Raw genomic sequence first — 55,052 nt, 5'->3', positions numbered from 1 at the left:
CCGACTAACCGAAGCTAGTCTATCAAGCTATATGTCTTAACGTTTTGCATGTTCAGTTTTCAATGTTCATGTTTAAATTTTATTGTGTTGTCGTTTTGGCGACTTTAATATCATACCAAATCTCGTTATCTATGTCAACAACTTTTTTATTTTATTTTCGATGTGAATCGGTAATAAAAATGACAACTTGATAACTATACCACCCTCTTTAACTTATGGCAAGTGTTTTTATTAACTTTTTTTAAAATACTTCCCTTCCTATTTTACATACTACATATAGTAACTATAAAAAAAAGAGAGGCACTACAAATAGTAGCATCTCTCCTTCATATATATAGAACTTTATAAAACGATTAAACTTTATGACGCATTGTTGGGAACAATAATACATCGCGAATAGATGCAGAGTTAGTTAACAACATAATCAAACGGTCAATACCGATTCCAAGACCACCTGTTGGCGGCATACCATATTCTAATGCCTCTAAGAAATCTTCATCCATTTCATGCGCTTCGTCATTACCTGCTTCTTTTTCAAGTAATTGGGCTTCGAAGCGTTGACGTTGATCAATAGGGTCATTTAGTTCTGTAAATGCGTTTGCGTGCTCACGGCGAACAATGAACAATTCAAAACGATCTGTAAAACGACCGTCCTCCGGATTTTTCTTCGCAAGAGGAGATACCTCTACAGGATGTCCATATATAAATGTAGGTTGCACTAATGTTTCTTCTACTTTTTGTTCAAAGAACTCATTTAATACATGACCAACTTCCATCGTAGGTTTTACATCAACACCATGTTCTTTTGCTAAACCATGCGCTTCTTCTTTGGTCATTTCTTTCCAGAAGTCTACACCGGTAGTTTCTTTTACCGCATCTGCCATATGCCAACGTCTCCAGCCAGGAGCAAGGTTAATTTGATCCTCACCGTAAGTAACAGTAGTTGTCCCTAATACTTCTTGAGCAACATGAGAAACAAGATTCTCTGTTAAGTTCATGATATCTTGGTAATCAGCATACGCTTCATACAATTCAATCATTGTAAATTCTGGGTTATGACGTGTTGAAACACCTTCATTTCGGAAAACACGACCAATTTCATATACTTTTTCTAATCCACCTACGATTAGACGTTTTAAATGCAATTCAATCGCAATACGCATGTATAATTCCATATCTAATGCATTATGATGCGTGATAAAAGGACGAGCAGCTGCTCCACCAGCGATTGTATGTAACATCGGTGTTTCAACTTCCAAATAGCCTTGTCCATCTAAATAACGACGAATCGCTTGAATAATACGACTTCTAGCAATAAATGTATTTTTACTTTCTTCACTTGTCATTAAATCTAAATAACGTTGACGATAGCGTTGCTCAACGTCTTTTAAACCGTGAAACTTTTCTGGCATTGGACGTAGGGATTTTGTTAAGAATGTGAATTCTACCGCTTTCACCGATAGTTCGCCTACTTGTGTACGAAATACATTCCCTCTTACTCCTACAATATCTCCTAAATCAGCTGTATTAAATAATTCATACGCTTCTTCTCCGATTGCATCTTTTCGTACATAAATTTGAATTTGACCGCCCAAATCTTGAATGTGTGCAAATCCAGCTTTCCCTTTTCCTCTTTTAGTCATAATTCGTCCTGCAATTACGACTTCATGAGGTGTTTCTTCTAATTGTTCTTTAGTAAATTGATCATATTCAGCAATTACTTGATTACTTAAATGGGTACGCTCAAATTTGCTACCAAAAGGATCTAATCCTTTTTCTTGTATAGAAGTCATCTTCTGTCTTCTCACCAAAATTTGATCGCTTAATTCTTCTACATTAGACATGTTTGTCACTCCTCCACTACCTATTATCCGCAACTATCTTTTATTACGTTGAACTTATTGTACACAATTTCTGTACGCTGTTCACCTTTTTCCTACACGAAAGAATATATTTCACTATTCTGATTATCTTTTAAAACGGAAAGAGCCATCACTAGTAAGTGATAGCCCTCATTTTAATAAGCAAGAACAGAGTCAGCATTATATTCTTTTGATGCTTCTTCCGCAAAATAACGTAAGTAATCCTTTAACTCTTGTGCAGATTCTGTTTGATTAATCATATTACGCGCTTTACCATTACCACGAATACCTTTTAAGTACCAAGAAGCATGTTTACGCATTTCTCTTACAGCGATACCTTCTCCTTTTAATGCAGTTAAACGATCAAAATGTAATAAGCACACTTCAATCTTCTCTTCTACTGTAGGTTCAGGCTTAAGTTCACCTGTCTCCAAGTATTCCACCGTACGATAAATCATCCATGGGTCTCCTAGAGCTGCTCGCCCTATCATTACAGCGTCGACGCCAGTTTCTTCTAACATACGCTTTGCATCTTGTGGAGTATTTATATCACCGTTACCGATAACCGGTATATTCACAGCTTCCTTTGCCTGACGAATCAAATCCCAATTCGCGTGCCCTTCATACATTTGTAAACGAGTACGACCATGTACGGCAACCGCTGCTCCGCCAGCACGTTCTACTGCACGAACATTATCTACAATGTAAATATGATCATCGTCCCAACCTGTACGCATTTTTACACTAACAGGTTTATTTACATTGTCGACTACCGCAGAAACCATTTCATAAATTTTCTCAGGATCAAGAAGCCATCTCGCTCCAGCCTCACACTTAATAATTTTGTTTACCGGACACCCCATATTAATATCAATGATATCCGCAGAAGTATGCTGATCTACGTATTTGGCAGCTGCTACAAGTGTATCTTTTTCTCCCCCGAAAATTTGAAGTGATAGAGGATTTTCTCGCTCATCTATATAAAGCATGCTCAGAGTCTTTTCGTTTTTATTAACGATTCCTTTGTCACTAATCATTTCTGCGTAAACTAACCCTGCTCCAAACTCTTTAACAGTTAATCGGAAAGCAGAGTTACAAATACCTGCCATTGGCGCTAACACGACACGATTATCCATTTCAAAATTTCCAATTTTAAATGGTTTTGTCGCTGCTTTTGTCAAAATCATTCACCTGCCTTTATTTCTCCTTTTAATTCTTCTATCGGTATATCTAACAAGGAAGCAATTTTATCTAACTGCCGTTCACTTGGAACTCTTTTCCCTTGCTCTATTTGCCCGAGTATAGACACAGACATCTCCATTTCTTTCGCCAGTTCAACTTGACTCAACCTTTTTAAGCGTCGAAATGCACGAATGCGTCTACCCCATCGAACGTTTTCCATATATGAACGCCTTCTTTCTGAACTTGTGCAAGCTCCAATAAAGAACGCTTTGTAAGAGGCTCAACTAAATCCGAATTTAACTCCACAAGAGGTACGAGCACGAAGCCTCTCTCCGTCATCCTTGGATGAGGAATAATAAGGTTCTCCGTTTTCATATTCTCTTCATTATACAACAAAATGTCAAGGTCTACAGTTCGAGGACCCCAACGAACTTCACGAGTACGACCTAGTTCTGCCTCTATTTCATTGCATCTCTTTAATAATTCCTGCGGTGTAAATAATGTCTCAAGCTCCACCACTATATTCAAAAAGGCAGCTTGATCTACATACCCAACTGGATCTGTTTCGTAAACAGAAGAAACTTGCGTTACTTGTATACTTTCAGAATCATTTAGTAATTGAACAGATTTTCTAAGAAAATCAAATCGATTTCCGATATTAGATCCTAATGATAAATACGCTATATTCATAGTATACCTCTCGTAATATCAACCGCGACAGAAGCATAATGGCCTGCAATAGGCGGATTAGGCTTCACTAGCTGTATGCGACAGCCACTCACCTTAGATTCATATTCTGATATGATACGCCCAGCGATATTTTCAGCAACTGCTTCTATTAATAAATATGGTTTGCCTTCTACTATTTCCTTACAAAGCTCAAATACCTCTGCATAATTTACTGTTTCATCTAAGTTATCGGTTTCACCAGCTTTTTTTAAATCACAAGCTAGTGTGATGGTTACTCGAAAAATTTGACCGAGCTTTGTTTCTTCAGGTAACGCACCATGAAACCCATAAAATTCTAAATCATTCAGATGTATATAGTCCATAAAAAATTAAGCCTCACTTTCCTTAAATTGCACCTTTCCTGTTAGCACGTCCATCATTTTTGTCATACGGGCAATTTCCTTCACATCATGTACTCGCACCATATGGCAACCAAGCTGAACACCATAGCACACGGTTGCCCCTGTACCTTCCATTCGTTCATTTACAGGAAGATTTAGTACATTACCGATTAAACGTTTTCGAGATGTTGCAAGTAAAACTGGATAACCCATATCTACTAATTCATCTAAGTGCTGCATCATCCAAACATTTTGAGTTGTAGTTTTACCGAAGCCGATACCTGGATCTAACCAAATATTATCATCGGTCACTCCTGCTGCTTTTGCAATTTGAATACATTCTTCTAAATCTTGTTTTGCTTCTGGCCAAAAATCTGTATATTCTTCGTTATCTCTATTATGCATTAATATAATTGGAACTCCTAATTCTGCAGCTACCTTGGCAACTTTTGAATCTCTTTTTGCGCCCCAAATATCATTAATGACATGTGCACCTGCCAGTATTGCTGCTCTTGCAACTTCTGACTTATATGTATCGATGGAAATGACCGCATCTACTTCAGCAGTAATTGCTTTTATAACTGGTACGACACGCGCTATTTCCTCTTCATCTGAAATCATAGTGTACCCAGGTCTTGTGGATTCACCACCAATATCAATGATTTTGGCGCCATCTGTAACCATTTGCTTTGCACGAGCTACTGCGGCTTCTACGTTATTAAATTTTCCACCATCCGAAAAGGAATCCGGTGTAACATTTAATATCCCCATAACAATTGATTCTTTTCGAAAATCTAACGTAACCCCACCAGCTTCAAAAGGCTTGGTATTAAATTGTAAGTTCATGTTTTTATCCTTCTTTCTGAATACACTTTACATACATCTCATGAAGCGTAGCATAAACGGGTCCTTGGTTTCCTAAATAATGCTTTTCGCTTATATCTTTTATAGGCACAATCTCTTGTACTGCATTGGTAATAAATACTTCGTCCGCTTCATTCAATGCATCTTGTTTAAATAAACCTTCTTCTACTACTATTGGTGAATTTTTAATGATCCAATCACGTGTGATGCCTGCTAATATTCCTGTTTCCAAAGAAGGTGTAAATAACTTCCCATTTTTTACCCAAAATAAGTTGGACGTAATTCCTTCTGCTACAAAACCATCAGAAGTTAGAAAGATACCCTCTAGTGACGCAAGTGATGCAACCTCGAATCGAGCATGTATATTATTCGCATAATGATGAGATTTATGACGTGTGACACTTTCCGGCGAATTTCTCACTGTTTCTAACCAAACGGCCGACTTTTCTGTTCCTCTAGGTACAGTGTGTAAAGGTTTTCGAAATAAAATAACAGTCGGCTTGTCATAATTATTAGGCTGTAGCCCGATATCATGGACACCTGCTGAAATGTTTAAACGAAAATAACCGTCTTCCTCGTTATTCATAGTAGTTAATACTTTTACAGCTTCCATAATTGTTTCTTGATCAAAAGGCATTGTAATACGAAAATCAGCTAGTGCTAGAGAAAGTCGATTCCAATGCTCTTCCCATAAAAATACTTTTCCATCATACGTGCGAAATGTTTCAAAAAACCCTAGCCCGTACAAAAAGCCATGGTCATAAGGAGAAATTTTAAGTTCATCCGCTCGATAATATTCTCCATCTTTCCAAGCATCCATATTAAATAATCTCCCTTACTGCAGGGCTATATGCTTCAAAAAAGTTTTGAATTAGTTTTTTACCTTCCTCTGTCATAATCGATTCAGGATGAAATTGTACACCTTCTACTGCGAACTCTTTATGACGAAGCCCCATTATTTCTCCTTCATCTGTCCAAGAAGTCACCTCTAAACAATCAGGCAATGATTCTTTTTCTACTAGTAAAGAATGATATCTTGTCGCCTGAAAAGGATTTGGCATATTTGTATTAACTCCTTTTCCATCATGATAAACAGGAGAGGTTTTTCCGTGCATTAGTCTTTCTGCGCGTATTACTTTACCACCAAATGCTTGTCCAATCGACTGATGTCCAAGACAAACACCAAAAACAGGTATTTTTCCTGCAAAATGAGTAATGACATCCAGGCTAATACCAGCTTCATTAGGTGTACAAGGGCCTGGAGAAACAACAATTATAGATGGAGATAACTGTTCTATTTCCGAGATACTTAGCTCATCATTTCGAACAACCGTCACTCTCTCCCCAAGTTCACCAATATATTGCACCAAATTATAAGTAAAGGAATCATAGTTATCAATCATTAAAATCATAGCTGACCTCTTTCTGCCATAGCTTTTGCTTGCCATAATGCTTTTGCTTTATTTAAGGATTCCTTATATTCTGCATCCGGAACAGAATCGATTACAATTCCCGCCCCCGCTTGAATGTGTGCCATTCCGTCTTGAATAAAAGCAGTGCGAATGACAATATTTAATTCTAAATCACCTGAAAACCCTAACCAACCAATTGATCCCGTATATAATCCGCGTCGAACCGGTTCAAGCTCTTCAATTATTTCCATCGTACGGATTTTCGGAGCACCTGTGATCGTACCTCCTGGGAACATCGCTTGAATAATCTCTGTATTCGATGTACTTGGACGAAGTGTACCTCTTACATTGGAAACAATATGCATAACATGCGAATAGCGTTCGATGACCATAAATTCGTTTACTTCAACCGTTCCATAGGATGAGACCCGTCCTAAATCATTTCTTTCTAAATCCACCAGCATAACATGTTCTGCTCGCTCTTTGTCATTTTGTATAAGCTCATTAGCCAATGTGATATCTTCTTCATTGCTTTTACCACGCGGTCTCGTTCCAGCGATAGGACGTGTCGATAATTCAGTTCCTTTTTTCTTCACTAATAGCTCTGGTGATCCTGAAACAACTGCAAAATCTGGTGACTGAATGTAAGCCATATAGGGAGATGGATTAAATGCACGAAGTGCCTCATACATAGCAATCGACTCAGCATTTAGCCTTTTAGATTGGCGAACCGATAAATTCACTTGGAATACATCCCCTTGAGCAATATACTCCTGCACTTGACGGACAGCAGCCTCAAATTCATTTCCACTCACAGAGACGAGCAACTCCGCATCATCATTAGTTACTTCTGCGGCAGATTCATATGAAAATTTACGTTCTGCTTTGCTACTTGAAGTCTTAAAAGCATCTTCCATATCCTCTAAATTTATATTACTCGTAGAGAGTTTCATACAAGTAACAAGTTGAGTTTCCACGTCAAGTACAGCCCAGAAATCAAATAAATAAAAATAGATATCAGGTATTTGTAGATCATCTTCAGCTAATGTTGGTAGCACTTCTATTTTGCGTGCATAATCATAGCTTATAAAACCAGCTGCTCCACCTTGAAAATCAGGCAAATTCTCTTGAAATGGGATGTGGTAGGATTCAATAAGCTTTTCTAACTCCGTAAGCGCCTCTCCATGACGTATCTCTTCATCCCCATTCCTCCATTTTATATGTAATCCAGTGTCTAAAGATTTAGTAATCGCCAAAGGATTCCAAGCAGCAACACTCAAACGGCCACCTCTACCACTTTCTAAAAATAAATGATGTGATTCCGATTTTGTGATTTCTTTATAAGCATAGAAAAAATCTTCTTTTGACATATGAAAGGTCTTAGTTTGTAATGTAAGTAAATCCAATTCTTGAAATCCTCCTAAAAACGTTTGCCTTCATCTTAACTTGAAACCAGTACTTTTCGCCACATAAAAAAGCGGAAGCACTATGCTCCCGCTCAATTTAGCTCATTTTTTTCTAAAATTTGAAGAAGTTCTTTTCAGACTAGATGAAAATGCTTGTCAGTCGGCAACCTAAGTACGCCGCGTCCTGCGGCAACGGTTGCATGACCAACATCCTGTGGGCCCGCGCGCCATCAATGGTTTTCTGCGACGAGTAACCGCAGGAGCACCGAGGCGGAGAACTAAAGTTCATGAGCTTACAACGAAGTGCAAGCAAACTCTCTCTTGTTTGCGACGAGCTTTGCGCAGGAGCAACGAAGAATACGAGCTTTTTTCATCAGTCTGAATTAGTCTTCGAATTGATAAAGTGGTGTGCTCAAATAACGCTCTCCGTTATCTGGAACTATCGCAAGAACTTTTTTCCCTTTTCCTAGTTGTTTTGCAAGTTGAAGTGCTGCATAAATAGCTGCTCCTCCAGATACCCCACCAAGAATACCTTCCAATTTTGCAACTTCGCGAGCAGTTGCATAAGCATCTTCATTCGATACTTGGATAATGGAATCATACATTTCTGTATCTAAAACTGTTGGTACAAATCCCGCTCCAATTCCTTGGATTTTATGTGGACCTGGTTTACCACCAGATAGAACATTGGAATCTTTTGGTTCTACTGCAGCAATATGAATATCTGAGAATTTTTCTTTCAATACGATACCCGCACCTGTTATTGTACCACCAGTACCAACTCCTGCTACAAAACCATGTAGTTCATCAAATGCTTCAGCAATTTCAGGACCTGTTGTTAAACGGTGAATTTCTGGGTTTGATTCATTATTAAATTGTTGTGGCATGAACCAACCATTTTCATTTGCTAGTTCTTCCGCTTTTGCGATAGCGCCTTTCATCCCATCTGCTCCTGGAGTTAATACTAAGTCAGCTCCGTAAGCACGAAGTAAGTTTCTACGCTCTAAGCTCATTGTATCAGGCATAACTAATACTGCTTTATAACCCTTCGCAGCAGCAATCATAGAAAGTCCTATTCCTGTGTTTCCACTAGTAGGCTCGATAAGTGTGCTACCATCTTTTAATTTTCCTTCTTTTTCTGCAGCTTCAATCATTGCAAATGCAATACGATCTTTCACGCTGCTTCCTGGGTTGAAGAATTCTAATTTCACATATACTTCTGCATCCTCAGGGTTTGACACTCTGTTTAGTTTAACTACTGGTGTTTTTCCAATTAAATCAACAACTGATTGCGCAAACTTCGTCATCGTTACACTCCCAATCCCTACTATATTAATAGGTTTTATTTTCTTAATAATACCAATTTAAAAGATTCATTGTCAATAAAATTTGATTCAAACGCAATTTTATTTAAAAAAACAACGCATTCCATAGAATACGCTGTTTAAACTTAAATTATAAGCTTTGTTGTTACTATTTTTCGCTATACGACCATTGCGCATCAAATTCTTCCCAGAACACTTCTGGTGTAACCGACTGGGGCAGCTGATCAAGCGCAAGCTCTCGGTGAATATGATCTTCTACATCGTCGTAAGAAAATGATTCACCTTTAAAAACACTTACTACTTGCGCGACAGCAAACCGACCGTCTTTTAAGCTAATCACATCGCTCCATTTACCTGTTTCTATGTTTGGTAGCGCCGATAAGATTTCATCATCTACAGACTTCGTTCCTTCTGAAACATATCCAATGTCTCCACCTAAGCTAGCGGAACTCGTGTCTTTTGATCGTTCCCTTGCCAGACCGTCAAAAGAAGAACCATTCTTTAATTCTTTTACAACTTCCTTAGCCTCCTCCTCTGAGGAAACATAAATAACACTTGTACGGTAGGATGTCGGAATATTATATAAGTTTTTATTATCATCATAAAAAGCTTTTATAGCATCTTTTTCTATCACTATGTCTTTGGCTAAAACCTTTTCCAAAATTAAACGTGAACGAACTTTTGCACGCATCGATTCTTCATTTAACGTTTGAAGAGATGTATCTGTCCCTTCTTGGGTAGAACGAATAAGAGCTACCTCTAAATCCACTTCCTGATCAGTTACTTTAATTTCGTATTTTTTTGCAGCTGCTTCCATCACTTCTGCATTAACGAGATCTAGCAGCACTTCTTTCCCGTACATTGACTCCATAGAAGCCATCCATTGTTCTTTCGTAATACCTTTCCCATCAACAGAGGCGACTTGTTCCGTTCCATTTGCCTTTTCATTTGGTATTAGCCAAGCAATAAACCAGAGTAAATTGCCAAACAAAAGAATACCAAGTAACAAAAGCACTGGTTTTGTTTTTAAATGTCGTTTTTGTTGTGGATTAAAGTTATCACGCGTTGATTTCATCGATAAACGACTCCAATTCATCTACTGAGTACTGGTATTTTTCCATACAGAAATGACAATGTGCTTCTGCCCCTCCGTCTTCCTCAATCATATCGCGAATTTCACTTACTCCCAAGCTAATAATCGCACTACCGAAACGTTCCTTAGAACAATTACATTCAAATGATACAGGGATAGAATCTAAAATTTGCACATTATCTTTCCCTAAAATTTCAAAAAGCAATTCCTCAGGAGTTAATCCTTTTTCAATCATTTTAGAAACAGGCTCCATTTTGCTTAAATGTTCCTCGATAACAGTAATTGTTTCATCATCAGTACCAGGCATTAGCTGGATGATAAAACCACCCGCTGCCAAAATTGTGTTATCTGGGTTTACGAGTACCCCAAGACCAACAGAGGAAGGTACCTGCTCAGAAACAGCAAAATAATACGTAAAGTCTTCAGCAATTTCACCTGAAACGATAGGCACTTGACCTGTAAAGAAGTCTCTTAAACCAAGGTCTTTAACAATAGTCAATGTACCCTCTGTACCTACTGCACGACGTACATCTAACTTCCCAACTTCGTTTAAATCAAAGTGGGTCTGTGGGTTAGTGACATACCCGCGAACTTCCCCTTTTGCATTACTATCAATAATCATTGGTCCGATTGGGCCATTACCTTCTACTTTTACTGTGAGTTTGTCTTCCCCTTTTAACATTATCCCCATCATAACAGCAGCAGTCATTGACCTACCAAGGGCCGCTGATGCGGTTGGCCATGTTTGATGACGTCGTTGTGCTTCCCCCACAGTATCTGTTGTGCGGACTGCATATGCACGGACATTTCCTTCAAACGCTAATGCTCTTACTAAGTAATCTCCCATTTATTTCAAACCTCTTTCATCTAAGTTTCTTTGATAAATTAAATACAAACCTTTCAATGTTAGAAAAGGATCTATTACGTCCATAATGGTTGTTTCATCCCCGATTAAAGATGCCATCCCACCTGTTGCTATCACTTTAGGGTTATGTTTCGATACTTTTTTCATTCTATTCACAATTCCTTCTACTTGTCCTACATAACCATACACAATACCAGCTTGCATCGCAGAAACAGTATTTTTCCCAATGACATGCTCAGGTCTAGTTAGCTCAATACGAGGAAGTTTGCTTGCACGAGTAAAAAGTGCCTCTGTGGAGATACCGATTCCAGGAGCTATAGCCCCTCCCATATACTCACCTTTTTCGTTGACATAACAATAAGTTGTTGCAGTTCCAAAATCTACAATGATTAACGGACTGCCATATTCATGGATGGCAGCTACTGCATTTACAATTCGATCTGCTCCAACCTCACGGGGATTCTCATATTTTATATTTAACCCTGTTTTAACTCCAGGACCTACTATTATTGGCTTAATACCAAAATATTTTTTGCACATCGCTTCTAAAGAAAACATAATTGGCGGTACTACCGATGAGATAATAATACCTTCTATTTGATCAAAAGAAATATTGGCGTGTGAAAATAGAGCTTTGACTTGCATACCATATTCATCTTCTGTTTTCAGACGATCTGTTTCCATTCGCCAGTGATGAATAAGTTTATCATCATCGTAAACACCTAGTACAATGTTTGTATTACCTGTATCTAACACGAGTATCATCTAACTTGTCCTCACTTCTCGGTAAGTTTTCCCACACATCATACCATATATAGTGATAAAGAAAAAAGCTGATTGCCTCGCAAGTCTGCGATTCACAATCAGCTAATACATTCTATTAATCTCTACGTTCTTCTTGAATCGGATTTTTCGGCTCATCTGTAGGGCCATTTTCTTTTGGTAAGTCACCAGTTGAAGGGTCTGCTGGAGCTCCTACTGCATCCGATACTTCTTCTTTTGTTTCCACTTCAGCTTCGCTATCCGTTAAATCATATACTCGTTCTGGAAGTGTTCCGTGCTCTTCTAAGTGTTTGATTTGAGCAGCATCGAGTGTTTCAACTTCTAATAACGTAGTAGCAATAAGTGTTAACAAATCACGTTTTTCCGTTAAAATCTGTTTTGTACGATTGTATTGCTCTTTAATCATTGTTTGCATCTCTTGATCGATTTCATACGCAATTGCATCTGAGTAATTTTGCTCTGAGTTAAAATCACGTCCAAGGAATACGTTTCCACCTTGTGCTTGACCAAATTGCATTGGTCCTAATTTGTCACTCATACCATACTCAGTAACCATACTTCTAACAATACCAGTAGCACGTTGGAAGTCATTATGAGCACCAGTTGATACTTCACCAAAAGTAATATCTTCTGCTACACGCCCACCTAATAAACCTGCAACTTTATCTAATAACTCTGGTTTCGTCATGAAGTAACGATCTTCTTTTGGAAGCATTACCGCATATCCACCTGCTTGACCACGAGGAACGATTGTTACTTTATGAACGATTTCCGCATCATCAAGTGTTAATCCGATTACTACGTGTCCCGCTTCGTGGAATGCCACAATTTTACGTTCTTTTTCTGAAATAACTTTACCGGATTTAGCTGGACCTGCAATTACGCGATCCGTTGCTTCATCAATATCACTCATATCTACTTTTTTCTTATTACGTCTCGCTGCAACTAGTGCTGCTTCGTTTAATAAGTTTTCTAAATCTGCACCAGAGAAACCTGGTGTACGTTGTGCAATCGCTTTTAAATCCACTGATTCGTCAAGTGGCTTATTGCGGGCATGTACTTTAAGTACTGCCTCTCGTCCTTTAACATCTGGACGACCAACTGTGATTTGACGGTCAAAACGACCTGGACGTAGAAGTGCAGGATCTAAAATATCTGGTCTGTTCGTTGCAGCAATGATAATAATACCTTCATTTGCACCGAAACCATCCATTTCTACAAGTAATTGATTTAGTGTTTGTTCACGCTCATCGTGACCTCCACCAAGACCAGCTCCACGTTGTCTACCTACTGCATCAATCTCATCGATGAAAATAATACATGGTGCATTCTTCTTCGCGTTCTCAAATAAATCACGCACACGAGATGCCCCAACACCGACAAACATTTCAACAAAATCCGAACCACTAATAGAGAAGAAAGGTACGCCTGCTTCTCCGGCTACCGCACGAGCAAGTAATGTTTTACCTGTACCTGGAGGACCTACTAATAAGATCCCTTTCGGAATACGTGCTCCAATCTCCACAAATTTACGTGGATCTTTTAGAAAATCTACTACTTCTACTAGTTCAGCCTTTTCTTCATCTGCCCCAGCAACATCTGTAAATCTTACTTTTTTCTTTTCATTGTCATACAATTTCGCTTTACTCTTACCGAAGTTCATCACACGGTTACCACCGCCTTGTGATTGACTCAATAAGAAGAAGAATAGAATAATGATAATCAGGAATGGTAGTAACCCTGTGAAAAATTGTACCCAGCCACTTGTTTTTGGCGTTTCTTTATAATCAACTTGAACTGAGTGTGTTTTTGCCAGTGTTCTAATTTCTGATTGTAAATCTTCACTATATGGGGCTTTAGCTAAGAATTTTTCCCCTTCTTCATAGCCTTTCATTTCGCCTTCTACAACATAAATTCCAGATTCAGGTTGCAGAACAACGCTTGTTACTTCTCCTTTTTCAAGGGAAGTCATAAATTCGTCAAAGCGAATTTCTTTTGTTGGTTGATTGCTCGTATTAAACGTAGCGAAAATTCCAACAATCACAAAAAATATTAATAGGTATAATATAGCGTAGCGCAGTGCTCGATTCATTCCTAGCCTCCTCACAAGGTAAACAGAAAAACTATATGTAATCTTATCATACGAATTTTTGGGCGTACAATGAAAAGCCTTTTATTTCACCATTAAAATTAAAAAGTATAAACTTCTTTCTTTAACACACCTACATATGGCAGATTACGATATTTTTCTGCGTAGTCTAATCCGTATCCTACTACAAATGCATCTGGTACCTCAAAGCCTACATAGTCTGCTTGTAAATCTACTTTTCGACCAGACGGTTTATCAAGCAGTGTAACCAATTTTATTGATTTTGCTTTACGATATTTGAACAAATCCACCAAATAGCTTAGTGTCATTCCACTATCAATGATATCCTCGATAATTAAAATATCGCGTCCTTCTACACTTGTATTTAAGTCTTTAACAATCTTTACTTCACCTGAAGAAACAGTAGCGTTACCGTAGCTTGATACATCCATATAATCCATTTCAATGTAAGTATCTACTCTTTTCATCAAATCGGACATGAATGGCATAGCACCTTTTAAAATACCAATAGCTAGTGGGAACTTATCTTTATATTCTTCTGATAGTGCCGCACCAAGTTCACGGGTTTTTTCTTGAATTTGTTCTTCTGTTAATAATACTTCTAGAATGTCTTTTTCTAACATTTTAGTCCCCCCTAATAGTTAATGTTTTTTTAAGTATAGGACAAAATTCTGTCCATGATACTCCTTCGAAAATCGCTCTTCGTAACGAAGCCCAATTACTGCTAGTATATCATTGTTCTTACTTACAAGTAGTGGCCAAACATAGCGATCTTCGGCTGTAATTTTCTCATCGATAAATAACCGAGAAACTTTCTTAGGAGAGGACATCCCTTTCATATGGATACGATCTCCCTCAGCTTTTTGTCTTATGAAAAGTGGTAGCTGATCGTGATCCAACTGGACATAAAATTTTTCTTCCGAAATATTTGCCTCTATATTTCTCGTTAAGTAGATGGAAAAACCAGCACCAACCTCAAACCAACAATCCTCTTGTATTTCCATTTTACCCATTAATGCAGGTTCCTTGATGGAGGATGTAAATTGGACCTTATTGTAATGTCGAACAAGGAAAAAAGATTTTGGTAAATGAATTACTGAATTACCTTCAAACTCATTACAAGCGAAAAGGATCGACTCAATTAACCGATCGTTTAGAAATGTATCGGATTCATTATAGAGATAGTTTAATAGTAGTAGAACTACCCTTCTTTGTAAAGCGATGGGAACTTCCTTAAAGTGCATTGTATCAAGAAAAAAGGAATGATTTGAATCAACCGTCACAAGCTGTTCAAATTTTTCTTTTGCCATTATTTGAAGAAGTGTATCATCCTGTTGTTGCTTCTCGACAAATAATTGAATTCTGTCACTTACTAAAGCATTCTCCTCTTGTAATAAAGGTACTACTTTATGTCGAATCCGATTTCTTGTATATGTATGCTTGTCATTACTTGGGTCATGTCTAAAACGTTGATTTAGTAAATGAACGTAGTTGAAAATTTCCTCTTTTGTTACCCCTAAAAAAGGCCGAATAATTTCTCCTGTTGAAAAATTTCGAGTTCTTGGTATCCCAGTTATAGAGGAGGATAGTGTACCTCTCACTAACGACATTATGACAGTTTCTACTTGGTCATCTGCATGATGACCTAAAACTAATTTGTGATAATTATGTTGTTCCATAATTACTTCAAAATATGCATAGCGTTCTTCTCTACAAATAACTTGAACATTCCCACCTTTTTCAGCGACTCTACCGGGTACCTCTATTTTCGTTCCGTAAAAGGGTAATTTCAAGCTGTTTGCAAGTTCTTCCACAAATCGCATGTCCTGTGCAGATTCTTCTCCTCTTAACTGATGATCGGTATGCACAATAGCAATATCTATTTCATAGTCCTTTTGAAGTTCATACATAACTCTTACTAAAGCAACTGAATCTGCGCCACCAGAACAAGCGATAAGAAGACGCTCACCTTTATCTATCAAGTTGTGCTTGTCGATATACTTTTTTACCTTTTGGACGAATGAAAGCATCTTCTCACCTCTTTTCTTTTTGTCTAACTTCAGTGCCTTACGCTTTTCTTATTAGTGTACCATTTTTTCTTGGAATTTAGCTGCTTCACGTGGTGAAAAAATAGACCATTCTGGAACTACATGTTTTACTTGCATGAAGATAACCGTTCGGTCGTCTCCTGGTAATGAATAAGTTTCTTCTAATTTCTTTACAAATCTTTCTGCGTTCATCGTTGGATCTTGGAGTATTTTTTGATAATACAGCTCTTGTTTGTCTATGGACGTATTGGATGAGAAGACACCATCCGATAGCATTAGCAGAATATCGCCATCTTTAATATCAACTTTTCTTGCCTCAATAGTAAAAGTAGGCAGGAAACCAAATGGCACATGCTTACTTTCAATTTTACGCATCTCATTCCCCCTTATCAAATAAGTAGACATACTACCAGCTTTCCAAGACCACAGTTCTCCTTTTTGTAAGTCGATCAATGCTAAATCTACCGTTGCATAGCTATCCGTATCATCTTGCAAACTCATCATGTAATGAAGAGTATGCATCGTTGTTTCAGGATCCATTTTTTTATTTAGGCATTCTCGCATAAACTGCATTACTCGTCTACTTTCTCTGTGTGCCTCGATATCATTCCCCATTCCATCTGATAAAATAACCGCAAGTAATCCAGGGTGTAAAGGAAATACTGCATGGGCATCTCCTGAATATATCGTATTTCTGCTGGATGATGTATAAACATCATGTGTTACTTGAAAACGTACAGAAGATTTACAGGTCATTTGAATATGCTCATATGGTTGATGAACTTCTTTCATGGACGTTATTTCAAATGGTTCTTTCCATAAGTCATAAAGTATTGGCAGTATTAATCTCTCACCAACCATTTTGGCTCTAGATTCTACCGGTAAGCAGAAAACAACCTCCATTTGCCCTACCGCAATATTTAAAACGTCAATTTGAAAAAACGGGATATTGCACTGATCAAACTTCTGTTTGATTTCTTCTTCGTGAGATGTATATAAAGTCATACTGTTATCTAAATTGTTTATAAGTTCATTCATATGGTTTCCAATATCACGTAGCTTTAAAGCGTACATTTTTTTACCGTGTTGCATTTGGTTGTTTAGTTGTTTTTTTGCCTCCCTTTCTATTAATTCTTGAATGATTTTTACTGGTTTCACACACTTATAACCGATTCTCTTTTCAATTTGTATTCTATTTTTTTTAGGTTCATTTTCCCATTGTGCCATCAGCGATGGGATTCCATTTGATTTTGCCCCCCAACATTTTTCATATTGAAAACACGACTGGCATGTTTCAAATGCCTGGTTTTGCTCTTTTTCAACAGCTCCTTTATTGTTAAATCGATCAGAAATGAAACTTGTAATGAAGTCTACGAAATGTTGGAATTCCTGTAACTGATTGTTTACTTTTTCAGTCATCCATTTCTGTCTGCGCAGAAGAATATTTGAAGTATCCGGGTAAAGTTCCTCCTTTAAAGATTTAATCCAACTGGAAGGTATAGCAAAAAACAACAATGAAGCGGTTACCAATGAACCTATATAAACACTATCTAGTGGTAAAGTTCGGTCGTATAAAATAAAGAAAAATGTAGCGCCTAGCATACTAAACGCCTGCCAAAGTCGGCCAAATGGTTTATGCAGCCCTGCTAAAAAGCCGGTAACGGCATATACCGCTATCATGCCACTGAAGCTTAGCTTTGAAATACTTAATATTGTCCCTGCTAGAACTGCAACGACGGTTGCAAGCTGAATTCCACCTACTGCAGAGGCAATTGCTATTACTAAATGAGCAAGTATTAAAGGAATCGAAACGTATCCAAAAATATACGAGGACATTCCCGTTAAGACTAATGCCCCTATTAATAAAGCAGCTCCCATTCTTTCTGCCGTCCATCTTTTATGAAGTATATCTGGCAATGGGAGAAATAATTGAAATAAAAATATAGTCATAAATAAACTCAAAAGGCCTTCATAGCCGATTGCTAACCAAACGGAACCTGGAATCTGGCCCCAATAGGACACTAACTGCCATATTACTTGTATAAAAACAACATCTAATAATACAAATAAGGGTAATGGTATCTTCCTGATCAATCTTTTTGAATGAAGTGGAAATATAAACGCTTGCATTACGTGTATGACTACTTGTCCAAGTCCTAGCGTCATACTACCAAGCAAAGCCCCTGCAATGGTCCAAGGTAAAAAACGTTTAAATCGTAAGCTTACTAATGCCCATATAGGAAGGAAGAATGGAACGGAAGCTTCAAATAATACGACTTGCGCTAGGAAGAAAGCAAGTATAAAAAAAATAAGAGCGAATGATATGGCTACTTTTCGAACTTGAATCTCTTCTAAAACCTTTCTCCACGAAAAATTTCTTTTTTGATTTTGCTCATACAATGTTTTCAAAAGTATATACCCCCTATTAAGCTATTGATGGAAGTATACCTAGATTTAGAACAAGAAGTATGTCTGTTTCTGACACCCTCTCCAAAAAAGTTTTCGACTCGTTTAGCCAATAAATAATAGGAGAAAGAAAATATTTTTTCAAGAAGTATTGACACTTTGCCCAAACGCTTGTAATATGTAATTTGTTCGTTAAATTGGCGGCGTAGCTCAGCTGGCTAGAGCGTACGGTTCATACCCGTGAGGTCGGGGGTTCGATCCCCTCTGCCGCCATATTTTTTCCATTAATCTGGCCCCTTGGTCAAGCGGTTAAGACACCGCCCTTTCACGGCGGTAACACGGGTTCGAATCCCGTAGGGGTCATCTAATAAAAAGCAGTTCCAAAAGTCGAATTTTTGGAACTGCTTTTTTTAATACAAAAAAATAAAGGAGAATGCTCGATGCATGTTGACAGACTAGAACCTATCGAAGCTGCAAAGCAATTTATCTCTTTACATCACCCTAATTGCCAAGGTGCTCTTTTAGCAGGAAGCGTAATCCGAGGGGAAACTACAAAAACTTCAGATTTGGATATTGTTGTATTTTATAACAATAGTCAAATCTCTTTTAGAGAATCTCTTCTTTTAGGTGGATGGCCAATTGAAGTTTTTGTTCATAATCTCACTTCTTATAAAACCTTTTTTGAAAGTGACTCAAAAAGAGCTAGACCTTCTTTGCCCCGCATGGTTGCAGAAGGGCTCATCTTGAAAGACAACGATATTTTAGATTCGATTAAAACCGAAGCAACAGAACTGTTAGCAAAAGGGCCAGAAATTTGGTCACCTGATACTATAAATTTAAAACGATACTTTATTACGGACGCATTAGATGATTTCATTGGAAGTACTAATAGAGCAGAAGAAATTTTTATAGCAAATACACTAGCGGAATTATTAAGTGAATTTGTGTTACGAACGAATGGAAAATGGATTGGTGCCTCTAAATGGATTGTCCGTGCATTAAAACATCATGATGAGAATTTTGCCAATCGGTTTGTTGAATCATTTGATACTTATTATAAAACTGGTGAAAAAAATAAGGTAATTCAACTTGTAGAGGATATTTTACATCCTTACGGGGGACGTTTATTTGAAGGGTTTTCTTTAGGAAAAATATAAAGAGGTTCTGTTATAATGGCCCTTCACCTCGAATTAGTTGTAAGTTTAATGGAGGACCTTGTTATATATCATTATTTAATTAGCCAATACATAGATTGAAGCGGATGGCGGCGACTCCAGCCGAAATAGCAAATGTTTTCTGCACCGAAAGCGAAGCATCAGGTGCATGAGCGAAAAGACCCTGGACTGAGCGTAGCGAAATTAATTTTTGCGACGAGCTTTGCGCAGGAGCATTGTTTTTTGCGACGAGCTTTGCGCAGGAGCAAGGGAAGCGGCTGAAGCCATGCAGGCTGAAAGCGTCCTACTAGAGCTGAAATCAACGGATTTGGCCTATTTTGAAAAAGTAGAAAGACTGTATAAACTCAAAATCTTGAGTATATACAGTCTTAGGCAATAAATTATTTTAAAGCTATTTGGTTTTTATGGTGAAGATCATGTTCCATGAAATCTGTGAAGTAACTACGTATAGTTAATTCATGGTTACCAATATAGAAAATTTTGTCCCATTCTATTTCAGCGATTTGTTCGAGTTGTTCCATAATAGCTTGCCGTTGAGTTTTTGCATAAGCAAGGGTCTCTGTAAATGTTTGTTCATGAGCACGGGCTGCGGCTTTTGCATTAAAGTCTTCGAAGTTTGGAAACGTTTCAAGCTTTGCACCTTCTTTCATATAAGGCATTCGTTCTTCTAGGGTAAATCGATCCCACTCGGCTAAATGCATCACAATTTCATTTGGCGACCACTTACCTTCTTTGTATGGTGTGTTTCCTTTTATCTCATTTAAATTCGTAAGTTCATCTAACCAATTCACATATGCTACATGTGCTTTTAAAATATACTCTTTATTCACACCTTTTCCCCCTAAAAACTTCTTTATCTAAATATATTATGCTTAAATAAGTAATCATAGGAAATATCAATAAATAGATATTCACTTTCATTCATTGGTATTGAAAATGTTCGTGTCAATTCTCCAGTGTCGATATCGCTATATACATCAGAAAATACTCCACTTTGATCATTGCGCATTTTTATAATTGTTTTTAAAAAATATGGACGCCAGCTCCAATTTTTATTAATAGCCTCTTTTTGAACAGTCCACTTCTTATCCATGCGCATAATATTAGGTGAAGTTTGGAAACCATCTTCATTACAAATATAAATACGGAAAGAATATACATCAAGTTCTTTGGCTAGCGCCAAAAGTTGCTCGCTATTATCACTTGCAGGCTTTGAATGCTGGATAGTCGTTTCTAAAAGATTTTGTAAGTTTTTCAATTCATTATAATTTTCTTCGAGCATGCGCTTTTCTATTTTAATAAACTGCTGACATTCCTTTTTAAATCTTTCCTTCAACTGATTTTTTGGAATAACCGTTGTAGCAGAATCAGACAAGTACTTTCCTTGATAATATCTTCCACCATTCTTCCAAGCAAATTGAAGCTGATGTACAGTATCAATACCTTCAAATAACATATTCGCTCCCATTTTACGAGCTAACGTACCAAGGGACGTAAATAAATCATTTTGTGCACTCCACGATTCATAACTCAATTGCTCAATATTCACTTTTAAGATATTTGGGGAGATCATCTTAATATAATCCAAATGGCTTTCGGAGCCTACCTGATTTATAGCAACCTTCATTCCGTATGTACGTAAATAGCGAAGGATATTATTAAGCTGGCTAAAATCTCCTTTAAAGTTATGCTCTGAAATTACAAGAACAATGCGGGGGAGATTTTCTTCTAAAATATACTCTTTTATAATTTCAAAATAACTTTCACCATAATCTAATATAAGTAAGTTTGCATTATATGGAAGGTAAATATCAAAATCTTTCACTTCTCCAGCAAGTTGAGAAAGTGCCAAATGCAATATTTTATGTTCCACTTCAACCCGATACTCTTCTGGAATATCTTCATCATATGCAAATGATGTTAAGTTTATTAACTTGTCATCCATTTGAAGTTTTCCGGTTACTTCATAACCAACTACAATATGCTCGTCTGCACTAAATATTGGCTGAAAATATGCTTTCAAATTATCTAAATTCGTTAGTACATCAATTGCATCCATATAAAAACCTCCTTTAACGATTGACAATCGTACTCGTTTTACCTAAGAAAACGATACTTATATATTAACAATCCATTTTAATGAAAAAAAGGTACTAGATACAATTATATTTATTAGTATAATTTTTTAGTACAAAAAAAGGTGTCAGCAATGCTGAACACCTTCTCATCTATTAAACATTTTTTCTACCGATAAAACAGACAGCTAATTATCCTCTTTTAGCGCCTCGGCCACCACGCTTAGATTCAGTTGCACGCTTTAACGTAGACAAACGATCTTCACTGTCCTTTAAGAATCTAGCCATTTTTTGTTCGAAATTTTCTTTGTTTGGACGATCGCGATCATTTGGGCGATTGTTGTTACGTGGACGCTGAGGACGTTCTGGTCTCTCTGGTCTTTCCGCTTGAGGCTTCGCTTTACGAATAGATAATCCGATTTTGCCATCCGCTTCAACATTCATCACCTTAACTTCTACAACATCTCCAACCTTCAAGTGCTCATTAATATCTTTCACATAATTATCCGCAACTTCACTAATGTGAACTAGACCTGTTGAGCCTCCTGGCAGCTCTACGAACGCTCCGAAGTTAGTGATTCCTGTTACTTTACCCTGTACCTTGCTGCCTACTTCAATTGACATAAAAAAAATGCTCCTCCTTAAAATTTAAACGACTCTTAACGTGATTGTACGATTTTTTTCATACAAACCTTATCTTTATTATAGCTAACAAAAAAAGAGTGTCAATAAGACTACTCTTTTGAAGCGTTATTTTTATATTATTTTTCTTCATTTTCAGGCAAAGTAAAAATGATTTCTCCTTCTTCTGAAAGAAAATAATCTTTTCTTAATAATTTTCCAATGTACTCATCATCATTTAATTTGGAAATTTGAAGTTTCAATATTTCTTGCTCTTCTTGTACTTTAGCTAGTTCTTCTGAAACTTGTTCTTTTTGCTGTTTTTTTTCTTCTAACGTTTTATTACTATTTATTAATGAAGTAATCAGAAACCCGACAATTAAAATGGACATCACTGTAAATGTAGCTAAACGTCTGTATAAACGAACTTTTTTTGCATGTTTACGATTTTCTTGACGTTCGATGGAACGAACATAATCGGTATTAATTGATGCAAGTCGTTTCTCTGTAGATACATTTCTTTGCTTCTCCCCCATTTCGCCCTCTCCCGTCAAACTGTTTCAATTTTTAGTGTACTTTTTATTATAACGGAAGTTTGGTTTTTTCTGAAGGGCCAAATGAATTGTTTTTTTATAAACGTATTGAAAAGGTTTAGTTATAAATAAGACTATAATAACAATCAATTGTATTATTTTGCGAATGATTGTTATGAACAAACGAATAATAAACCAAATGGGCTTAACGATTAAACTTAAAAAAATCCTTCCCGTCAATCGAAAAACTGGCTGAAAGAGTTGTTCGTATAAAAGGATTCCTACTATTTGTGCAAGTGGATCATATATTCTCCATATGCCATCTCGAACTTCATAAAGTAAGTAAAAAGTTCCCAACCCGAGAGAAATCCATATAATTATCTCTAAACCGACTCGATATTTATAAACGAAGGAACGCTTTGAAAAGCTTTCCGTTACAAAGCGCGTTCCTTCGATAATTGCACCAACTAGAATTCCACTCGCTATCATCAATAATAAGCTTAGAAATTGTAGAGAGAGTGTCATCCGAATAGTTTATGAAGTAATCCTCTTGCTCCGTCTAACTGCTGCTCTTCATCGTACTGCATAACTCGTACAATCCCATCTAATGTTAGGAGACCTTTATCTACGTCTAGGTGTACGATCTTTAAATCTTCTCCTTTAATATGGAGGATTCCTTGTGAGGTCCTTACATAAAATTCTTGTTGATCGAATCGTTCAATAGATTTAACCGATGTTAGATCCATTCTTTTACGATTTCTTAAGGAAATAACGTGGTCCCCCGATGGAATAGTAATTGTTTGATTTTCTGCTTGAAATTGCATTTATACTCTCTCCTCTCCTTGTCCTCTCTTTGTATTGTATGCACGTAAAAAAAAAGCATGACAAATGCCACGCTTTTTATTTTATAAAATTTATTTGTTTTCTATTTTTTAATCTTCATCATCAATAAATGCTGGATCTACTTTTTCTAATCTCTCTTCTTTTGTTATCGTGAACATCGATGCAGCTTCCTCTTTTTTAGCAGAATCTCTTATCGCATCAACAATAGCAGTTACTACCTTTTGACCAAATCGAATAGATAGTTCATCTCCCGCCTTTACATCGGAGCTTGCCTTCGCCACTTTTCCATTTATCGTAATTCTTCCTTGATCTGCAACCTCTTTTGCAAGTGTTCTACGCTTAATCAATCGAGAAACTTTTAAAAATTTATCTAATCTCATAACAACACTACCTCTCTAATTTCTTTGCATCTTTCCAAAAAGAATCGAGCTCTTCCAGATTATAATGAGTAAAGTCTCCTTTTCCCTTTTTAACACTCGACTCAATATATTGGAATCTCCTTTTAAACTTTTCATTTGCTTGCATGATCGCTTGCTCTGGAGATAAGCCGTAAAAACGAGCTAAATTAACGAGCGTAAACAATACATCCCCTAACTCATCCGTCTGTGTATCTATATTGCCATCTTTTAACTCTTTCTTCCATTCTTTTAGCTCTTCATCGAACTTTTCCCATGCTCCAGATACATCTGGCCAATCAAAACCAACTTTTGCTACTTTCTTTTGAAAATTATAAGAAGTAAGCAACGAAGAATCTGCACGCAATTCCCCATCTAGCAATGACTCGTTATGTTCTTTCTTCTCTTGCGCTTTAATTTGCTGCCAATTACGAAGCACATCTTCTGAATTTGTGGCGATCACATCTCCAAAAACATGGGGATGTCTGCGAATCATTTTATTGGATACTGACTCTAGTACATCCTCTAAGCTGAAATATCCATTATCTTCTCCAATTTGAGCATGTAAAAATACTTGTAATAGCACATCGCCGAGTTCCTCAACAATATGATCATCGTCTTCTTCATCTATTGCCTGTAATAATTCATACACTTCTTCTACGGCATATTTCTTTAGCGTCGTATGTGTTTGTTCCTTATCCCATGGACATCCATTAGGACCACGTAAATCAGCTACAATTTTACGTAGGGTTTGCCATTCCTTTAATCTATTTTCTTGCTGGAGTATAGGAGGTACGTATAATGTTGTTAAATTATCGAGTTCCATTACTCGATCCAGCTCGTATAAAGGCACTTTCGTTAACTTTTCCTGAGCTGAACCAGCTGCAGTGACGATAGTAACGACATATTCATCTGGATATTTTTCCATGAGCGTAAGCTTCACTTCGGAAGCGCTAAACGCATCATAAACTTGTCCGATTAATACGTGCGCATTCATTTGAATGTCGTCACGTTTTAAGCTTGTACCATCTAAAAGCTGAAATCCTTCGATAGGATCTATTCTTAACGCGCCAAAAATAGGGTCTAAAAAGCTTTGTCCACCTTCAATATTAATTTTCGCTTTGCCTTGTTGCTCCGCTTCAATAAGTAATTGTACAGTTTGTTCAGCTACTAATGGGTGTCCGGGTACTGCGTACGTAACAGGGTTAGCAATTGCTAACTGAAGTAAAGTTTTCACAATCTCCTCATAAACACCTTCAAATTGATCATTCTTTTCATAAATTTCATCGAAGCTTTTCCATGTAAGTCCTTCTGTTTTTAATTCTTGCAAAACAGGATGCTGCTCCGTACGAACATATAAATGTTCTGATGCTTTTAGCTTTTTATATATACCTAGAGGCAATTGATCTAAATCGCTTGCCCCGAGGCCAATAATGGTAATTTCATTCATCTGCTCACAACCTTACTTTTCTTTATTCAACCATAGTTGAAATGTAGCCATTCTTCGTCCAAAAGGCAATAAAAACCACTCTTTTTCTCCGATCACACGTCTTTTTGCAATGATTAGTAAGAAAATGGTTGCTCCAAGTGTTACAGCGCTAATAGAAATAACGACAGACTGTAGTCGACTGGATAAACTATCGAAGAGTATAGCATCTGCCACCCACACATACGCGGTTACACAGATTACCATCATAAGCGAAGCAATTCCAATGCCTTTATAAAAGGAAATAGAGGCAAACGAAATGTTCCAGTTCTTTTTAAAATAATAAAACATCATTAAAAATACAATCGCTAAACTAATATTTCCTGCTATTGCTGCACCAACAATCCCATAAGATGAGACAAGCATACCATTTAATAGCCATTTACAAAATACGCCAACCAGTAAAAATAAAGTAGGGATTTTTACTTTCCCACTTCCTTGAAGCATAGCCATCAACGTTAATATTAAGGACATCCATATTATTTGACATGCAAATACCATCAAAGTGAAGGACTCAGCTCTAGTTTGGAATAACATTTCATTTACATAAGGTAAAACTACAATCAACCCTAATGCTGCAGCAATTCCAAAGGTGAAAGCGACACGGTATGTTAGCTGCATGAAAGGGATAGCCGTTCTTCCCTTTTCTTTATTGATTCGATGTGCAACTAACGGAACTATCGCTAAAGATAAAGTAGAGGCAATAACAATTCCTAATTGGACTAGCGGCTGTCCTCGATCATAAATTCCTTTCATCTCCATCGCTTGTTGCTTTTCCAAGCCGCTTTCCACTAACGTTTGAAAAATAGTAAAAGAATCCACCAACTGAAAAAGTAAAAACAATAGCGCACTAATACTTGCACTAATACTAACAATGGTCAAATCCTTTACAATTGGCCAAATTGGAACTACTTGTTTCGGTTTGTTTGTATGAAGATTTCCTAATCCTCTCCAATATACATAAGAAAGAAAAACAACACCTGCTAGTTCCCCTGCCACTGCACCATACATTGCCATACTGCCAGCCTTGTATAAATCAAAACTAGTAGAAACGACAATCCATGTACCTAATAAAATGATAATCACTCGTACTGCTTGCTCGATCACTTGTGCATAAGCAACCGGCTGCATCTTGCCATCTGCTTGAAACTTTCCTTTTAACACAGCCAGCATTGGCATTAACAAAATAACATAGGAGCCCGCTTTTAATAACGGAGCTAACTGGACATCACCCATTGTACTTGCAAGAAATTCAGCTCCGGCAAATAGTAAAAGAAAAAATAGAATTGAAATGATTCCAATAAAAACGAAAGCAATTTGTATAATTCTTGGAATAGCTTCATCATTTTTGGTAGCTTTATATTCTGATAGTATTTTTGACAATGCAACGGCAAATCCAAAAGAAGTCCAAGTTGTTACAATACCAATGAACGGATAAACCTGTTGGTAAATATAAAATCCTTCATCTCCAACCAAATTTTGAAATGGAACACGATAAACAGCGCTTAATAGCTTTACAATAATCGCTGCAATCGTCAACATGGCTGCGCCCTTCATATACGTTTTCATGTTCCATTCGTTACTCATTTCCTTCATCCTTCTTCCATTCCTCAATGCAACTATTATACATGAATATAAAATAAACAGCATATCTCCAGGGAATGAGCAACACAAACAGACATGGAAAAAGGCCTTTCTCTATTAATAGAAAAAGACCTTCGATAAATTAAGTTTCCATTTGTTTTGCTAAGAAATTTGCTGCTGTTTCGACTGCTTTTAACTCTGCTTCCCCAACAAAATGGACTTTAGAAATTAAAAAGACAGCGCCTATTGGATCTCCAGATGAGATAATTGGAGCAATACAGTAGGATTTGACTGATTCAAAAACCCCTGGTACCCATTCTACTGAGTTTTCATGTTTTTCCGTAACAATAGAACGTTTACTAACGATTTCTTCTACATCTGGGCTTAGTCTTCTATTTAGATAATCTTTTTTGGATAAACCTGCCACTGCAATCATTTCGTCACGATCACTTATTAATACCGGAGTACCTAGCGTTTCGTATAATGTTTCTGCATACTCTTTTGCAAAATCCCCGAGTTCATTGATAGGTGAGTATTTTTTTAGTATTACTTCACCTTCTCTATCCGTAAAAATTTCCAGTGGATCACCTTCACGGATGCGAAGCGTTCTGCGAATTTCTTTCGGAATTACTACTCTACCTAAATCATCAATGCGTCGTACGATGCCTGTTGCTTTCATGTAATGTGCCTCACTTTCGACTGATTGGGTATTAATTTTCATTTCTGCCATAGTATGCATCACATTACCATAAAATATGCAAAGTGCTAATTCACTTCAGACTTTTCTTTTTTTGCCTCAGGCAACAACCGCATCATCTCTTCTAACACATCAAAAGGATTAAACTTCCCTGTTTTACGTTCATCGATTGTAATGACCAAATTTCGATTATCCATGTTAAATCCAATTGCACGACCATATTTCATCGACTTTTCAACAAGCATGGCACCATCAATGTTTTGTGTACCCTCGGTACTGAATCGAATAGACACAATCTTATTTACTTCTTTGATTGATTCGACTCCTACATCTTTAGCCCAAACTTTCATACGAGCAATTCGTAGCAATTTTTCTGCTTCCAGGGGAATGTCTCCAAAACGGTCTTGCAGCTCATCAACAAGGTCCATATATTCCTCTTCCTTGTCCATTGCTTTAACACGTTTATACATTTGGATTTTTTGATATCCATCTGGAATATATTCGTCAGAAATATAAGCATCTGTTGATAAAACAATTTCTAAATCTTGTATTTCTTCTTTCTTTATACCTGTTCGTTTTTCCTCAATTGCATCTTCAAGCATCTGTGTATATAAGTCGAAACCAACGGAATCAATAAACCCATGTTGTTGAGAACCTAATAGATTCCCTGCTCCCCGAATAGACAAATCACGCATTGCGATTTTAAATCCGGAGCCAAGCTCTGTAAATTCCTTAATTGCTTGTAATCTTTTTTCCGCAACATCCGTCAATACCTTATCTCGTTGATGCATTAAATAAGCATAAGCTACTCGATTCGAGCGTCCTACTCGACCACGAAGTTGATAAAGCTGCGATAATCCCATTTTATCAGCATCATGTATGATAAGCGTATTCACATTTGGTATATCAATCCCTGTTTCAATAATAGTTGTTGTTACGAGTACATCATATTCCCCTTCTAAAAAGCTAATAATGACAGACTCTAGTTCTGTTTCAGGCATTTGTCCATGCGCAAAACCTACTCTTGCAGTTGGAACTAACATTTGAATTTCATCTACTTTTCGAGTAATGTCTTCCACCCGGTTGTATAAATAAAACGCCTGTCCTCCCCTTGCTAGCTCTCTTTCTATTGCTTCACGTACAAGTGCACCGTTATATTCCATCACATACGTTTGGACCGGGAAACGATTTTTAGGCGGTGTTTCGATAACAGATAAATCCCGCACTCCAATCATTGACATATGCAATGTCCGAGGTATTGGAGTTGCAGTTAGCGTAAGTACATCTACATTTGTTTTTAATTGTTTTATCTTTTCTTTATGCTTTACTCCGAATCGCTGCTCTTCATCGACAACTAATAGCCCTAAATCTCGATACACAACGTCCTTAGAAAGAATACGATGTGTACCGACTATGACATCTACCATCCCTTTTTTTAATCCATTAATCGTCTCTGTTTGCTGTTTTTTAGTACGGAAACGGCTAAGTAAACCAACTTCAATAGGGAACTCTTGAAAACGTTCTAACATTGTCTCGTAATGCTGTTGAGCAAGAATAGTAGTTGGACATAAAAAGGCAACCTGTTTTCCTTCCATTACCGCTTTAAAGGCCGCACGTATAGCTACTTCTGTTTTTCCATAACCAACATCTCCACAAATTAGACGATCCATCGGTCGTGGTTTTTCCATATCTTTTTTTACTTCTTGTATAGAACGAAGCTGATCATCCGTTTCTTCATATGGAAAAGCAGCCTCGAAGGATTGCTGCATTTCACCGTCCGGCTCAAATGCATATCCAACTTCCGATTCACGCTTTGCATAAAGTTTTATTAACTCATCCGCAATATCTTGAACAGCTGCAGATACTTTTGATTTTGTCTTTTTCCAATCCGCTCCGCCTAGTTTATGTAGCTTCGGATCCTTCTCCCCAGAAGCAACATACTTCTGAATAAGATCGATTTGGTCCACAGGAACAAATAGCTTATCTTCTCCACGGTAGCGTATGTGTAAATAATCTTTATGAATACCATTAACTAAAAGCGTTTCTATTCCGATATATTTCCCAATCCCATGATGTATATGTACAACATTATCGCCAGGCTTTATTTCCGAATAGCTTTTAATGCGCTCTGCATTCGTTACTTTTTGTGTTCTTGCTTTTCTCTTATGTTTTTGTTTAAATAACTCAGAATCGGTAATGACAGCAATGCGTTGGAGCGGTAATTCAAAACCAGCTTCCAAATCTCCGTCCACGATAAAAATTCCGGAGTTTTTCAAATCCTCCCCAGAAGCTCCAATCTTTGAAACTATTTCGTAATCTTCTAAAACAGTATGAACCTTTTGGACACGCTCTTTACCGTCAGCTAGAATTACTACTCGAAACTTTCCTTGTGAAAAACGATCAATCTCATTTTTCAATAGATGCATTTGTCCATGAAAGTTTTGCATTGGCTTACAGGAAAAGCCGATATTTTTTTTAATCGTTATACCTGAAAACGTACGTGAAAATAATGAAAAATATAATTTTTCATTTGGAAGCATCTGAATAATCTCTTTTAAATTATAAGAAGGTTTTACATCATGAACCGTTTTACCCTCCTCTAATAGAGCTAAAAACCAATCATTTTCTTCTCTTTCAAGTGTTTCGGTAACTTCTTGAATTCTTCCAAGCTCATCAAATAAAACCATTCCATTAGAATCGAAATAATTACCTAAAAAGCTATTATGTTCATCAAGCAACGACACGTACTTCATAAATTCTTTTGGCTGCTCACCTTGTTTTAAAAGTTCGATATCATGCTGAATATTTTGATAAAACTGCTCTTTCATTTCCGCTATTTTTACTTTTTTTAGACTTTCCGCTAAAGATTCTTCCAATTTATCGGCAAGTAATTTCTTTTTATTCTCAGTTAACACATATTCAGTAGCTGGTAATATTCGAATGTCCTTTAATTTTTCTAATGAACGTTGGTCCTCTGCGGAAAATGTTCGAATAGAGTCTACCTCCGTATCAAACAACTCTATACGAATGGGGTGCTCTAAATAGAGTGGGTATATATCTACAATCCCACCTCTTAAAGCAAATTCACCAGGTGCAGTAACCATTGGTTGACGAACATAGCCCATATTTATAAGACTTTGTAATAGTGTATCTAACACTATTTCCTCGCCTTCCGATATGGAGACTGTGCTCTCTCGCCAATCCTTCACAGATGGCATATGTTTTTTTAGTCCAGCTATCGGCACAATATATACTCCATTTTTTTTCGATAACATGTGATCTAACGTTTCGATTCTTTGTGCCCGTAACTCTGGACTAGCTATGGAAATGTCTGCAGCTATAAGCTCATCCGCAGGAAATAAGCGTACTAAATCTTCTCCAACTAGTTTTACTAAATCTTCCGTTAGCTTTTGAGCATGAAGTAAATTTGGTGTAACAATAAGAATAGCTTTTTTACGTGTACTATAGAGCATTTTACAAAAAACAGCTCTCGCACTGCCAGAGAGTCCTGTTATGAGCTGCTGATCTTGGCCGCTCTCTAATTCTTTTAATAGTTTTTGTATATGTGAATCTTCCCGTAATATATTGCTTAAAAGCTCCATTTCAATCCCCCGTTTTATAAGAAAAGCGTAAGGCGCCTGTATAGCCGCGAATGCTATTACTAATGCATAATAAGAAGATTAGTATTAGACTACTTAGCGGCTGGCACCAGTAACTAGACAATTAAAAAGTAGAAAACTGTAGGTGCCTTTTATCTACCCTGATAGACAACTTCAAAACAGAAAAAGGCTTTGCACACTATACCGTGCCAAAGCAACTCTACTGTATCCACTTTTTTAATGCATAGTAATTCGGAAATTTTTGGAGAGAACTTTGACACTCTTCACAAATACACTGTACTGTGAAATCCCCCTCATTTCCAAGTTCTATATATAAATCTTTTTCTTCAGGTGTTATTTCATTTTTTTTCAAAAAATGCTCATCTATAGAGTCCAAAGGCAATTGGCCTATTTCTGTTTCACAATGTCGACATTTATATCGTATGGTCATGCCCAAAACCTCCTTTTTAGGAAGTATAGGCCTAGACGTCATAATTTATGCACCATTATAAATATTCATCACTTCTAAAAAGGTTTTTGATAGCCACGCTTCACATGCATCCGCACTTTTTTTAACTGCATGTGCCATATCTGATATTTCTTCTTCTGTGAATTTTGATAAAACATAATCAGGTACTTTCATTCCATTTTTAGGACGATCAATTCCAATACGAATTCGATTAAACTCCTGTGTACCTAAATGATGAATAAGAGATTTTATTCCATTATGACCGCCTGCACTTCCTTTTTGGCGTAAACGGAGCTTTCCTACCTGTAAATCTAAATCATCATAAATAACGACAATCTCATCATTCTCAACGTTATAATAATCCATCATTGGTACAACGCACTCTCCAGATAAATTCATATACGTCAATGGTTTCAATAGCATCACTTTTTCTGTTCCAATATGAGCAACGCCATACATACCATTAAATTTTGATTGAGTCAGTGGAGTATTTAATCGATCAGCTAATTCATCTATAACATGAAAGCCTATATTGTGTCTGGTTGCCTCGTATTGTTTACCTGGATTCCCTAAACCGATGATGATTTTCATTCGTTTTCCATTCCTTTAATTACGTATTTCATTTATTTTAACATATACATAGAGAAAAACGCAGATTCTTCTACGTTACAGACAGTTCCAGGCGGACGCGTTCCGCCGGCATGGCTTCAGCCGCTTCCCTTGCTCCTGCGCGAGCTCGTCGCAAAAAACAATGCTCCTGCGCGAGCTCGTCGCAAAAATTAATTTCGCTACGCTCAGTCCAGGGTCTTCAGCTCATGCACCTGCCGCTTCGCTTTCGGTGCAGAAAACATTTGCTATTCCGGCTGGAGTCTCCGCCTTCCACTCCAATCAACTATTATCCGCTTTTCAATAAAAAAACCAACATGCCATTAATAGAGCAAGTTTTTATTCCTTATATTTTTACAATTAGTATTTATAGAAAATCGTTGAAAAAGGCGACACTCCTGCGGGAATAGCGTTAGCTGAAGACCCCGCAGCGCAGCGAGGAGGCTAAGGCAACGCCCGCGGAAAGGGAGCCATTTCAACGATTTTCTTATTTATTGGCTAAGCAATAAAAAATGCTACCTATTGTTTTTTTCTATTTACTCAGGAAGAATAATCTTGATGTAATGAAAATGATGACAAAATAACAACGATACCAATTATCCAACAGCCTTTTGTCTTCAATCTGAAACGCAGATTCTTATGCTTTAACAACTACAGAGAAAAAGAGATTGTCTTTTTGAGACAACCTCTTTTCTTTTATAATTATTCTTCTGTTTTTGCTTCTTCAGTATCATTATTTTCTTCTGCTTCAGCATCTGTAGTCTCTGTTTCTTCCTCTTCTACGCGAGGTGCTGAGACGGTCACTAATGTATAGTCATCTTCATTTAAAATTGTATAGTTTGTTTTGTCGCGAATGTCAGCGATAGTGATGGTATCACCAATTGCCATGTTCGTTACATCCACGTCAATACTATCTGGAATATCAGAAGGTTTTACTGTAATGGTTACTTCTCTGTTAGGTTGCTGAAGCGTTCCACCCTCAGAAACTCCTACCGAGTCACCAATGATATTAACCAAGACGTTCACTTCTAACTCTTCCTTCATATTAATCGCTAAAAAGTCCGCATGAATCATATGACCTTTTAGAATATTCATTTGGTAGTCATTCAAAACTACGTTTACTTGTTTTCCGTCTACTTCTAGTTTCATGACTCCATTGCGACCAACTTCTCGAATGGTTTTAGCTAAATCCTTCTCATCTACAGCAATAGATTGTGATTCCATTTGAAAGCCATAAACTACAGCAGGGACGAAACCATTTTTCCTTAGTTGTGCATTTTCTTTATGCTCACGTTTTTTTGTTTTAACCAATGTATTCATCTATATCCATCCTCCTAAAAGTTCTTATCCTTATTAGATATATACCCATTAAGAGGATGTTTCAAACGCTGGTAAGATTAATCAAATAAAGTACTTACTGACTTCTCTTCGAAAACGCGGACGATTGCATCGCCTAATAATTTTGCAACAGACAATTCTTTAATCTTAGGTGAAGTTTTATCTTCTGCAAGTTGAATAGAATTTGTAATAACTAACTCTTTAATAACAGAGTTATCTATACGTTCGATTGCTGGTCCAGATAATACAGGGTGTGTACAGCAAGCATAAACTTCTTTTGCACCACTTTCCATCAATGCTTTAGCAGCAATAGAAATAGTTCCAGCAGTATCGATAATATCATCAATTAGAATTGCCGTTTTTCCTTCTACATTACCAACGATATTCATTACTTCAGCAACGTTCGGACGAGGACGACGCTTATCGATAATAGCGATTGGAGCTTTCAAACGGTCTGCCATTTTACGAGCACGCGTAACTCCACCGTGGTCTGGTGATACAATAACAATTTCGGATGGATCTAAGTTTTTACCTAAGAAATAGTCAGATAAAATAGGTGAAGCAACTAAATGATCAATTGGAATATCAAAGAATCCTTGTATTTGTGGAGCATGTAAATCTAGCACGATTGCGCGTGTAGCTCCAGCCGTAGTTAATAGGTTTGCAACTAACTTCGCTGTGATTGGCTCACGTGCACGTGCTTTTCTATCTTGTCGAGCATATCCATAATAAGGTAAAACCACACTAACAGTACGAGCGGAAGCACGTTTTACTGCATCAAGCATGATTAATAATTCCATAATATGCTCATTTACAGGGCCAGAAGTGGATTGAACGATAAATACGTCACAACCACGGATACTTTCATCGATATTGATTTGAACTTCTCCATCACTAAATCTAGTAACTGTACTTTTTCCTAGCGGAACCCCTACTTCTTTTGCGATTTCTTCTGCTAACTTTTTATTAGAATTTAAAGTGAATATTTTCAATTTCGAATTGTTATATTGTTCTGGCATGATAATCCTCCTGAGTAGTGGGTTAATTTTATTTTAGTTTGTTTACATAGCCTTCTTTATTTTCTTGTCTAGCTCGACCAATCGCAAGAGCTTCTCCAGGCACATCATTTGTAATAGTAGAACCAGCAGCAACATACGAATTTTTGCCAATTGTTACTGGCGCTATTAAATTGGAGTTACAGCCCACAAAGGAATCATCTTCGATTGTGGTTTTAAACTTATTTTTACCATCGTAATTCACTGTTATGGTTCCACAACCTATATTCACATTTGAACCAATAGATGCGTCTCCCATATAGCTTAGATGTGAAATTTTACTTCCATTCCCTACTGTAGACTTTTTCACTTCTACAAAGTTTCCAATCTTCACATCATTTCCAACGTCTGACTGTGGTCGGATATGTGCAAAAGGTCCGATTGAGGTATGATCGCCTACTTCGCTTGATAGAACAACCGAAGAATGAATAGTTGTTCCATTTCCAATTACACTTGAAACAATATGACTATTTGGTCCAATTGTGCAATTTTCTCCGATTATAGTCTTCCCTTCAATAATGACTCCAGGCTGAATAACAGTATCGGCACCTATTACTGCGTCGCTACTAATGTATGTATTCTGAGGATCTATGATTGTTACACCTTCACGCATATGATGATGTGCAATACGAGATCGCATAATTTGTTCTGCTTGAGAAAGGGCGATTCGATCATTTATTCCCAAAATTTCATCAAAATCTTTTGCTGCAAAAGCAGAAATTACTTCGCCTTCTTTTTGTAAAATCTCAATTACATCTGGTAAATAATATTCGCCTTGAGCATTTTCATTTTTTACTAATTTTAACGATTTAAATAATGCTTGATTATCAAAACAATATGTTCCCGAGTTAATCTCATTGACAAGTTGTTCATCTGATGTAGCATCTTTTTGTTCTACGATATTTTTAACATTTCCATCCTCTGAACGAATAATTCTTCCGTAACCAGTAGGATCATTCGCAATTGCTGTAAGAATGGTTGCTTTGGCACCTGATTGTTTATGGTGATTCAATAAGTCGCTCATTGTTTCGGCAGTAATCAGTGGAGTGTCTCCACAAATAACAATGGTTGTGCCTGAAAGGGTTGCAAGTGCTGTCTCTGCTTGTAGTACAGCATGTGCAGTTCCTAATTGTTCTGCTTGTAAGGCATATTCACTTCTATTACCTAATTCGCTTTGAACCGTTTCTGCACCGTGACCAACGACTGTTACAATCTTATCTACACCAAGTTTCTCCATGTTTTCAACAACATGTTCCACCATTGGCTTCCCACAAACAGGATGTAGCACTTTATATAGACTTGACTTCATACGAGTTCCTTTACCAGCAGCTAATACAACCGCATAAGTATTTGTCATTTTCCGTTTTCCCTCCAGTGGGCTAATTTCCTCTTTTGACTATAGCGGAAATGAAACCATTTTTCAAGGAAATATCTCTTGACAAATACATGACAAAACAAGTATTATAAATAATTTTTCTGCACAAAAAAACCATCTCATGCTAGAAATGGTTTTAGTTGATTCATATATTTTGCCTAAAAGCAGCATATTATTCACCTAATTATTAATAACTAGCTTCTGCTACCGGCTCCTCTATATCACCGCTTAAATGATAAGCGTATAACACTGCATCTTGAATTTTTGTACGAGTTCCAGAATTTATTGGATGAGCTATATCTCTAAATTCACCCTCAGGAGTTCTTTTGCTAGGCATTGCTACAAATAATCCTCCATTCCCATCAATAACTCGAATATCGTGTACAACAAACTCATTGTCCAGTGTAATGGAAGCGATAGCCCTCATACGACCATCTGATAGTACTTTACGTAATCTTACGTCTGTTACTTCCATTTTACAGCACCCCTCTTCTAATAGTAAAAAACTCTTTTATTATTATTCCACGAAACTTATAAATATCCTTCTTCTTTTATGAATCTTTTTAATATTATAAAATAATTAGATTGCTTTACTCTAAANATTGAATTTACTATAAATTGGATTTTTTATTTTCTTTTTATAATTGCCGTGCACTATTGTGATGAGGCATTTTATAAAGTAGAACTCGGATGTGCGCTTGCGCACGCTACGCATGAGCCTCCGCAGGATGAGCCGCTCCTTTACGGGGCCTCATTCTTCGCGCTCTTGCGGCCTGTAAGGCGCACCTCCTGAAAATTATGTTTATACAGCAAGAAGTTGTTCCCAGCCGCATCACGTGTCGTATGAGACAGCTAAATGTGCTTGTGCATGCAGCGGACGTGTGGCCAGGGCGAATGCTTATAGATTAGGTTTATCTATTCAAATCTTTATTAGTAATATTGAAGTTTAACAAAGTTATTTTAAATAAAAAAAGTATGCTTTCCGAAGAAGGCATACTCTATCTTTATACTACTGCTATTACTTCTATTTCAACTTTAACATCTTTTGGTAGTCTCGCTACTTCCACAGCTGAACGAGCTGGCTTATGCCCTGCAAAATGCTTTTCATATGCTTCGTTAAATTCAGCAAAATCATTCATATCTTTTAAAAACACAAGTGTTTTGACAACGTTCGATAAAGAAGAGCCTGCTTCCGTAAGTACGGCTTCCAAATTAGCAAAAACTTGTGCAGTTTGTTCCGTAATAGAGCCCTCTACTACTTCCCCTTGTGGAGTTAATGGAATTTGTCCAGAGCTATAAAACATTCCGTTTACAATTACTCCTTGAACATATGGACCAATAGCTGCTGGTGCATTAGTTGTTGATACTGCTTTCATTAAGATTTCCACCCTTCTCAAAATAGTTTCCTTCTGTTAAAGCAATTGTACCATCTTTTTCATTCACTTCATGTAACTTTATTAGAGATAAATAATCATCCACGAGTTGCTCACCCTCATGCTGCGCCTCAACTAGTACAGCAATACCCGCAAGCTCACAATTAAATTCCTCTAGCAAACTCTTCATCCCATTAATCGTTCCTCCGACTTTCATAAAGTCATCTGTGATTAATACACGCTGGCCTTTTTCCATACTTCTTTTTGAAAGGACCATCGTTTGAATACGTCTAGCTGATCCAGATACATAGTTTATACTTACCGTTGGACCTTCTGTCACCTTACTATCTCTTCGTACTACTACAACAGGAACATTTAAATGTCTTGCAATTGCATGTGCAATGGAGATACCCTTTGTAGCAACCGTCATAATGGCATCTATTTTTTCATGGGCAAAAGCAGATGCAAATATTTTTCCTACTTTATTCATGAGTGAGGGATTTCCGAGTAAATCTGTCATATACAGATACCCTCCAGGCAACAAACGTTCCGATTTGGAAAGCTGCTCCATTAACTCCGCAGTTATTTCCTTTACATCTTTACTTGTCATCGTAGGAATAAATTTTACTCCACCCGCTGCTCCAGGGACTGTAATGAGTAATCCTCTTCCTCTTTCTTCAAAAGTTTCTTTTATAATCGTTAAGTCTTCACTGATCGAGGACTTGGCAGATTGATATAAAGAAGCAAAAAACGTTAAAGGTATTAATTTATGGGGATGTTCCATTAAGTATTGCGTCATATCTACAAGTCGCTCACTTCTTTTCCACTTCATCCAATCACCTCCAAACACGAATGTTTTAATGAAAACTTATCACAATCATACGCATTTAAGCAAGTGAATCTCGTTCTCCTATTAATCGAACTGCATAAACTTCGTCACAGAACCCACGCAGGCCATTATATATTCTTTGCACTCTGGATTCTTGTTGCACTATTCCAAACACTGTTGGGCCGCTCCCACTCATCAAAACAGCATCTGCACCAAACTTTTCCATTTGCTCTTTTAAACCTGCAACTTCTGGATATAGTTTTAATGTGACGCTCTCTAGTACATTTCCTACAGATGCACACATTTTTTCAAAATCCTTCGTTTCAATCGCTTCGATCATTTTTTTCGTATCTGGATGTTCTATACGTTTTAAATTTAACTTCCCATAAACGTCTGCTGTAGAAACACCCAATGTTGGTTTAGCTAGGATGATCCAGCAATTTGCAGGGGATGGAAGCTCTTGAATCTTTTCTCCTCTTCCAGTCGCAAGTGCCGTTCCACCATACACACAAAATGCAACATCTGAACCTATTTTCGTTCCAATTTCAGCTAACTCATCTAAGGATAACCCCAAACCCCAAAGAGTATTTAGCCCTCTTAAGGTTGCCGCAGCATCACTGCTTCCGCCAGCGAGGCCAGCTGCTACAGGAATATTTTTTTCAATCTTTATAGTTACTCCAGATTTTATAGAATACATTTCTTTTAATAGCTTAGCTGCTTGATATGCTAAATTCCGATAATCATTCGGAACAAATCGGTCAACGGATAGTATATGTATTTTTCCATCTTCTCTTAACTCTAGCCCTATACGGTCTGCCAAATCGACTGTTGTCATGATCATTTCAACCTCATGATAACCATCGGGACGTTTATTCAAGACATCGAGTGTTAAATTTATTTTAGCAGGTGCTTTTACATAGTACATTCCTTCTGCTCCTTTTAAACTTAGGTTGTCCACTATTTTACCATAGTGCATCTGAAAAGCGGAAGTGCGTATACTGACGAAGCGTACTTATTAGCGTTCCAATAGTTAAAGTCAGAAAAAATATCCCTGCATATGTTATATGCAAAAGAAAAGGCGGATTTCTCCGCCTGCTAGTTGTTTACTTTTTTGGATTTCGCATGCTTTTTGGCATTTAACCAACATGGTACTCTACAATTTATTTTGGTGACTTCATTTGTTGTTCAGCCATTTCAATTGCTCGTTTTACCATATTACCAGCGTCACGTGATTTAATTCCACCCCAGCCCTCGGTCTTGACTACATCATAAATTCCAAGATCTTTTGCTATCTCTTCTTTTAATTCATTAGACATAATACCTTTTCTAGCCATATGGTGAATCCTCCCTTTTAAATACGCTTTGGCGAATTTGTATCAGATGAACAACTAGCTTACTTAGTATGTGCTACAAACAGAAAAAAACCCCTTTTCCATTCAAATGAATGAAAAAAGGAGCTTCTTTCGAAATATAAAAGTAAAAATAAAAGTTCTAAACAATCATTTTACAACTATTAAATTATTTGCTTCGTCAAAAATAGTGATTTCTACTGCTTCTGTCAAAATGTCTGCATAACTATAAGATACACGTTCAAAAGAATTTTCATCTTGATCCAAATCGATAACGAATACGGCATGATAAGTTTCTCTTAAAACACCAGCACGTTCGATCGTTTTCTTACGTCCTCCGTTTGCTTTTAATTGCAAACGTTTGCCTAAATGATGATCTAATGACTTTTTAATATCAGCTAAAGTTTTTGGCATTCTGCTTACACCTCACTGAATATTACTATACCATCTATTTATATTTTTGTCAAACAAAACATTTTAACAAGCAAGACGCATACTTGTCAATATATTTTTCATATATCTCGAATGGATTTTTTTATAAACAGTACTAATATTGTAACAAGTAAAATTAATGAAAATAAGGATATAGCTCATCTGCTAAGCGTCCAAATTCTTCAATAGATAGAGTTTCCCCTCGTCTTGAAGGGTCTATGTTCACTTTTTGTAAACATTCAATGATGATTTCCTTCTTTTCCTTACCATTTGGTAAAGACGACTGTAGATTATTAATAATTGTTTTTCTTCTTTGGACAAACGACCCTCTCGATACTTGAAACAAGAAGTCTTCATCCATAACTTGAACTGGTGGAGTTTCATGGCGAGTGAGCTTAATAACTGCCGATTCTACATTAGGTTGTGGCATGAAAACACCTCTAGGCACAACCATTGCCACTTCAGCCTTCATATAGTATTGAATAGCAATTGAAAGTGACCCATATGCTTTTGTACCAGGAACTGCTGTAATACGATCAGCTACTTCTTTTTGCATCATTACAACCATTCCACGTATAGGTAAACGATCCATCAGTAACTTCAACAATATCGGAGTGGTAACATAATAAGGTAAGTTTGCAACTACCATAACATCTTTAATACCAGTCAATTTATCCTCAAAAATTCGCTTCACATTAGCTTCCAAAATATCAGAATGAATAATTTCCACATTATCATAAGGAGAAAGTGTATCTTCTAAAACAGGCAGCAATCTTTGGTCTATTTCAAAGGCAACTACCTTCCCTGCAGCTCTTGCTAAATGTTCTGTTAGCGCTCCTATACCTGGTCCAATTTCAATTGCCGCTGAATCTTTCGTGAGATCCGCATGACTCACAATATTTCGTAAAATATTTGGATCGATTATAAAGTTCTGACCTAAGCTTTTTTTAAAGGAAAAGCCATACTTTTTTAATATTTCTTGCGTTCGAATTGGTGTTGCTATATCTTTTTGCATAAATTAATTATCCTCCATATTGAGCTGCAAGATTGCTTCCTCAAGCTGCTGTCTGCTTATTTGAAAAATAGAAAGACGCTTTTGCAATTGCTTTCCATTTGTATATCCTATCTTTAATAATTCTCCAATTTTCGTTCTTCGGTCTTTTGAATTTGGATGTCCAATTAATTTTCCCTCAACTAAAATTTCTAAAGGAATTTCAGGTACAACGTCCAGTTCAGTCTTTGGTGTATAAACATTGGCAAGCGCCTGTCGGATATCTTCCTCTTTCGCGTGTTCTATACCTAACCCTTTACCATTTTTAGCGATTGTTTTTTCTTTTGAGAGAAATGCGTGTTTTACGTCCGGTACATGCTCCTCGATTATAGCGCGTATCCGTCGTCCTGGATAATCTGGATCCGTAAAAACAATTACTCCTCTTTTTTCTTGCGCATGCTGAATTTTAACGAGTGTCTCTTTTGAGATTGCAGAACCATTCGTCTCTATAGTATCTGCTTCAACAGACCGTTTAATTGCAGTTGTGTCATCTTTACCTTCTACGACTATTAACTCTTTTATACGCAAACATACTTCCTCTTTTCTTTTCTTCCTAGTTCTTACTATCATAACGCAAAAAAGCTTCCCCAATCAACGAAAGGGAAAGCTATATAATTAGAAAGCGCAAACCATCACTTTCTAATCGGGCAATCAAATACAAACGAGTAATCGAAGATGCGATGCTCGTTTGTAAATTATAAATAAATTTAATCTAAGATTTTTATTCGTACTTTTTTACGGCCGAATTCATAGGCTTGCGATTTAGATGGTATGAATAAATCAACTTTTTTCCCTTTAATCGCCCCACCTGTATCTCCAGCTACTGCATAACCATAGCCTTCCACCCATACTTTGGATCCAAGTGGTATGACACTAGGATCAACCGCAACTACTTTTACGTTAGGATTGGCCTTTAAATTAATACCAGTAGCTGTTACACCAGTACAGCCGTTACAATTCGCCGTATAAGCTGTTGCCGTTACGTAAAACTCTTTTCCATCTTTGGAGTCGGATGAAGAGTTTTCTCCTCGAGAAACACTAGCAGTCACAACTTTTGTCCCTACTGCTACGACTTTTTTGGTCGGCTCTTTTGTAATCTTCTCGCTTATTACGTTACGAGATACTTCCTTGCCATTTTCTTTTACGACTTCATATGTTCGTGAAACAGAACCTTTTTCTCCTGTTTGCACTACTTTTTCTTTCCCTTTTAGTAGCGAGTCATCTTTTTTCGTTTCAACTGCAAAATTTGTTTCTTCCTCAACTACATCGGTGACCTTTTCTACTCGCACTACTTGTATTACAGAATTCGGACTTACTAGTTCATCCATTTCCCGTTCCACTCGGTCGAAATCATTCATTTGAATGTTATGGTGTTTTAAAAAGTCAGCGACCGTAGTCGAAGTGGACCATACCTTCTTCTCTTCCTTGCCATCTAAAAGTGTTACTTCAAATGCTTTTTCGATTGCAATTTTATTATCCGGTCCAACCTCTGCATCTGCAGCAGGTGTTATTGCATCATGTTCATTTATTGGAACATTTGCCTTTGCAAGTATTTCTGAAACTACATCATCAGCTGTGGTAATTGTTTGTTTTTTCCCATCCACTGTGATATCTATTTGTCTTGCCTGCTCCCACTCAATCGCTAAATTATTTTTGATTGATGTGTTCACTGAGGGTTGTAAAAAATCTTTGTTGGTTACAACTATATTATTTTGTTCTAATAGTTCTCCAACTGTATTTGCATGCGTTAGTATCTCTTGTTGTTCACCGTTTACTGTTAAAGCAACGGTTTTCTTTGTTCCTTCGAATAAAACGAAAGAAACCACTGCAAGAAACAATAGTAATGATGCTACCGTTACTAATGTTTTCTTGCTCCTCAATGAATGAAAGAACAGGTTTTTCATGGAATTATTTGACATGAAAAACGCCTCCTTGTTCACTCGTGTGATTATATAGAGTACTTTTCAGCTTGTCAACTCTTATGGATTTTTCATTCACCCAAAACAAGCTTAAAATACTTTTAAACTAGGCGGAAAAGTTTTTCATTTTTTAATCAATAAGCTTAAAAAACTTCTCTGCATTTTCAGTAGTTGCAACCGCTACTTCCTCAATAGAAATACCCTTTAATCTTGCTATTTCTTCTGCTACAAGAGGCACCAGTGATGGTTCATTTCTTTTTCCTCGATGAGGATGTGGAGCTAGATATGGCGCATCTGTTTCTATTAGCAAATATTCTAGTGGGATTTCAGTTGCTACCTCTTTAGGTTTTTTTGCATTTTTAAACGTTACAGGACCACCAAGTGAAATCATGAAGTTCATGTCGATACATTGTTTAGCAGTTTCTACGCTTCCTCCAAAACAATGCATAATTCCTCCAGTTAGATGTGCTTCTTCTTCTTTTAAAATTCGAATTACATCTTCTGTCGCCTCGCGATTATGTATGATAATCGGTAAATTTACTTTTTGGGCCAATCGTATTTGCTTTCGGAATAATGCTTGTTGTACATCTTTAGGAGACTTATCCCAATAATAATCTAGTCCCATTTCTCCAATACCTACAACTTTTTCATGCGCAGAGAGTTCTTCAATCCATTGTAAGTCTTCCTCAGTACAATCAATCGCATCTACTGGATGCCACCCGATTACCGCATAAATAAATGAATAATCCTCTACAAGCTTCATTGCGCGTTCAATTGTTTTTCGATCAAACCCTATTACAACCATTTTATGAACCTTCGCTTCGATAGCTCGATTAATTACTTCCTGAAGATCCTCATCGTATTGATCCGCATTTAAGTGCACATGAGTGTCTATAAACAATTTCTCTTTTCCCTCCCGTTAATTACATTTACAATCCATATTATAAAAACGTATTTAAAAAGTCACGTTATTTGGTTTATTACCTCTTATATATACCTTATAAGGTATATTTTTCAAATTAATTTAGAGGGGTATAGTATTTTAAAATACTATTTTTAAAAAAGACCTGCCACAAATTTTGTGACAGGTCTTCTATTAATTATTTTACTTGAGCTCCATTTTCAAGTTTTTGATCCACAGTCGCAAGTGTTAAATATCCGTCTTTTTCGCCTGCAAGAATCATCCCTTGAGATACTTCTCCTCTTAGTTTTACGGGCTTCAAGTTTGCTACTACAATTACTTTCTTTCCAATAATATCTTCTGGTTTATAATGTTGTGCTATTCCAGACACTACTTGTCTCTTTTCATATCCTAAATCTAATTGAAGTTTTAACAATTTATCCGCTTTTGGAATTTGTTCACATTCTAAAACAGTAGCTACTCGGAGATCTACTTTAAAGAAATCATCGATAGTAATTTCTTCGGCTTGTGACTCTTCTTCCTGCTGTTCCTCATCTTGTGAAGTTTGGACAGAACCTCTCATTTGTTCTCTTATATAAGCAACTTCAATATCCACTTCTAGACGCGGGAAAATTGGAACCCCTGTTTTAATTACTTCTGTTCCATCCTCAATTACATTGAAATGTCCTAAATGTTCCCAGTTTAAAAGTTCTTCTCTTAAACCTAGCTGAGATATTATTTCTTTTGGTGCCATCGTCATAAATGGTTGAGTTAATGTCGCTATTTGTCGTAAGCTTTCTGCTAAATTAGTCATAACTGCAGCTAATTGCCCTTTCAAAGCTTCGTCTTTTGCAAGTACCCATGGCTGTGTTTCATCAATATACTTATTTGTGCGAGAAATAAACGCCCATAAGTCACCTAATACAACACTAAATTGCATTTTTTCCATACTTGTTTCATATTTTTCTACTGTTTCTTTCGCAAAATTGCGAAGCGTTTCATCAAATTCTGTAGATTCGCTTAAAGCAGTTGGAATTTTTCCATCAAAGTATTTGTTAATCATGGAAACTGTTCTATTTAATAGGTTACCTAAATCATTTGCTAAATCAAAGTTTGTTCGTTCCACAAATGACTCTGGAGAAAAAACACCATCTTGTCCAAAGGGAAGTTCTCGCAATAAGAAGTAGCGTGTTGCATCTAAACCATAACGTTCTACTAACATTTCTGGATAAACAACATTCCCTTTCGATTTGGACATTTTACCGTCTTTCATCATAATAAATCCATGAGCAAACACTTTTTTGGGAAGTGGTAAATCTAAAGCCATTAAAAAAATTGGCCAATAAATGGTATGGAAACGTACAATGTCCTTTCCTACAACATGTACATCTGCTGGCCAATATTTTTGGAACAATGAATCGTCCTCAGACATATATCCTAGTGAAGTAATATAGTTTGTTAATGCATCCACCCATACATAAATGACATGCTTCGGATCTCCCGGAACAGGAATTCCCCAGTCAAAAGAAGTTCGGGAAACAGATAAGTCCTCTAAGCCAGGTTTAATAAAATTATTGATCATTTCATTCTTTCTTGACTCTGGTTCAATAAACTCTACATTATCTTCATAGTAAGCCAATAACCGATCTGCATATTTCTTCATATTAAAGAAATAGGATTCCTCTTTCACTTTATGGACAGGTCGACCACAATCTGGACAATTCCCATCTACCAATTGTGTTTCTGTGAAAAAAGACTCACAAGGTGTACAATACCATCCTTCGTACTGCCCTTTATAAATATCTCCGTTATCTAAAAACTTTTGGAAAATCTTTTCGACAGCTTTCGTGTGACGTTCTTCCGTTGTTTGAATAAAATCATCGTACGAAATATCCATTAAGGCCCAAACTTTCTTAGCGGCCTCTGCAATTTCATTCACATATACTTGAGGCTCCATACCAGCTTCTTGGGCTTTTTCTTGAATTTTTTGCCCATGTTCGTCCATCCCAGTTAGAAAACGAACATCATAACCTCTAAGTCTTTTGTACCGTGCCATTGCATCAGATGCCACCGTTGTATATGCCGTACCAATATGGAACTTTCCACTTGGATAATAAATCGGTGTCGTTAAATAAAATGTTTTCTGTTGATCTTTCAATGTAAGGATGCCTCCAATGTTGATTCTACTTTCTCTTTATTCTATCGAAATGAAGAAATTGTTTCAATTAATTAATAAATATAGCCATTTGTCGAAAATTAGTATCTAATTTATGAATTGCATTTAAATAGTTAATATATCAAAATAATTCCTATTTCACTAAAAAGATAACGTTTTTTTATTATTACATAGGTTTTCATATCATTTTTTTATTAAAAATCATAATTTACTAGCAATTTAATTATTGACGGAAATGGTATTACTTGGTATGATAGTTTACATCAAAGAGATTTATGTCGAATCTTGACGAAAAAAATGCACTCGTGAGAGGGGAAAAATTAATAATGAAATCTACAGGTATTGTTCGTAAAGTTGATGAATTAGGACGCGTAGTTATTCCAATCGAACTTCGTCGTACATTAGGAATTGCTGAAAAAGATGCTCTTGAAATTTATGTAGATGATGACAAAATCATCTTGAAAAAATATATGCCAAACATGACTTGTGCTGTAACTGGTGAAGTGTCAGACGACAACCTTCGTCTAGTTGGAGGAAAATTAATTTTAAGCCCAGAGGGTGCAGAATTACTTATTAAAGAGATTCAAAGCAACTTAAAATAAGAAAAACAAACATCCGTATCCTATAGGGCATACGGATGTTTACTTATTTAGTAGATTAATATTCATTTCACATGATATTCTTGATAAATTTCTCTCTTCGATAAACCTCTTTGAATCGCTACTTCCTTTATTGCCTCTTTTGAATTATATTGCTTTTCTTCTATTATATAGTTTACGTGTTCTTCAATACTCAAAGATTCCCACCAAGGAGACTCCGATTCATCTATATACTCTTCACTCGTACCCTCTAAAACAATGCAAAATTCCCCACGGATTTCAGATTGCTCAGTCCAAGCTACTGCTTCGTTTATAGTACCTCTTAAAAATTCCTCAAACTTTTTTGTCAGTTCTCTTGCAAGTACAATCTTACGATCCCCCCCCATCAATGCTTGTAGATCTTTTAAGGAATCCTTCAAGCGATGAGGAGATTCATATAATATAATGGATTCTTGTCTTTTTTGAATCTTTGTAATTTCTTCTTTTCGTTCTTTTTTATTTCTACTTAAAAACCCATAAAAGAAAAAGGGTTGGGTCGATAATCCTGAAGCAATCAATGCACTAAGAGCTGCATTTGCTCCTGGAACAGGAACGACCGCAATTCCTTCATCAACAGCTTTTGCTGCGATGTCTGCTCCGGGATCTGAAATACAAGGTAAGCCGGCATCACTCACCAAAGCAACACGCTTACCTTGTCGAAGTATATCCAATATTTTTTCTCCACCTACTTGTTGATTATGATCATGATAGCTCATAAGTGGTGTAGATATCTCAAAATAATTACATAGTTTTTTTGTATTTCGTGTATCTTCAGCGGCAATCATATCTACTTCTTTTAATATTCGAATGGCACGCATTGTCATATCTTCTAAATTTCCAATAGGTGTTGCAACTAAATACAAACAGCTACTTTGTTCGTGTTCGGTCGATTTTTGAGATTTCATCCTTTAATTGCCCTCCCATATATTGTACTTTTTGTGATCTTGTGAGTTGCTTAAATGCATATTCTGCTTTCATGGCTTCTTGTTTTGTTTCATACTGTTCATAGAAAATGCACGATACTGGGAGTTTTGCCCTCGTATATTTTGCTCCCTTCCCCTTATTATGTACGATTATTCTTTTTTCTAAATCATTCGTATATCCTGCGTAATAAGAGCCATCGCTGCATTCTAGCACGTAAAATGTATGTGCTTTTTCATTCTTTTCCATAAAGCATCTCTTTCACTTCTTCTGTGTACTCACCGTTCTCCCCATATACATATAAAGGAGGTAAGATTTTCAAATCTGGCTTACCATCCTTTATTCCTTCTATTAATAAGGTATTAGCTTCCTTACCTTCTTTCGGATATACAAAACGAATACGCTTTGGTTCTAAACGGTTGGCTCTCATGGAAGTCACAATGTCTAAAAGTCTTCCTGGCCTATGAACAAATGCTGCTTTTCCACCTTGTTTTAATAATTCACTTGCAGAACGCACCGCTTCATCCAATGTTAGATGTATCTCGTGCCTTGCTATAGCTAAATGTTCTTTAAGATTCTTTTCGCTTGCCTCATGTGCAGGGAAATACGGTGGGTTACAGGTTACTACATCATATTTTTCAAAACCTATTTGATTAGGAATACCTTTTACATCCGCCTTTATGATTGTAATTTGTTCCTCTAATTTATTATATTGAATGCTTCTTTTTGCCATATCCGCTAGCCGTTCTTGAAGTTCAATTCCAATTATCTCAGCATCCGTACGAGCACTTAAAAATAACGGTATTGCTCCATTTCCCGTACATAAGTCTACTATTTTTCCTCTTTTTATTGGTACATATGCAAATCTGGAAAGCAGAACAGCATCTAAAGAAAAAGAAAAAACAGAGGGACTTTGAATGATTCTTAACTCTTCCGCCAATAAATAATCGAGTCTTTCATCGTCCTTTAGCCATTGTTCCATTATTTTATTCCTCCAGCAAAACAAAAGACTGACACCCACTTGGGAGTGGCATCAGTCCATTGATTAGATGTTTTGTTTATTTAAAAATGACAAGCAAAATAGACAATCCTCTTCTTTTCTAGAGCTTCCGAAGTGAACATGACATACATGATAGCCTTCCTGGTAAAGTCGTGCTAAGTTGTCATAGCCCTCTCCAATATCCTTTTTGCTTAGTCGATCTTTTTCTTCTTGAGCTTTTTCAAGTAAAACTTCTCTTTCGTGCATTTCATCAAGTCTTTGTCTTAAATGACTATTCTCTTGCTGCAGCGCTTGACGTTCTTCTACCATTATCGCTACAAATTCTTTTAAAGCGCGAAATTGCAGCTGCGTGGACTCTAATTGTTTTTCAAATTCTGTAATTGTATCAAAAAAATTTCGGTCCATCACACATTCACCTCATTGCCCCGTCCATTGTACCGGATTTTCCGCATGGTTTATTATTTCTTCTAACGTGTAATCTAATACTCTTAGTGGATCATGTAATTCTATACGTAGTATTCTTTCTAATATATTCATGCTAACTACTTTTCCTAATCCATCTGGTGTTTCTACTTTATCACCAATATCCGGCATTTGCTCTCTTGCTGTCTCATATTCATCGTTTTCATATTTTAAACAACACATGAGTCGACCACAAAGTCCAGAAATCTTAGAAGGATTCAGAGATAAGTTTTGATCTTTCGCCATTTTGATAGAAACTGGTTCAAAATCACCTAAAAATGTTGAGCAACAAAGCATACGACCACATGGACCAATGCCACCTAACATTTTTGCCTCGTCCCTTACACCAATTTGTCTCAATTCGATACGAGTTCTAAAAACAGAAGCCAAGTCTTTTACTAAATCGCGAAAATCAACTCTGCCTTCTGCAGTAAAGTAAAAAATAATCTTGTTTCTGTCAAAAGTATATTCAACATCCACAAGTTTCATTTCTAATTCTCTTTCCAAAATCTTTTCTGTCCCTAATGCTAGAGCCTGAGCAGATTCTACTCTATTTTCTTCTACTTGAATTCGATCTTTTTCATTAGAAGGTCTAACTACTTGCTTTAATGGAAGCACAACATCGTGCTCACCTACCTGCTTGATTGGTACAACAACTTTGCCATACTCTACTCCTCTAGCAGTTTCTACGATGACATAGTCATCTTTCTCTAAATGAAAATCCACTGGATCGAAATAATATATTTTACCCGCCTTTTTAAAGCGGACACCTACAACATTATACAAAAGTATTTCCCTCCTGCAAGTTTAGCATTAATTGCTCCATCATCAATGTCCGGTTCATATTTTTATGCAAATTTTGTTTTGCATGCAAGATTGTTTCTAATTGTTGGGAGAGTTGCTCATATGTTGAATGAAGTGCAACTTGCTTCCAATAATGGCTCATGTCCGGATAAGTGCATTCTGCGATGGGACTTGCTTTTATTGCTACTATATCACGATAGGCGAACAGTAGTAAATCTAATGCTTGTTCTGCTTGCTCTTTTTCTTTAAGAAGTGGACCAAAATCCTCTTGAATACACATTAGTGCATCTTGAACACTTTTACCACTTGCTTCAACCAATTTTAACACTGATTTCCTAGCAAGTCCAAACTGCTCGTCTTTTGCTAATTCTATTGCTTCATCTACTAAGTTTGTCATTCTGCAAACTGTAGAAGCCATGGAATCTGTAATACCTTCCTCTACTAGCTTCTGTTTTAAGATAGATTGCGGTATGGAAGCTAAGCTGATTTGTTGGCATCTAGATCGAATTGTTGGAATAAGTGCATGGACTTTATCTGTTAGAAGAATTGCCGTAATCTCACTTTGTGGCTCCTCTAAAAATTTTAACAAAGTATTTGCTGCACTTGAATTTAATTGATCTGCTTGGTGAATGACATATATTTTACGTCCCGTTTCAATAGCAGTCTTACTCATCTCATGTATTAACTCATCAATCTGACCTCTTTTAATAAATTGGCCATCTGGTTCTATATGCATAAAATTTAAATGATTATACGATTTTAGTCTTTTACATGATCTACATGTTTCACATGGAACATTTTCTATCGGATTTTCACATAAAACGAGTTGAACAAAAAATTGCATTACTTTTGTTTTTCCAGTTCCTTTGGCTCCATCAATTATATAAGCATGTCCTATTCGATTTTTTGTCACAATAGATTTTATCTGCTTAATAGCGAAAGGTTGCAATTTTTCTATTCCTTCTATCGACCAGTCTTCCATGTCCATCATCCTCTCTGGTCAAATAATCTTGAAAAAATCCCGTGTCTCGCGTACTGCGAAAACACGGGAAATCTACGTGTATAGATTAATAAGTAGACCCTTTATCTCTCCAATTTTGTCTAATAAATCAATGGAGCTTTTCTCTTGGTTAAGAATCTCTTCTGCTAACTCTACTAATTTTTCGTCAATTGTTTCAACAATTTTCAGTTTTCTACCTTCACCAAAACGATTCCATGTATGCGATTGTTTTAATCCCATACCAAAATCCACGGCTTCATGTAAAAATTTTCGTATTAGCATTTTAAATTTTGCCATGTCACGTAAATTTCTTGAACGTGCTAGACGATCACCCGCTGTTGAAATGTCCCCTAATAACCTAGTCAGTGTCTCGGTCTGCATTCTTTGATCATGCTTTACTACCATTTGTCCAAATTTTGCAGACTGTGTATTGTTTAGAGTAGTGTCTTTTCGGATTTTATCCATTCCTACTCGTAAGTCTTGATTAATTTTCAATCTTTTCTACCCCTTCCCTCATTATCAAAAATGATGGAATTGTTCAATCGGTAGAACAAATACCGTAGCTCCTCCAACTTCCACTTCTACGGGATATGGAATATACGAATCTGCATTTCCTCCCATTGGAGATACAGGTGCAACCATTTGTTCACGTGCTCTACAATTGTCTCTTATTAACTCTAATGCTGAAGATACTAACGAGTCCTCGGTACCGATTAAAAATGTAGTATTTCCAGATCGTAGAAACCCACCCGTACTCGCAAGTTTTGTTGCTCTAAACTTCGCTTTTGTTAAAGCATTAGACAATCGGTTACTATCCTGATCCTGCACAACCGCTACTATCAATTTCATCGATACTCACTCCTATTATTTTTTTTCTATTATAACATGAATTATCTAATAACTTCTAATTCCCTTTTTTATAACTTTATACACTTCATTTAATACTTCTTCTAAAGTTCGTGATGCATCCACTAGTTGAATCCGTTCTGGGTATTGATCTACAAGTGATAGATATCCCTCTCTTACCTTTTCATGAAAAGCTAAACTCTCTACATCTAAACGGTTTTTTTCTCGGTCATCATGCGCATTGATCCTTGCTAGTCCAACACTTGGCTCAATATCAAAAAGAATTGTTTTATCTGGCATTGTTGAACCAATTGCAAACTTATTAATCGCTAGTATTTCTTCAACACCAATCCCTCTTGCATAACCTTGATATGCAAGCGAACTATCAATAAAGCGATCACATATAACGATTTTTCCTTCCTCTAGGGCAGGTTGTACTTTTTCTATTAAATGCTGTCTTCTAGCTGCAGCATATAATAAAGCTTCCGTACGACTATCCATCATTGTATGCTTATTATCTAAAATTATGTTTCTAATTTTTTCAGAAATCATTATCCCACCAGGCTCTCTAGTCATAACAACATCGTAGCCTTCTTCTATTAATTTATTGCCTAGTAAATTCATGATGGTGGTTTTCCCAGCACCTTCAGGACCTTCACTAGAAATAAAATACCCTTTTTTCTTCACAATTACTCCTCCACTACATATATTAACTTTTCATCTAGTCGATGTTGACCTTGAAATAACGCACCTTTATTCATCCATTCCTCTAAATCAGTCAACATTGTTATCGTTATTTTCTCTCCAGGCACCATTAATGGAATACCAGGTGGATAAGGAATTATACTTGCTTTAGATATCCTTCCTGTAGCTCGTACATATGGAATCCATTCGCCTTGTTTTTCATTTAATAAACCAATATTCATATGCAATGTGGAAATAGATTTTTGCTTTTCAAATTGATTGATCGTCGGACTGTTTGGGACTTCTTTTCTTAATTCATCTACTGCATGCTTTATTCTTCTTCTAATTTCAGCAAAAGGATATTCATGCTCCACTTTTAGTAGTGGTAATATCATTAATACTTGAAAGCTATCCGCTAACTCAACATAAATATTCTGCTGCTCCAATACTTTCTGTAGTTGAAAACCCGAATACTTATCTACTCTAATTAATAACTTTAGCGGGTCGTCTACTTGTACTATTTCTAAATGGGTGAGTGCTTCTAAAGCCTCTATAAATAACTTTCTTTTATACATAAACTGTTTAAAATCTATCTCATTGTATCTTTCTACATAACTCCTAGCATCATCTAGAGAAGCCAACAAAAGATAGGATGGACTGCTAGATTGTAGCATCCTCAAATAATTATTTATTTTTTTTGCATCAATGAAGGCAGAATTAACATGTAAAAAGGAACCCATTGTGAACGCAGGTAATGTTTTATGTGCGGATTGAACGACTACGTCAGCTCCACATTCTAGTGCAGATTTCGGAAATCCTCTATTTACATGAAAATGAGCGCCATGAGCTTCATCCACAAGTACTGGAATATTACTTGCATGACATAGCTTTATAATGCTTTCTATTTCAGAAGAAGCAACGCCATAGTAGTTGGGGTATGTAAGTACAACAGCCTTAGCAAAAGGATATGCCTCCAGTGCTTTATGTATAACTTCCATAGAAACATAGGACGCAGTATTGGTTTTTTCATCCCATTCAGGAGTAACAAATATAGGTTCTGCCCCTACTAATTCAATTGCATGGAAAATTGATTTATGTGCATTTCTTTGAACAATAATTTGCTCGCCGAACTGACAAATAGCATAAATCATCGCAAGATTTCCTACAGTTGTCCCATTTACTAAGAAAAAGCTATTCTGAGTTCCATATGCCAAAGCTAAAAGATTCTCAGCCTCTTTTATTGCTCCTTCAGGGTGATGGTAATCATCTAACCCAGTAAGCTCTGTAAAGTCATACTGCATACTCTCTTTCAGTGCCCCGGGCAAGTTAGATAGTAATCCATTTTTATGTCCAGGCACATGAAAGGATACATTTTTTTGTTTATGAAATTTTTCCATTGCTTCAACTAATGGACGTTTCTCTTGCATTCGTTATTACCCCACTGTTTCGATCATATTTCCTTCCTCTATTATACATGAACAAACGAGCAGACGGTTTTAAATTCACTTCTGTAACGAACATGTTGTATAAGAGATGACCATTATACTATAGGATATAAATATTCGAGTTTAGTATTAGACTATATAGTAATCCAATACCTTAATAAAATTTCCATTAAAGGTCAGTAAGAGACTAATTTTATTGAAACCGAGACTATTTTGAACAATACCGAAACTAAATTCTTAAATTCGAGACTAATTCTTGTGAAATCGAGACCAATCATCACTTTTAATAAAAAAGTAGCCACAAATTACTCGTTGATAGATTCTTCGTAAGTAATTTCAGTAATATTATGGATAAGGGAAACTAGTTTTTCTGTTAGAGCAACCAAATGAGTTGTATAAGCGACTAAGGAGAATCTAAAAGCAATCAACTAGATAATGAAAGCGACCATTTCTCACAATAAAGAGTTAACTTTCTCTGAGATGACACATTTTTTCTTCTGTCCTACGTTATGAAACTCTCTTCCTTGCAAGTATCTACAATTCTTTGCTTTTGGCCTTTTCTTTCCGCACAAAAAAAGCCGCCACCGATTACTCGGTGGCGACTTTTCAATTGCCCAGCGACGTCCTACTCTCACAGGGGGAGACCCCCAACTACCATCGGCGCGCGAGCTTCACTTCCGTGTTCGGGCTGCGAAAGCAGATGAACGGCAGATTTCTTCGTCAGCCGCGGTCGTTCGATTCTCGCGTATATCATACGCTGCGAGCCTCTCTTCCTTGCTTCCTCGAACTCTTTGTTCCTCTACTTTCTCGCAAGTTTATTATAATTCTTTGCCTACGGCCTTTTTTCTAGTAAAACAAAAAAAGCCATCACCGATTGCTCGGTGACGACTTTTCAATTGCCCAGCGACGTCCTACTCTCACAGGGGGAGACCCCCAACTACCATC

56 protein-coding genes and 2 tRNA genes are annotated in these 55,052 nt (G+C 36.7%); 4 read left to right on the top strand and 54 right to left on the bottom strand.

What is annotated here, in order from left to right; translation table 11 throughout:
• Nucleotides 1-353: 353 nt before the first annotated feature.
• From lysS to AN959_RS19975, 17 genes are all read right to left on the bottom strand, one after another.
• Nucleotides 354-1,844: a lysine--tRNA ligase gene (gene lysS, locus AN959_RS20055; RefSeq protein ID WP_056833367.1), complete on the bottom strand. Its 1,491-nt coding sequence runs from the start codon at nucleotides 1,842-1,844 to the stop codon at nucleotides 354-356.
• A gap of 173 nt (nucleotides 1,845-2,017) precedes the next feature.
• Nucleotides 2,018-3,043, bottom strand: coding sequence for a tRNA dihydrouridine synthase DusB (dusB, locus tag AN959_RS20050; protein WP_253278954.1), 1,026 nt, complete (start codon nucleotides 3,041-3,043; stop codon nucleotides 2,018-2,020).
• A 2-nt stretch (nucleotides 3,044-3,045) separates the two neighbouring features.
• Nucleotides 3,046-3,264 (bottom strand): helix-turn-helix domain-containing protein, encoded by a 219-nt coding sequence (locus tag AN959_RS20045; RefSeq protein ID WP_053591063.1) that lies wholly within the window; start codon nucleotides 3,262-3,264, stop codon nucleotides 3,046-3,048.
• Nucleotides 3,216-3,734: a 2-amino-4-hydroxy-6-hydroxymethyldihydropteridine diphosphokinase gene (gene folK / locus AN959_RS20040; RefSeq protein WP_053591064.1), complete on the bottom strand. Its 519-nt coding sequence runs from the start codon at nucleotides 3,732-3,734 to the stop codon at nucleotides 3,216-3,218. Before folK ends, AN959_RS20045 begins: the two co-directional genes overlap by 49 nt.
• Entirely contained in the window at nucleotides 3,731-4,096 is a 366-nt protein-coding gene (gene folB, locus AN959_RS20035) for a dihydroneopterin aldolase (RefSeq protein WP_056833365.1), read from the bottom strand. Before folB ends, folK begins: the two co-directional genes overlap by 4 nt.
• A 6-nt stretch (nucleotides 4,097-4,102) precedes the next feature.
• Nucleotides 4,103-4,960, bottom strand: coding sequence for a dihydropteroate synthase (folP, locus tag AN959_RS20030; RefSeq protein WP_056833364.1), 858 nt, complete (start codon nucleotides 4,958-4,960; stop codon nucleotides 4,103-4,105).
• Nucleotides 4,961-4,964: 4 nt separating this feature from the next.
• Entirely contained in the window at nucleotides 4,965-5,798 is an 834-nt protein-coding gene (gene pabC, locus AN959_RS20025; RefSeq protein WP_056833363.1) for an aminodeoxychorismate lyase, read from the bottom strand.
• Between the two features lies 1 nt (nucleotide 5,799).
• Nucleotides 5,800-6,390: an aminodeoxychorismate/anthranilate synthase component II gene (pabA, locus tag AN959_RS20020; protein ID WP_056833362.1), complete on the bottom strand. Its 591-nt coding sequence runs from the start codon at nucleotides 6,388-6,390 to the stop codon at nucleotides 5,800-5,802.
• Nucleotides 6,387-7,760: an anthranilate synthase component I family protein gene (locus AN959_RS20015; protein WP_056833373.1), complete on the bottom strand. Its 1,374-nt coding sequence runs from the start codon at nucleotides 7,758-7,760 to the stop codon at nucleotides 6,387-6,389. Before AN959_RS20015 ends, pabA begins: the two co-directional genes overlap by 4 nt.
• Before the next feature lie 419 nt (nucleotides 7,761-8,179).
• Nucleotides 8,180-9,103 carry a cysteine synthase A gene (cysK, locus tag AN959_RS20010; protein WP_056833361.1) on the bottom strand — a complete coding sequence of 308 codons (924 nt, stop codon included), beginning with the start codon at nucleotides 9,101-9,103 and terminating at the stop codon, nucleotides 8,180-8,182.
• Nucleotides 9,104-9,269: 166 nt separating this feature from the next.
• Entirely contained in the window at nucleotides 9,270-10,196 is a 927-nt protein-coding gene (locus AN959_RS20005; RefSeq protein ID WP_056833360.1) for a peptidyl-prolyl cis-trans isomerase, read from the bottom strand.
• Nucleotides 10,180-11,061, bottom strand: coding sequence for an Hsp33 family molecular chaperone HslO (gene hslO, locus AN959_RS20000; protein WP_053591071.1), 882 nt, complete (start codon nucleotides 11,059-11,061; stop codon nucleotides 10,180-10,182). Before hslO ends, AN959_RS20005 begins: the two co-directional genes overlap by 17 nt.
• Nucleotides 11,062-11,844, bottom strand: coding sequence for a type III pantothenate kinase (locus AN959_RS19995; RefSeq protein ID WP_053591072.1), 783 nt, complete (start codon nucleotides 11,842-11,844; stop codon nucleotides 11,062-11,064).
• A 115-nt stretch (nucleotides 11,845-11,959) separates the two neighbouring features.
• Complete coding sequence (gene ftsH, locus AN959_RS19990; protein WP_053591073.1) at nucleotides 11,960-13,954, bottom strand: ATP-dependent zinc metalloprotease FtsH; 1,995 nt, start codon at nucleotides 13,952-13,954, stop codon at nucleotides 11,960-11,962.
• Between the two features lie 98 nt (nucleotides 13,955-14,052).
• Nucleotides 14,053-14,595 (bottom strand): hypoxanthine phosphoribosyltransferase, encoded by a 543-nt coding sequence (gene hpt, locus AN959_RS19985; protein WP_053591074.1) that lies wholly within the window; start codon nucleotides 14,593-14,595, stop codon nucleotides 14,053-14,055.
• An 18-nt stretch (nucleotides 14,596-14,613) separates the two neighbouring features.
• Nucleotides 14,614-16,002, bottom strand: coding sequence for a tRNA lysidine(34) synthetase TilS (gene tilS, locus AN959_RS19980; RefSeq protein ID WP_056833358.1), 1,389 nt, complete (start codon nucleotides 16,000-16,002; stop codon nucleotides 14,614-14,616).
• Between the two features lie 51 nt (nucleotides 16,003-16,053).
• Nucleotides 16,054-18,429 (bottom strand): SpoIIE family protein phosphatase, encoded by a 2,376-nt coding sequence (locus AN959_RS19975; RefSeq protein WP_056833357.1) that lies wholly within the window; start codon nucleotides 18,427-18,429, stop codon nucleotides 16,054-16,056.
• Nucleotides 18,430-18,625: 196 nt separating this feature from the next.
• On the opposite strand from AN959_RS19975, the gene AN959_RS19970 reads away from it, so the two are divergent.
• From AN959_RS19970 to AN959_RS19960, 3 genes are all read left to right on the top strand, one after another.
• Nucleotides 18,626-18,699, top strand: a tRNA-Met gene (locus AN959_RS19970).
• Nucleotides 18,700-18,717: 18 nt separating this feature from the next.
• Nucleotides 18,718-18,789: transfer RNA gene (locus tag AN959_RS19965), tRNA-Glu, on the top strand.
• A gap of 77 nt (nucleotides 18,790-18,866) precedes the next feature.
• The gene (locus AN959_RS19960) at nucleotides 18,867-19,583 is read left to right on the top strand and encodes a nucleotidyltransferase domain-containing protein (protein WP_056833355.1); all 717 of its coding nucleotides are present in this window, start codon (nucleotides 18,867-18,869) and stop codon (nucleotides 19,581-19,583) included.
• A 398-nt stretch (nucleotides 19,584-19,981) separates the two neighbouring features.
• Here the strand turns inward: AN959_RS19960 and AN959_RS19955 are convergent, their stop codons facing one another.
• The 27 genes from AN959_RS19955 to metG form a co-directional block, all read right to left on the bottom strand.
• Entirely contained in the window at nucleotides 19,982-20,431 is a 450-nt protein-coding gene (locus tag AN959_RS19955; protein ID WP_056833353.1) for a DinB family protein, read from the bottom strand.
• Between the two features lie 23 nt (nucleotides 20,432-20,454).
• Nucleotides 20,455-21,660 (bottom strand): EAL-associated domain-containing protein, encoded by a 1,206-nt coding sequence (locus AN959_RS19950; RefSeq protein ID WP_053591079.1) that lies wholly within the window; start codon nucleotides 21,658-21,660, stop codon nucleotides 20,455-20,457.
• A gap of 208 nt (nucleotides 21,661-21,868) precedes the next feature.
• Nucleotides 21,869-22,300 (bottom strand): S1 domain-containing RNA-binding protein, encoded by a 432-nt coding sequence (locus tag AN959_RS19945; RefSeq protein ID WP_053591080.1) that lies wholly within the window; start codon nucleotides 22,298-22,300, stop codon nucleotides 21,869-21,871.
• Between the two features lie 137 nt (nucleotides 22,301-22,437).
• On the bottom strand, nucleotides 22,438-22,833 hold the full coding sequence (locus AN959_RS19940) for a septum formation initiator family protein (RefSeq protein ID WP_053591081.1): 396 nt from the start codon (nucleotides 22,831-22,833) through the stop codon (nucleotides 22,438-22,440).
• A 24-nt stretch (nucleotides 22,834-22,857) separates the two neighbouring features.
• Entirely contained in the window at nucleotides 22,858-23,355 is a 498-nt protein-coding gene (gene yabQ, locus AN959_RS22075) for a spore cortex biosynthesis protein YabQ (RefSeq protein ID WP_056833351.1), read from the bottom strand.
• Nucleotides 23,352-23,654: a sporulation protein YabP gene (yabP, locus tag AN959_RS19930; protein ID WP_053591083.1), complete on the bottom strand. Its 303-nt coding sequence runs from the start codon at nucleotides 23,652-23,654 to the stop codon at nucleotides 23,352-23,354. Before yabP ends, yabQ begins: the two co-directional genes overlap by 4 nt.
• Before the next feature lie 108 nt (nucleotides 23,655-23,762).
• Nucleotides 23,763-24,053, bottom strand: coding sequence for an RNA-binding S4 domain-containing protein (locus AN959_RS19925; protein ID WP_053591084.1), 291 nt, complete (start codon nucleotides 24,051-24,053; stop codon nucleotides 23,763-23,765).
• A gap of 7 nt (nucleotides 24,054-24,060) precedes the next feature.
• Nucleotides 24,061-25,518 carry a nucleoside triphosphate pyrophosphohydrolase gene (mazG, locus tag AN959_RS19920; RefSeq protein ID WP_053591085.1) on the bottom strand — a complete coding sequence of 486 codons (1,458 nt, stop codon included), beginning with the start codon at nucleotides 25,516-25,518 and terminating at the stop codon, nucleotides 24,061-24,063.
• A 12-nt stretch (nucleotides 25,519-25,530) separates the two neighbouring features.
• The gene (locus AN959_RS19915; protein WP_056833371.1) at nucleotides 25,531-27,141 is read right to left on the bottom strand and encodes a polysaccharide biosynthesis protein; all 1,611 of its coding nucleotides are present in this window, start codon (nucleotides 27,139-27,141) and stop codon (nucleotides 25,531-25,533) included.
• Nucleotides 27,142-27,280: 139 nt separating this feature from the next.
• Nucleotides 27,281-27,817, bottom strand: coding sequence for a stage V sporulation protein T (spoVT, locus tag AN959_RS19910; protein ID WP_053592247.1), 537 nt, complete (start codon nucleotides 27,815-27,817; stop codon nucleotides 27,281-27,283).
• Nucleotides 27,818-27,903: 86 nt separating this feature from the next.
• Complete coding sequence (gene mfd / locus AN959_RS19905) at nucleotides 27,904-31,437, bottom strand: transcription-repair coupling factor (RefSeq protein ID WP_056833349.1); 3,534 nt, start codon at nucleotides 31,435-31,437, stop codon at nucleotides 27,904-27,906.
• 217 nt (nucleotides 31,438-31,654) lie between these two features.
• A complete protein-coding gene (locus AN959_RS19900; RefSeq protein WP_053591087.1) occupies nucleotides 31,655-31,885 on the bottom strand; it encodes an anti-sigma-F factor Fin in 231 nt (76 codons plus the stop codon).
• Between the two features lie 45 nt (nucleotides 31,886-31,930).
• Nucleotides 31,931-32,494, bottom strand: coding sequence for an aminoacyl-tRNA hydrolase (gene pth / locus AN959_RS19895; RefSeq protein ID WP_056833347.1), 564 nt, complete (start codon nucleotides 32,492-32,494; stop codon nucleotides 31,931-31,933).
• 717 nt (nucleotides 32,495-33,211) lie between these two features.
• Nucleotides 33,212-33,829 carry a 50S ribosomal protein L25/general stress protein Ctc gene (locus tag AN959_RS19890; RefSeq protein ID WP_056833344.1) on the bottom strand — a complete coding sequence of 206 codons (618 nt, stop codon included), beginning with the start codon at nucleotides 33,827-33,829 and terminating at the stop codon, nucleotides 33,212-33,214.
• A gap of 77 nt (nucleotides 33,830-33,906) precedes the next feature.
• The gene (locus AN959_RS19885; RefSeq protein WP_056833342.1) at nucleotides 33,907-34,866 is read right to left on the bottom strand and encodes a ribose-phosphate diphosphokinase; all 960 of its coding nucleotides are present in this window, start codon (nucleotides 34,864-34,866) and stop codon (nucleotides 33,907-33,909) included.
• Between the two features lie 28 nt (nucleotides 34,867-34,894).
• A complete protein-coding gene (gene glmU / locus AN959_RS19880) occupies nucleotides 34,895-36,259 on the bottom strand; it encodes a bifunctional UDP-N-acetylglucosamine diphosphorylase/glucosamine-1-phosphate N-acetyltransferase GlmU (protein ID WP_056833340.1) in 1,365 nt (454 codons plus the stop codon).
• Between the two features lie 205 nt (nucleotides 36,260-36,464).
• The gene (gene spoVG, locus AN959_RS19875) at nucleotides 36,465-36,752 is read right to left on the bottom strand and encodes a septation regulator SpoVG (RefSeq protein ID WP_053591092.1); all 288 of its coding nucleotides are present in this window, start codon (nucleotides 36,750-36,752) and stop codon (nucleotides 36,465-36,467) included.
• Nucleotides 36,753-37,281: 529 nt separating this feature from the next.
• Nucleotides 37,282-37,653 (bottom strand): RidA family protein, encoded by a 372-nt coding sequence (locus AN959_RS19870; protein ID WP_053591093.1) that lies wholly within the window; start codon nucleotides 37,651-37,653, stop codon nucleotides 37,282-37,284.
• Nucleotides 37,631-38,482, bottom strand: a complete 852-nt coding sequence (gene purR / locus AN959_RS19865; protein ID WP_056833338.1) for a pur operon repressor — start codon at nucleotides 38,480-38,482, stop codon at nucleotides 37,631-37,633. Before purR ends, AN959_RS19870 begins: the two co-directional genes overlap by 23 nt.
• A gap of 55 nt (nucleotides 38,483-38,537) precedes the next feature.
• On the bottom strand, nucleotides 38,538-39,404 hold the full coding sequence (gene ispE, locus AN959_RS19860) for a 4-(cytidine 5'-diphospho)-2-C-methyl-D-erythritol kinase (protein ID WP_053591095.1): 867 nt from the start codon (nucleotides 39,402-39,404) through the stop codon (nucleotides 38,538-38,540).
• Between the two features lie 235 nt (nucleotides 39,405-39,639).
• Nucleotides 39,640-39,813: a small, acid-soluble spore protein, alpha/beta type gene (locus AN959_RS20855; RefSeq protein ID WP_082461123.1), complete on the bottom strand. Its 174-nt coding sequence runs from the start codon at nucleotides 39,811-39,813 to the stop codon at nucleotides 39,640-39,642.
• A gap of 165 nt (nucleotides 39,814-39,978) precedes the next feature.
• The gene (gene veg, locus AN959_RS19855; RefSeq protein WP_053591096.1) at nucleotides 39,979-40,242 is read right to left on the bottom strand and encodes a biofilm formation stimulator Veg; all 264 of its coding nucleotides are present in this window, start codon (nucleotides 40,240-40,242) and stop codon (nucleotides 39,979-39,981) included.
• A 154-nt stretch (nucleotides 40,243-40,396) separates the two neighbouring features.
• Nucleotides 40,397-41,275, bottom strand: a complete 879-nt coding sequence (rsmA, locus tag AN959_RS19850) for a 16S rRNA (adenine(1518)-N(6)/adenine(1519)-N(6))-dimethyltransferase RsmA (RefSeq protein ID WP_056833336.1) — start codon at nucleotides 41,273-41,275, stop codon at nucleotides 40,397-40,399.
• A gap of 3 nt (nucleotides 41,276-41,278) precedes the next feature.
• Complete coding sequence (gene rnmV / locus AN959_RS19845) at nucleotides 41,279-41,839, bottom strand: ribonuclease M5 (protein WP_056833334.1); 561 nt, start codon at nucleotides 41,837-41,839, stop codon at nucleotides 41,279-41,281.
• A 179-nt stretch (nucleotides 41,840-42,018) separates the two neighbouring features.
• Nucleotides 42,019-43,230: a G5 and 3D domain-containing protein gene (locus AN959_RS19840; protein ID WP_056833333.1), complete on the bottom strand. Its 1,212-nt coding sequence runs from the start codon at nucleotides 43,228-43,230 to the stop codon at nucleotides 42,019-42,021.
• A 130-nt stretch (nucleotides 43,231-43,360) separates the two neighbouring features.
• On the bottom strand, nucleotides 43,361-44,131 hold the full coding sequence (locus AN959_RS19835; RefSeq protein WP_053591100.1) for a TatD family hydrolase: 771 nt from the start codon (nucleotides 44,129-44,131) through the stop codon (nucleotides 43,361-43,363).
• 199 nt (nucleotides 44,132-44,330) lie between these two features.
• A complete protein-coding gene (metG, locus tag AN959_RS19830; RefSeq protein WP_056833330.1) occupies nucleotides 44,331-46,289 on the bottom strand; it encodes a methionine--tRNA ligase in 1,959 nt (652 codons plus the stop codon).
• 344 nt (nucleotides 46,290-46,633) lie between these two features.
• On the opposite strand from metG, the gene AN959_RS19825 reads away from it, so the two are divergent.
• On the top strand, nucleotides 46,634-46,909 hold the full coding sequence (locus AN959_RS19825; RefSeq protein ID WP_053592248.1) for an AbrB/MazE/SpoVT family DNA-binding domain-containing protein: 276 nt from the start codon (nucleotides 46,634-46,636) through the stop codon (nucleotides 46,907-46,909).
• Nucleotides 46,910-46,971: 62 nt separating this feature from the next.
• On the opposite strand, the gene rsmI is transcribed toward AN959_RS19825, so the two are convergent.
• The 10 genes from rsmI to AN959_RS19775 form a co-directional block, all read right to left on the bottom strand.
• Nucleotides 46,972-47,850 carry a 16S rRNA (cytidine(1402)-2'-O)-methyltransferase gene (rsmI, locus tag AN959_RS19820; RefSeq protein ID WP_056833328.1) on the bottom strand — a complete coding sequence of 293 codons (879 nt, stop codon included), beginning with the start codon at nucleotides 47,848-47,850 and terminating at the stop codon, nucleotides 46,972-46,974.
• Nucleotides 47,813-48,115, bottom strand: a complete 303-nt coding sequence (locus AN959_RS19815) for a GIY-YIG nuclease family protein (protein ID WP_056833327.1) — start codon at nucleotides 48,113-48,115, stop codon at nucleotides 47,813-47,815. The genes rsmI and AN959_RS19815 overlap by 38 nt, the downstream gene beginning before the upstream one ends.
• A complete protein-coding gene (locus tag AN959_RS19810; protein ID WP_056833325.1) occupies nucleotides 48,102-48,848 on the bottom strand; it encodes a tRNA1(Val) (adenine(37)-N6)-methyltransferase in 747 nt (248 codons plus the stop codon). Before AN959_RS19810 ends, AN959_RS19815 begins: the two co-directional genes overlap by 14 nt.
• A 63-nt stretch (nucleotides 48,849-48,911) precedes the next feature.
• Entirely contained in the window at nucleotides 48,912-49,274 is a 363-nt protein-coding gene (gene yabA / locus AN959_RS19805; RefSeq protein ID WP_053591105.1) for a DNA replication initiation control protein YabA, read from the bottom strand.
• 9 nt (nucleotides 49,275-49,283) lie between these two features.
• Nucleotides 49,284-50,114: a stage 0 sporulation family protein gene (locus tag AN959_RS19800; RefSeq protein ID WP_053591106.1), complete on the bottom strand. Its 831-nt coding sequence runs from the start codon at nucleotides 50,112-50,114 to the stop codon at nucleotides 49,284-49,286.
• Entirely contained in the window at nucleotides 50,107-51,114 is a 1,008-nt protein-coding gene (locus tag AN959_RS19795; RefSeq protein WP_056833322.1) for a DNA polymerase III subunit delta' C-terminal domain-containing protein, read from the bottom strand. The genes AN959_RS19800 and AN959_RS19795 overlap by 8 nt, the downstream gene beginning before the upstream one ends.
• A gap of 72 nt (nucleotides 51,115-51,186) precedes the next feature.
• On the bottom strand, nucleotides 51,187-51,627 hold the full coding sequence (locus tag AN959_RS19790) for a YaaR family protein (RefSeq protein ID WP_056833321.1): 441 nt from the start codon (nucleotides 51,625-51,627) through the stop codon (nucleotides 51,187-51,189).
• Nucleotides 51,628-51,651: 24 nt separating this feature from the next.
• On the bottom strand, nucleotides 51,652-51,981 hold the full coding sequence (locus AN959_RS19785; RefSeq protein WP_053591109.1) for a cyclic-di-AMP receptor: 330 nt from the start codon (nucleotides 51,979-51,981) through the stop codon (nucleotides 51,652-51,654).
• Nucleotides 51,982-52,026: 45 nt separating this feature from the next.
• Entirely contained in the window at nucleotides 52,027-52,665 is a 639-nt protein-coding gene (gene tmk, locus AN959_RS19780) for a dTMP kinase (RefSeq protein ID WP_082461121.1), read from the bottom strand.
• Nucleotides 52,666-52,667: 2 nt separating this feature from the next.
• A complete protein-coding gene (locus AN959_RS19775) occupies nucleotides 52,668-54,089 on the bottom strand; it encodes an aminotransferase class I/II-fold pyridoxal phosphate-dependent enzyme (RefSeq protein WP_056833319.1) in 1,422 nt (473 codons plus the stop codon).
• Nucleotides 54,090-55,052: the final 963 nt, after the last annotated feature.

The organism is Psychrobacillus sp. FJAT-21963, from assembly GCF_001420585.1.
Taxonomy (GTDB): Bacteria; Bacillota; Bacilli; order Bacillales_A; family Planococcaceae; genus Psychrobacillus.
This window is presented reverse-complemented; position numbering and strand designations above follow the sequence as displayed.

Bases quoted from the DNA above. Each gene is read 5' to 3' on its own strand.
- lysS (WP_056833367.1), bottom strand. From the start codon at position 1,844: ATGTCTAATGTAGAAGAATTAAGCGATCAAATTTTGGTGAGAAGACAG.
- AN959_RS20045 (WP_053591063.1), bottom strand. From the start codon at position 3,264: ATGGAAAACGTTCGATGGGGTAGACGCATTCGTGCATTTCGACGCTTA.
- folK (WP_053591064.1), bottom strand. From the start codon at position 3,734: ATGAATATAGCGTATTTATCATTAGGATCTAATATCGGAAATCGATTT.
- folB (WP_056833365.1), bottom strand. From the start codon at position 4,096: ATGGACTATATACATCTGAATGATTTAGAATTTTATGGGTTTCATGGT.
- folP (WP_056833364.1), bottom strand. From the start codon at position 4,960: ATGAACTTACAATTTAATACCAAGCCTTTTGAAGCTGGTGGGGTTACG.
- pabC (WP_056833363.1), bottom strand. From the start codon at position 5,798: ATGGATGCTTGGAAAGATGGAGAATATTATCGAGCGGATGAACTTAAA.
- pabA (WP_056833362.1), bottom strand. From the start codon at position 6,390: ATGATTTTAATGATTGATAACTATGATTCCTTTACTTATAATTTGGTG.
- AN959_RS20015 (WP_056833373.1), bottom strand. From the start codon at position 7,760: ATGTCAAAAGAAGATTTTTTCTATGCTTATAAAGAAATCACAAAATCG.
- cysK (WP_056833361.1), bottom strand. From the start codon at position 9,103: ATGACGAAGTTTGCGCAATCAGTTGTTGATTTAATTGGAAAAACACCA.
- AN959_RS20005 (WP_056833360.1), bottom strand. From the start codon at position 10,196: ATGAAATCAACGCGTGATAACTTTAATCCACAACAAAAACGACATTTA.
- hslO (WP_053591071.1), bottom strand. From the start codon at position 11,061: ATGGGAGATTACTTAGTAAGAGCATTAGCGTTTGAAGGAAATGTCCGT.
- AN959_RS19995 (WP_053591072.1), bottom strand. From the start codon at position 11,844: ATGATACTCGTGTTAGATACAGGTAATACAAACATTGTACTAGGTGTT.
- ftsH (WP_053591073.1), bottom strand. From the start codon at position 13,954: ATGAATCGAGCACTGCGCTACGCTATATTATACCTATTAATATTTTTT.
- hpt (WP_053591074.1), bottom strand. From the start codon at position 14,595: ATGTTAGAAAAAGACATTCTAGAAGTATTATTAACAGAAGAACAAATT.
- tilS (WP_056833358.1), bottom strand. From the start codon at position 16,002: ATGCTTTCATTCGTCCAAAAGGTAAAAAAGTATATCGACAAGCACAAC.
- AN959_RS19960 (WP_056833355.1), top strand. From the start codon at position 18,867: ATGCATGTTGACAGACTAGAACCTATCGAAGCTGCAAAGCAATTTATC.
- AN959_RS19950 (WP_053591079.1), bottom strand. From the start codon at position 21,660: ATGGATGCAATTGATGTACTAACGAATTTAGATAATTTGAAAGCATAT.
- AN959_RS19945 (WP_053591080.1), bottom strand. From the start codon at position 22,300: ATGTCAATTGAAGTAGGCAGCAAGGTACAGGGTAAAGTAACAGGAATC.
- AN959_RS19940 (WP_053591081.1), bottom strand. From the start codon at position 22,833: ATGGGGGAGAAGCAAAGAAATGTATCTACAGAGAAACGACTTGCATCA.
- yabQ (WP_056833351.1), bottom strand. From the start codon at position 23,355: ATGACACTCTCTCTACAATTTCTAAGCTTATTATTGATGATAGCGAGT.
- yabP (WP_053591083.1), bottom strand. From the start codon at position 23,654: ATGCAATTTCAAGCAGAAAATCAAACAATTACTATTCCATCGGGGGAC.
- AN959_RS19925 (WP_053591084.1), bottom strand. From the start codon at position 24,053: ATGAGATTAGATAAATTTTTAAAAGTTTCTCGATTGATTAAGCGTAGA.
- mazG (WP_053591085.1), bottom strand. From the start codon at position 25,518: ATGAATGAAATTACCATTATTGGCCTCGGGGCAAGCGATTTAGATCAA.
- AN959_RS19915 (WP_056833371.1), bottom strand. From the start codon at position 27,141: ATGAGTAACGAATGGAACATGAAAACGTATATGAAGGGCGCAGCCATG.
- spoVT (WP_053592247.1), bottom strand. From the start codon at position 27,817: ATGAAAGCAACAGGCATCGTACGACGCATTGATGATTTAGGTAGAGTA.
- mfd (WP_056833349.1), bottom strand. From the start codon at position 31,437: ATGGAGCTTTTAAGCAATATATTACGGGAAGATTCACATATACAAAAA.
- AN959_RS19900 (WP_053591087.1), bottom strand. From the start codon at position 31,885: ATGACCATACGATATAAATGTCGACATTGTGAAACAGAAATAGGCCAA.
- pth (WP_056833347.1), bottom strand. From the start codon at position 32,494: ATGAAAATCATCATCGGTTTAGGGAATCCAGGTAAACAATACGAGGCA.
- AN959_RS19890 (WP_056833344.1), bottom strand. From the start codon at position 33,829: ATGAATACATTGGTTAAAACAAAAAAACGTGAGCATAAAGAAAATGCA.
- AN959_RS19885 (WP_056833342.1), bottom strand. From the start codon at position 34,866: ATGCCAGAACAATATAACAATTCGAAATTGAAAATATTCACTTTAAAT.
- glmU (WP_056833340.1), bottom strand. From the start codon at position 36,259: ATGACAAATACTTATGCGGTTGTATTAGCTGCTGGTAAAGGAACTCGT.
- spoVG (WP_053591092.1), bottom strand. From the start codon at position 36,752: ATGGAAGTAACAGACGTAAGATTACGTAAAGTACTATCAGATGGTCGT.
- AN959_RS19870 (WP_053591093.1), bottom strand. From the start codon at position 37,653: ATGAAAGCAGTATCAACAACTAATGCACCAGCAGCTATTGGTCCATAT.
- purR (WP_056833338.1), bottom strand. From the start codon at position 38,482: ATGAAGTGGAAAAGAAGTGAGCGACTTGTAGATATGACGCAATACTTA.
- ispE (WP_053591095.1), bottom strand. From the start codon at position 39,404: ATGTACTATGTAAAAGCACCTGCTAAAATAAATTTAACACTCGATGTC.
- AN959_RS20855 (WP_082461123.1), bottom strand. From the start codon at position 39,813: ATGGCTAGAAAAGGTATTATGTCTAATGAATTAAAAGAAGAGATAGCA.
- veg (WP_053591096.1), bottom strand. From the start codon at position 40,242: ATGCCAAAAACTTTAGCTGATATTAAAAAGTCATTAGATCATCATTTA.
- rsmA (WP_056833336.1), bottom strand. From the start codon at position 41,275: ATGCAAAAAGATATAGCAACACCAATTCGAACGCAAGAAATATTAAAA.
- AN959_RS19840 (WP_056833333.1), bottom strand. From the start codon at position 43,230: ATGTCAAATAATTCCATGAAAAACCTGTTCTTTCATTCATTGAGGAGC.
- AN959_RS19825 (WP_053592248.1), top strand. From the start codon at position 46,634: ATGAAATCTACAGGTATTGTTCGTAAAGTTGATGAATTAGGACGCGTA.
- rsmI (WP_056833328.1), bottom strand. From the start codon at position 47,850: ATGAAATCTCAAAAATCGACCGAACACGAACAAAGTAGCTGTTTGTAT.
- AN959_RS19815 (WP_056833327.1), bottom strand. From the start codon at position 48,115: ATGGAAAAGAATGAAAAAGCACATACATTTTACGTGCTAGAATGCAGC.
- AN959_RS19810 (WP_056833325.1), bottom strand. From the start codon at position 48,848: ATGGAACAATGGCTAAAGGACGATGAAAGACTCGATTATTTATTGGCG.
- AN959_RS19795 (WP_056833322.1), bottom strand. From the start codon at position 51,114: ATGGAAGACTGGTCGATAGAAGGAATAGAAAAATTGCAACCTTTCGCT.
- AN959_RS19785 (WP_053591109.1), bottom strand. From the start codon at position 51,981: ATGAAATTGATAGTAGCGGTTGTGCAGGATCAGGATAGTAACCGATTG.
- AN959_RS19775 (WP_056833319.1), bottom strand. From the start codon at position 54,089: ATGCAAGAGAAACGTCCATTAGTTGAAGCAATGGAAAAATTTCATAAA.